The organism is Mycobacterium sp. DL, from assembly GCF_039729195.1.
In the GTDB taxonomy this organism is placed as follows: Bacteria; Actinomycetota; Actinomycetes; order Mycobacteriales; family Mycobacteriaceae; genus Mycobacterium; species Mycobacterium hippocampi_A.
In genome coordinates this window covers 1,426,991-1,480,084 of the sequence record NZ_CP155796.1, presented here as the reverse complement: position 1 = coordinate 1,480,084, position 53,094 = coordinate 1,426,991, and the positions used below count along the sequence as shown (strand labels likewise).

Below are 53,094 nucleotides of genomic sequence, written 5' to 3'. Positions count from 1 at the left end.
ATCGCAGGCGCTGCTAAACCTACGGTCGGCGCGAACATTGCACACGAAATCGCCATCACGCCGAACACTTGCTTACGCACCATCTGCCCCCTCGAATCTGTCCCAACCCCCTAGGGACAGTATCCGAATGAACAGCAGAAGTCGGTCACAAAACGGTCTCGTCGGGTTTGCTCGGCGAGATTTCGATCTTGACCCGCGCAAACCCGGCCGCGCGAGAAGCGGCGGCGGCTACGCGCAGCTCGAGTCGTGGGGTCGCTGAACCGCGAGGACCACCTTCAACGTCTCCTGCGAGATCTTGGCGCCCTCTTTCGGCGACTGCCCGCAGACGACCCAGTCCTCCTGGTTGATCACCGGTTGATCACCCTTCGCGACTGTTCCGATGTTGAGGGCCACCGGTGCGGTGACGTCCGAAACGGTGATGATCGCGTGCTTGAGCACCATCCCGTCGACGTCAGGCATCACCCACGTCATGTCGTCGGATCCGGTGGTGTGGATCTTGCCGTCTCTGGCCGCAACCGCAGGCCCAGCGGCCCCGATGGTTCCGGCGGTCAGAGCGCAGGTGGCCACCACTGCCGCGATGATGCTGTTCTTCATAGTCATTCCTTTGAGGTCAGTGAACCCAAAACCATTGCGGCAGTGTCTGATTCCCTCGTTGGACTCAGCGACGTGCGGCTTGTCGAAAAACGCTCCAGCTTTTGGCTGGTCAGGGGTAACGATAAGGCGCAAATCCGCTCGCCGACGAAATCCCAAGCAGATCAACAGAAACGCCGCAGGAACCTGGCAGCCGGCGCGATTCCGCTGGCCCCCGAGCACCAGCGCCCGGCGCAGTGATCCGAGTCACAGAACTATTGCCATAGCGCACGCTGCGGTAGTTTTGGCGAAGATCTGACGCACGCGAATATTCAGCCGGGGGGCCTTCGTCATGACCACTGCGCTCGACAGATATCGGGAAACATCAGAACGCCGTCGCCGCAGAGCGGAACGAGCAAACATTCGTCTGGATATCCAAGGTTTGCGGGCCGTGGCCATCCTCGCGGTGCTCGCCTACCACCTGTGGGGCGTCCCGCAAGGCGGGTTCGTCGGCATCGACGTCTTCTTCGTCATCTCCGGTTTCCTCGTCACCGACAGCCTGCTGCGCCACACCGAGCAGACCGGTCGTGTGGACTTCCGGGACTTCTACTGGAACCGCGTCCGCCGGATCGTCCCGGCGGCCACCATCGTGCTGATCCTGACCTGGGCCGTCTCGGTGTATGTACTTCCGCCCCCCGGAGCACGTGAGGTCGGCGTCGACGCAGTGTTCGCGTTCTTCTTCATCGCGAACTGGCACTTTGCTGCCGGGGATACGAGTTACCTTACGGCGGCCGAAGCGGTTTCGCCCGTCCAGCACTACTGGGCGCTGGCGGTCGAGGAGCAGTTCTATCTCGTGTGGCCCGCACTGATCTTTGTCGCCACCCTTGTTGCGGTTCGTAAGGCGTGGTCCAGCGGTCGCTGGATGCTGCTGACCGGCGCCGTCATGGGAGTGGTCGTCGGCGCGTCCCTGGGGTGGGCGCTCTACCAGAGCGCGACGTCTCCGTCGTGGGCGTTCTTCAGCACCCTCACCCGGGTGTGGGAGTTGGGCATCGGCGCGATGCTGGCGACCGCGGTAGGCGTGCTCGCCACGATGCCGGACATTCTTCGGCCGGTGTTGTCGTGGGTGGGACTGGGCCTCGTCGGCGCCGGCATGGTCCTCATCGACGGCACCGCGGGCTTCCCGGCGCCGTGGGCGCTGCTGCCGGTGGCCGGTGCGGCGATGGTGATCGCAGCCGGCGTCGGAACCGAACCGAAATTCCAGGTTCTGCTCCGCAACCGCGTCAGCACCTATGTGGGCGACCTGGCGTATTCGCTGTACCTGATGCACTGGCCGGTGATCATCTTCCTCACGGCCTTGATGGCGACCAGCGTGAACTTCTACGTCTGCGTGCTGGCGCTGACCTTCGGGCTGGCGATCGCGTCGTACCACTTCGTCGAGAACCCGCTGCGGTTCGCCAGCCGGGAAGCGATCCGCGACGCCCGACATGCCATGCGCCACGGCCTGTTCGAGACCCAGCGTTCCACCAAGGTCGCGGTGGTGGCGTCGCTGGGGCTGCTGGCGGTCGCGCTGATCAGCTACGCCATGCGGCCCGACGCGTTCGAGCCTCCCGCGCCCGCCGAGGCGGCCGTCGTTCAGGCGCGCTGAAAGCTCAGCGTCTCGCCGCGCACGCCGCCCATCCACAGGTCCTGGCACGCCGCGGCCATCTCGTCGAGGCCGTCGATGATCTCGCCGAACACATTGCCGGGTATCCAGCCCTGGTCGCCGTTGATGAGCAGGTTGTTGCGCCCGTAGAACAGCGCCAGGTCGACGATCCCGCCGGTCGTCCCGGTGCCGGTGGTGTTCTCGTACCCGTACGCCGGGTTGCCCAGGTCGTCGGAGTCGAACGAAAACCAGCACAGGTCACCGGGAATCGGTGTGACCGTGGTGTTCTCCTTGCCCGGGTCGGCGCCCGAGAACGCCGGCAGCAGCGTGTAGATCTCGTTGCGGGCATATTTGCCATGGAACACCTGCGAGGACAACGGCAGCGCATCCCACACCGCCGCACACGTCCGCGGCGCCTGCTCGTCGAGAAGCCGGGCCGTGCACGACACACCCCGCTTGTCCAGCGAGACGGTGATCAGTCTGCTCTGGGTCATGTGAAGTCCTCCTGGGCCACGAGTGTTGGTGTGCGACGGTGCCATTCGGTGGCTTCCTGGTATGCCTGACCGACCCGCAGCACCAGCGCGTCGGCGTGCCGAGGGCCGACGATCTGCAGGCCGACCGGCAGGCCCGCGGCGGTGAACCCGCACGGCACGCTCAGCGCGGGCTGCTGGGTCATGTTGAACGGATAGGTGTAGGGCGTCCAACTCGTCCAGTTCGGCGACGCCGACCCGTCCGGCACGTCCTGGCCCACCGGGAACGCGGGCAGCGGCAGCGTCGGCGTCAGCAGCACGTCGTAGCTCTGATGGAACCGACCCATCAACTGCCCCAACCGCATTCGCACCGCCGTCGCATCGAGGTAGTCCGACGCCGACAGCGTCTCCCCGATCTGCGCGGTGCGCAGCAGTCCGGGATCGGCGCGGCCTGCCAAGCCCGCGAGATCGCCGTAGCCCTCCAGCACCTTGGCCTCCCCCGAGAACCACAGCACATGGAACGCCTCCACCGGGTCGCCGAACTCCGGATCGACCTCCTCGACCACCGCGCCCGCGTCGGCCAGCACCGCCACCGCGGCCCGCACTGCGGCGTCGACCTCCGGGTCGTTGTGGCCGAAGCCGAGGTTCGGTGAGTAGCCGATCCGCAGGCCCGCGACCCCGGCGTCGAGTCCGTCGAGGAACGACCCCGTCGGCGTCGGCAGCGCCGACCAGTCCCGCCCGTCGAACCCGGTGATCACATCCATCAGGGCCGCGGTGTCGCGCACCGTGCGGGTCATCGGACCCGAATGCGCCAGCGTCCCGAACGGACTGGCCGGGTAGTGCGGGATCAGGCCGAACGTCGGCTTCAGCGCGACCGTCCCGGTGAACGCCGCCGGAATGCGCACGGAGCCACCACCGTCGGTGCCCACCGACCACGGCCCCATCCCCAGTCCGACCGCCGCCGCGCTGCCGCCACTGGACCCGCCCGCCGTCACCGCCGGATCCCACGGGTTGCCGGTGGCGCCGAAGCGCAGCGAGTCGGTGACACCCTTCCACGCGTACTCCGGTGACGTCGTCTTGCCGAGGATCACCGCGCCGGTCTCCCGCAACCGCGCCACACACGGCGAGTCCTCGTCCCACGGCCCCGCCGGGTCGATCAGGGCGCTGCCCCGCAGCGTCGGCCACCCCCGCGTCAGGAACACGTCCTTGATCGACGTCGGAACCCCGTCACCCGGTCCGAGCGACTCGCCCGCATGCCACCGCGCCTCCGAGGCTTTGGCCGCAGCGAGCGCACCCTCGGCGTCCACCAACACGAAGGCGTTGACCGCCGGGTTGTGGGCGTCGATCGCGTCCAGCGCGGCGCGGGTCGCCTCGACCGGCGAGATCGTCCGATCCCGGTATCCCGCAACAAGTTCGGTGGCCTCGAACATCACGCGGCCCCGCCCGGGACATAACCCAGTTTCTTGTCGACGACGTTGTGCAGCGGTTCGCCGGCCAGCCAGCGACGGGCGTTGGCGGCGAACTGGGCGGCCAACTCGTCGCGCCAGCCGATCACGTCGGCCGACATGTGCGCGGTGATCGTCGTGTTCGGGGCGTCCCACAGCGGGTGCTCGGCAGGCAGCGGTTCGGTGTCGAACACGTCGAGCGTCGCTCCCCCGATCTGTCCCTGCGTCAACGCCGTCAGCAGTGCCGCCTGGTCGACCATCGGGCCGCGGGCGATGTTGATCAGATGCGCGTCGGGTTTCATCGCGTCCAACACTGCCTGGTCCACCATGCCGCGGGTCGCCGGGGTCAGCGGCGCGGCCAGGACCAGGTGGTCACACCACCCCGCGTGCGCGGCCAACTCGGCGCTGTCCACGATTTCGCCGAAGTCCGGATCGTCGGCGACGGGTCGGCGGCCCGCGCCGCGCACCACCATGCCGGCCGCGCGCAACAGCTTGGCGATCTCACGGCCGATGCCGCCGGTGCCGACCACCAGCGCGGTGGCGCCGGTGATGCTGCGGGTCTCGCGGTGTCGCCACTCGTGGCGGCGCTGCAGGTCGAAGCTGGTGCGGCTGTCCTTGGCGTGGGCCAGCACGGCGCCGAGCACGTACTCGGCCAGCGGCCGGTCGAACACCCCGCGGGCATTGGTCACCACGACGTCGGAGTTGCGCAGGTCGTCGAACAGCAGCGTGTCGACCCCGGCGGCGGTGATGTGAATCCACTCGAGGTCGCCGGCGTCGGACCAGACGTCGCGCACGGCGGTCGAGAAGTAGTCCCAAAGCAGCAGTCCCCGGGCTCCGCGGACCGCGTCGGCGAGCCCGTCGGCGGCACAAAAACGCAGGTCAACATCGATATCGTCGAGCCCGGGTGGCCGGTCGTCGGCTTTGGCGCACAGCACCGCCACCACCGGTCTTGTTCGAGGCACGGGGACGAGGCTAGGAACCTGACCGTCCGATTGTCAACAATCAGACTTGCGGGCGGGTCAGACCGGCCTCACACTGTGCAAATGAACCCCTCGCCGCCCCTGCACCAGGCCGGGATCGGAGTCGTCGTGCCCTATGACTTCGCTCTTGACCGGGAGTTATGGCGATGGCTTCCCGACGACGTCAGCCTGCACTGCACCCGGCTGCCCTACGCCCCGATGGCGGCGACGATGGAGATGGCGATGCACATCTCCGACCCGGAGAGTGCCGCGCGCGCCGTCATGGACGTCTCCGCGGTGTCGCCGCTGGTCACCGCGTATGCGTGCACCTCGGGCAGCTTCGTCGGCGGACCGATGGCCGAGCAGGCGCTGGTGACCGCGATGACGGAGGCCGGCGCCCCCGCGGCGCTGACCACCAGCGGGGCCCTGCTCGCGGCCCTGCGCTACCTGGGGATCAGCCGGATCGCCACCGCCACGCCCTACACCGCGGACCTGACCGTGGGGCTGACCGCCTTCCTCGGCGAGGCCGGGGTCGAGGTCACCGCCGCCACCGGCCTCGGGCTGATCTCCGACATCTGGACGGTGCCCCACGACGTCACCGCCCAACTGGTCCGCGACACCGACAACGACCACGCCCAGGCGGTGTTCATCAGCTGCACGAACATGCCGACCTACGACGTCATCGCCCGTTTGGAAGCCGAACTGCGCAAGCCGGTGCTGACCGCTAACCAGGTCACGATGTGGCTGGCGCTGAACCTGATCGGCCGCAAGGCGGTCGGCCCCGGGCAGCAGTTGATGGAACGCTGACCGTTAGTATTGTTGACAATTCTGCAATTCCGTCATGTCAGTCAAGGAGGACGCATGCCGACAGTGGGCCTGCTCTACCCCGGTCACAGCGCCGAGGACGACTTCCCCGCTCTCGAGACCCGGGTCGGCGGCGCCGTGCGACTGCCGGTGGTGATCACCTCGGTCGGTGAGGACGCCCACCGCGTCGACGCGCTGCTCGACCTCGGTAGCACCACCCGACTCGCCGACGGCGCCGCGGCGCTGGCCGCCGATGAACCCGACGCCGTGATGTGGGCCTGCACCTCGGGCAGCTTCGTGTTCGGACCGCAGGGCGCGGCCGACCAGGTGTCGGCCGTCGCCGCCGCGGCGGGAGTGCCTGCCTCCTCCACGTCGATCGCGTTCGTCGACGCGCTGCGCCACCTCGGCATCGGCAGGGTCGCCGTCGCGGCGTCCTACCCCGACGACGTCGCGCAGCACTTCGTCGCGTTCCTGTCCGCCGGCGGCGTCGACGTGGTGTCGATGGGCAGCCACGGCATCTACACCGCCGCCGAGGTCGGGACGCTGGGTGTGGAGCAGGTGGTCGCGATGGTCACCGCAGCCGATCATCCCGACGCCGACGCGGTGCTGGTCCCCGACACCGCGATGCACACGCTGGCGATCATCGAGCAGCTCGAGGCCGCGGTCGGCAAACCGGTGCTGACCGCCAACCAGGTCACGGTGTGGAAGGGCCTGGAGCTGCTCGGGCCGGTCCCGGAGTTACCCGGGCTCGGCGCGCTGTTCGGAGGCGCCCAGTGACGACGTACATCGGTCCGCTGGCGCAGGAGACGACGCCCAGCATCATCGCCGACAAACTGCGGGCCGCCATCGGCCACGGCGAACTGGAGCCCGGCGCCCAACTGGGCGAGGCCGACCTGGCTCGCCAACTCGGCGTCAGCCGCGGCCCGCTGCGAGAAGGCATGCAGCGCCTCACGCAGGAGGGGCTGCTGGTCGCCATCCGCAACCGCGGCATCTTCGTCACCGACATGACCCCCGACGACGTCCGCGACATGTATCTGGCGCGCGGCGCCATCGAACGCGCCGCCGCCCGCAAGATCCTCGACGGTGACGCCTACGCCAAAGCCGGTGACGCGCTGCTGGCGATCGTCGACCAGATGGGGCGGGCCATCACCTCGGCGGAGGCCAGCGAGCTCGACATCGCCTTCCACGAGCGGCTGGTGGAGCTCTCCGACAGCCCCCGGCTGGCTCGCATGCACCAGACGTTCATCACCGAGACACGGATGTGCATCCACGCTCTCGCCGAGAGCTACGCCAAGTCCGACTACCGCGAAGAAGAGCACCGCATACTCGCGACCGCATTGCGCTCCGGCGATCGCGAGCGCACCGACGAGCTGTTGGTGGCCCACATGGACGACGCGCTGGCCCGGCTGATCCCCTAGCCCCAGCCGCCGCCCATCCTCGCCCTCTTGTCGCCCTCTTGTCGGCCTCTTGTTGCCCTCTCGTCGCCCTCTCGTCGCCCTCTTGTCGCCGAAGCTGCATCCTCCGCGGCGATTCGGACCAAATGTGCGCGCTGGCTACACGTTCGGCGCAACGGAGGGTCGCCTGAGCGCGTTACATGTAACATCGAGGACGTGCCACCCTCCCGAGAACGAGTTCGCCGCCATCGTGAGCGGCTCCGCGAGCAAGGCCTGCGGCCAATCCAAGTGTGGGTGCCCGATGTGACTGCTCCGGAGTTCGTCCGCGAAGCTCATCGTCAATCGGCACTTGTCGCCGCCGATGAGCACGATCTCGAGGACCAGGCATTTGTCGACGCCATCTCCGTCGACTGGGACGAGTCCCCGTAGTCGTGCGGCGAGGTGACATATTCATAGCCGCGGCCCGCGGGGCCTATACCGGGAAGCCCCGCCCGGTAGCGGTCATACAAGACGACCGATTCGACGCCACCGCGTCGGTCACAATCGTGCCGTTTACCACCAGCGATGTTGATGCCCCGTTGCTTCGAATCACTGTGCAGCCGTCTGATGTCACCGGCCTCACTGAGACAAGCCGACTGATGGTGGACAAGGTGACGACAGTGCCCCGATCCAGCCTCACTCAGCAGATCGGCCGCCTCAGCGACCAAGACCTTGTCGGCCTCGACCGCGCGTTGCTGGTGTTCCTCGGGCTTGCCGGTTAGCTGCGCCTCCGTCGTTGCCGCAGTGCGGCCTCGCACCGCCGGATCGTGTACGCACGCGTGTCCAGATGCGTCACCTCGATGAGCAGCCAGCCCTTCTGCTGGAGCAGCTCACGGAAATCGATATCCGCGAGCAGGGCGCGACGATGGGCGGCCCACTCGACCCCGACTTTGGCATCCACCCAACCCAAACCGATGGCCACCCCCCACGGCGTGTCGTCCATGGTGACGAAGTTGTAGGAGTCCTCTTCGACGAAGATGCTGGTGCTCGGGCGCGGCAACCCCCCGTCGATCAACATCAGCCGAAGCCGGGTCTCCTCAGGAGAACGGCTGCCGCCGTCCATCAACCGGATCGCCTCCCACGCCGAACCCATGCCGCGGGCCGACCTGTAGCGGGCCTCCAAGGGAGCAACGTCCGCAGCATAGAGGTCGGTGCACTCGCTGAGTTGATCGAGGAGAACGACCGCCTCGTCGCGTGGCAGCCGTCTGGCCAGATCGAGCGCCGTCCGCGCCGGCGTCGTGCACGGCAACGGACCTGTTTCCACCTCGTCGCTGCCGATACGTTCGTTCCGGACGACAACACCTGGCCGCGCGCGTCGTGGCGGCCCGATGAGCTCGATCGTGGCGTTCGTGTCGATCGAGCCAACGCCGTAAAGCGCGGCGGCAGTTGTGCCGGCGATGACTCCCTTGCGGCCGGTCCACAGCCAGGCGGCCCGAGCTCTGGCGCGAATATCGATGCGGGCGTCCTTGTGTAGGTACACATCCGGATACAGCGCGGTGTAGTTCCAGCGCAGTACGCCGCGAGTCAGTGCGCCCGATGCCAGTGCTTCGCTGCCGATGAAGGGGTCATGCATGTGCGCCATCGTGTTCGGGTTATGAGACGTTCTCCGGCGCTATGGCCCATATCCACACCACGGCTGTGGATCGATGACTATCTGTGGAAAACGCAGCCGTGACGTCGATTTGGCGCGGAGCACGCCGAGGGCAACCCCAGGCCGGGGCGCCTCGATGGTGCTCACACCCAAATCGACAGCAAGGCTGTGAATACCAGGCCAACGGCAGGAATCGGAGCCGTGGAGTCGATTTCGCCCACAGCACGCTGAACTGCAACCCACACCCCCCGCGTTGACACTGCGGTGAGGGTGCAGAAAAGCCCCAAAAGCCCGCCGTGGCTGCAGTCTCAACGGAGGAGGGCGCCGCGGCTGCAGTCTCAACGCAAAGGCCTAGCCCATCTTGATGCCGATGTACTTCGTCTCCAGGAATTCGTCGATGCCGATCGCCCCACCCTCACGTCCCAGACCGGAGGCCTTGACCCCGCCGAACGGGGCCGCCGGATTGGACACCACACCCTGGTTCAGGCCCACCATCCCGGTGTCCAGCGCCTCGGCCACCCGCAGCGAACGGCGCAGATCTTTGGTGAAAACGTAAGCGATCAAACCGAATTCGGTGTCGTTGGCTGCCGCGACCGCCTCGTCCTCGGTCTCGAACGGGGTCAGCGGCGCGACGGGGCCGAAGATCTCCTGCGAGCTCATCGCCGCATCCCGCGGCACACCCGTCAGCACCGTCGGCGGGTAGAAGTATCCCGCTCCCCCGGTTGCCTCGCCACCGGTCAGCACCGTGGCACCACGCTTGACGGCGTCGGCGACCAGCGTCTGGACCTTGCGCAGCGCCGCGTCGTCGATCAGCGGTCCGACGTTGACGCCGGCGTCGGTGCCGCGGCCGACCGTCAGCCCCGCCATCCGCTCGGCCAGTCGGCGGCCGAACTCCTCGATCACCGACGAGTGAACGTAGATCCGGTTGGCGGCGGTGCACGCCTCGCCCATGTTGCGCATCTTGGCGGCGAAGACCCCCTCAACGGCTTCGTCGAGATCGGCGTCGGCGAACACCAGCACCGGGGCGTTGCCGCCGAGTTCCATCGACGTGCGCAGCACCTTCTCAGCGCACTGCTCCAGCAGAATCCGGCCCACCTGCGTGGAACCGGTGAACGACAGCTTGCGCGCCAGACCCGACCGGATCATCGGCTCCAGCACCGCGCCGGCCTCGGTGGTGCTGATGCAGTTGACCGCGCCGGCGGGCAGTCCGGCGTGGGCCAGGATGTCCATCAGCGCCAGTATCGACAGCGGTGTCTGCGGTGCGGGTTTGATGACGCTGGTGCATCCCGCGGCGATAGCCGGACCGAGCTTGCGGGTGCCCATCGCCATCGGGAAGTTCCACGGCGTGATCAGCAGGCACGGCCCCACCGGCTGACGGGCCACCAGGAAGCGTGACCCACCGGCCGGCGCGGTCTGATAACCGCCGTCGATGCGGACCGCCTCGCCGGCGAAGTGCCGGAAGAACTCTGCGGCGTAAGCGATCTCACCGCGGGACTCGGCGAGCGGTTTACCCATCTCCAGCGTCATCAGCAGCGCGAGGTCGTCGACGCGTTCGTGCAGCAACTCGAACGCGCGCATCAGGATGTCGGCGCGCTCCCGCGGCGGCGTCGCGGCGAAGGCCGGTTGGGCGGCCACGGCGGCGTCGAGTGCGGCGCGGCCGTCCTCCGGCGACGCGTCGGCTACCACGCACAGCACGCTGCCGGTCGCGGGGTCGATCACCTCCGATGTGCGCCCGCCGGTGGCATCCACCCACTTACCACCGATGAACAGCTGTTTGTCCACGGCTGCGACCACCCGTGCCTCGTTCACTCCACCACCTCTTCAGTTGCTGCGCCACGTCCGTTAGATTGTTGACAATCTACCCGTCGACAATCTAGGACCTCACCGTGACCGAACTTTCGCCCATGCTCAAGCAAGCTACCGGCGTCCTGGCCGCCCGCGGGGAGGGCGTTCTGCTGTTCGACGAAGCCGACCGCCGCTACCTGGATTTCACCGCCGGCATCGGCGTGACCAGCACCGGGCACTGCCACCCCCGGGTCGTCGAGGCCGCCCAGCGGCAGGTGGGCACGCTGATCCACGCGCAGTACACCACCGTCATGCACCGCCCGATGCTGACACTCGTCGAGCGCCTGGGTGAGGTGCTGCCCGCGGGCCTGGACCGGCTGTTCTTCGCCAACTCCGGCAGCGAGGCCGTCGAGGCCGCGCTGCGACTGAGCCGCCAGGCCACCGGGCGCCCCAACGTCGTCGTCTTCCACGGCGGTTTCCACGGCCGCACCGTCGCGGCGGCCTCGATGACCACCTCCGGCACCAAGTTCCGCTCCGGATTCTCGCCGCTGATGGCCGGCGTCCACATCGCGCCGTTCCCGGACCCCACCCACTACGGCTGGCCCGTCGAGCAGGCCACCGACTTCGCGCTGACCCAGCTGGACTACCTGCTGCAGACGGTCACCTCCCCCGCCGACACCGCCGCGTTCGTCGTCGAACCCGTGCTCGGCGAGGGCGGATACGTGCCCGCCAACGAGCGCTTCCTGGCCGGGCTGCGGCAACGCGCCGACGAACACGGCATCCTGCTGGTCGTCGACGAGGTGCAGACCGGTTTCGGAAGGACCGGAAAGTTCTGGGGGCATGACCATTTCGCCGTCCGGCCGGACATCCTGATCACCGCCAAGGGGCTGGCGTCGGGCTTCCCGCTGTCGGCGATCGCGGCGTCGGAAGAGCTGATGGCCAAGGCATGGCCGGGATCCCAGGGCGGCACCTACGGCGGCAACGCAGTCGCCTGCGCGGCGGCGGTCGCCACCCTCGACGTGATCCGCGACGAAGGCCTGGTCGACAACTCCGCCCAGCGGGGCACCCAACTGCGTCACGGGCTGTCGCTGGTGGCCGACAAGTACGACGAGATCACCGACGTTCGCGGCCTGGGCCTGATGATCGGCAACGAATTCCGCGACGCCGCAGGCAAACCCGATGGCAAGCTGGCCGCCGCCGCCCAGCAGGAAGCCGCCCGGCGCGGACTGCTGCTGCTCACCTGCGGCGCCTGGGGGCAGGTGGTGCGGTTCATCCCCGCGCTGGTCGTCGACGCCGACCAGGTCGACGAGGCGGTCGGGATCTGGGCCGACGCGGTCAGCGCGGTCGTCTCCGGCTGACCATCAGGACCGACTGTCCGCGTACTCCAACTGCCTTGGCGCCTCGGCAGTTCCGGGGATCTCGGTGCCGTTGATCGGGCAGCGGGTGGTCTCCGGAACCCTGCTGAGCGCGATGGCACCGACCGCGACCGCGGCCATCATGTAGAACGCCGGCCACAGGTTGTTGCCGGTCTCGCCGACCAGCCACTCGTTGAGCGCCGGCGCGGTGCCACCGAAGATCGACGTCGACACGTTGTAGGCGATCGCGAAGCCCGCAAAGCGCACCTGCGTCGGGAACATCGCCGGGAACATCGCCGAGATCGTCGCCAGCTGAGGCACATACAGCAGGCCCAGCACGGCGAAGCCGATCAGAGCACCCAACGGGCCGGTCGACATCAGCATGAACATCGGCACCACCGCGATGAACAGGCCGCCCAGCGACACCCACCACAGCGGCTTGCGGCCGACCCGGTCGGACAGATGCCCCGCGAACGGGACGAACACCATCATGGCGAGCATGCCGATGATCGGCACCACCAGCGACATGTCGGTGGACAGCCCGATCGCCTGCTCCAGGTAGGTCGGCATGTAGCTCAGCAGCGTGTAGTTCACGACGTTGAGCGCCACGACCAGGCCGCCCAGCTTCAGGATCGGCGCCCAGTAACGGGTGATCAGATCCTTGAACGCCGCCCCGACGCTCTCTTCTTCCTTGCCCTGGTCCTCCAGTTCCTTGAACACCGGGGTGTCCTCGAGCTTCATCCTCAGGTAGATCCCGATCAGTCCGAGAGGAGCCGCGACCAGGAACGGCACCCGCCAGCCCCAGCTGCTCATCGCATCGTCACCGAGCACCAGCGAGAACCCGAGCATCATCAGCGCGCCCGCGGAAAAGCCTGCCAGCGTGCCGAATTCGAGGAAGCTGCCCAGGAATCCGCGGCGCCGAGGTGGCGCGTACTCGGCCATGAACGTCGCCGCTCCGCCGTACTCACCGCCGGTGGAGAAGCCCTGGATCATTCGCAGCAGAATCATCAGTACGGGCGCCCAGAACCCGATCGCGTCGTAGGTCGGGACCAGGCCGACGCAGAAGGTGGCGCCGGCCATCAGCACGATCGTGATCGCCAGGATCTGCCGGCGCCCGAGTTTGTCACCGAGCGGTCCCCACACGAACCCGCCCAGCGGGCGCACCAGGAAGGACACCGCGAAGGTCATCAGCGCGAACAGCGTGGCTTCGGCCGTGTCGCCCGGGAAGATCGCCGCGGAGATGTAGGTGACGCCGTAGGCGTAGAGGCCGTAGTCGAACCATTCGGTGGCGTTTCCGATGGCCGAGGCCGCGATGGCCTTCTTCAATACGCCAGGTGGCGCGTCGGCAGGCTCAGCGGCGGTGGGTTGTTCGGGATTGCTCAACGGGGAGCTCCTCAGGTCGGGGCCTCTCCGCGAACACCATCGAACGCAAAGCAGACCGTTCGTCGAGATCGGCTGCGTGCTAGCCCCACGTACCCACACCCTCGGAGATGAAACGTGTCCGGCGAAAAAATCTCGGCGGCTTCGGAGGCTCGCGGCAACGACGGTAGGCTTGCCGCGTGCCGCTACCTGCTGATCCCAGCCCCACACTGCAGTCCTACGCCCACCCTGAACGCCTGGTCACCGCCGACTGGCTCTCCGGAAACCTGGGCCGGCCGGGCCTGGCGATCGTCGAATCCGACGAAGACGTGCTGCTCTACGACACCGGCCACATCCCCGGTGCGGTCAAGATCGACTGGCACACCGACCTCAACGACGCCCACGTGCGTGACTACATCACCGGCGAGCAGTTCGCCGACCTGATGAACCGCAAGGGCATCTCGCGCGACGACACCGTCGTCATCTACGGCGACAAGAGCAACTGGTGGGCGGCCTACGCGCTGTGGGTGTTCACGCTGTTCGGCCACCCCGACGTCCGCCTGCTCGACGGTGGCCGCAACCTGTGGATCTCCGACGGCCGCGACACCAACCTCGACGTGCCGTCCAAGCAGACCGAGGGTTATCCCGTCGTGGAGCGCAACGACGCCCCGATCCGGGCATTCAAAGAGGACGTTCTGTCGGTCCTGGGTTCCCAGCCGCTGATCGACGTACGGTCCCCGCAGGAGTACACCGGCGAGCGCACCCACATGCCCGACTACCCCGAAGAGGGCGCGTTGCGCGGCGGCCACATCCCGACCGCCGTGTCGATCCCGTGGGCCAAGGCCGCGCTGGACAACGGCAAGTTCCGCAGCCGCGCCGAACTCGACGACCTCTACGGCTACCTGTCCGCCGACGATGACACCGTCGTCTACTGCCGCATCGGCGAGCGCTCCAGCCACACCTGGTTCGTGCTGACGCATCTGCTCGGGTATCCCAACGTGCGCAACTACGACGGCTCCTGGACCGAATGGGGCAACGCGGTACGGGTGCCGGTCGCCGTCGGGGAAGAGCCGGGTTCGGCTCCGTGACCCTGCCGGCTCCGTTGGCCGAGGTGGTCTCCGACTTCCAGGAGGTCGAAGGCCAGGACAAGCTGGCCATGCTGCTGGAATTCGCCAACGACCTCCCCGATCTGCCCGCCGACCTCGAAGAGGCGGCGATGGAACCCGTGCCCGAATGCCAGTCGCCGCTGTTCCTGCACGTCGACGCCGCGGACCGCTCCCATGTGCGGCTGTTCTTCAGCGCGCCCGCCGAGGCCCCGACCACCCGCGGCTTCGCCTCGATCCTGGCTACCGGCCTCGACGGGCAGTCGGCGGCGGACATCCTCGCGGTCCCCGACGACTTCTACAGCGACCTGGGTCTGGCGGCGCTGATCAGCCCGCTGCGGCTGCGTGGCATGTCAGCGATGCTTTCGCGGATCAAGCGCCGCCTGCAGTAGGGGCGGCTCGGCCGTCGAAAGTCGTTCCTGATCCTGCTTTTTCGACGGGACCGCAGACACGTCGTACGTCGCTTGTTATGGTGCTGGGCAACCAGGTGATCAACAGCATTCTGCCAGCGACTATTCAGGAGACTCCCAGAAATGGCCACGACCACCACCCGCGCGGTGACCAAACTCGGCGGGATCGGTGCGATCGTCGTCGCCGCGTCAGCCGTCTTCATCGGCGTCAGCGCCGGAACCGCCCAAGCCGACGTCACCGAGTTCGGCGCCGACCCCCGGGTGAGCAGTCGCCAGGCTGCGTCGTCGTCACAAGGCGGCGTCCGCCACGACGCGACATGGGGTGAGGTGCGCGGCACCGACATCGGCGACGTGCACGCCCACGGCGAGGTGAAGGAATCGATGAAGGCCGTGCCGACCAGGCCACGCGGCACGCGCGCGCCCGGGTTCAACAGCGGCTGGCACACCGGCATCCGCGGCGGGCTGCGTTAGACCTGGGCCGCTACTGCCAGTGCGGCGACCTTGCGGGAACCGGTAGCTTCAAAGCCATGAGAACGATCCGGCGGGATGTCTGGTGATCCCCAAGCGGATTCGCGATCGTCTCGGTGTGCGCGGACACCAGCAGGTCGAAATCACAGAGCATGACGGACGCATCGAGATCGAACCAGCGCCGACCGAAGTGGAACTGGTTCGCGACGGCTCGGTTCTCGTTGCGGAGCCGGTCCGGGCGCTGCCCCCGTTGACCGATGACATCGTTCGGGAAACCATGGACCGCGTTCGGCGGTGATCGCCCCCGACCGGGACCTGATTACCTCCACATCAACCGTGGCGTCAGAAGCAAAAAGCGCGACAGATTCCACATCCGGTGTCGCGTCGAGTGATTGTCTAACCGGACTGCTGGTAGTTGGTCGTCGCATCGCCGAATTGCCGCTCGAACGGCAATACCTGTTGCGTCGTAACGCTTTCGACACCAGCCAGGAGTTGACGTAGCCGCGGTTCCGCGGCTTGGCCGCCATAGCAGTCCAGCCAGGCCGCAATGGTGGCCACGAGGTCCTCGCCAAGCGGGATGCAGTCCCGCGCGATGACGGTGATCAGAGCATCGATCGCCTCGAAGGTGTCCCCGACACCGATCGCGATGTATATGCGGTCGGCCTCGATCCGGCTCAAAAGCGGGCATGCCGTGGCGGCCAGCGCGAACGCCAAGGCGCCGTCATCGGGCGCCGTTCTCCTGGGTTTGGACACCGTGACCCCATCTGATCAACGAACTCGAACTGAGTTCCAACGGTAGAGCGTGCAGAACGCACTCGCCCGGCATCACGATTCGTTGAACCCGACGACCTGGGAACATCGTCGGCAGGACCGAAGTTGTTGGCCCATTGTTAGTAGCGCGATCACCTTTCGTTCATCGTGACCGTCCGCGACATTCATGCTCAATTCGACGGCCGGCCTGTGGGCTCGCAGCTGAGCCGCAATCCCCGGCGTTTGCCACCTTCACAGCGCAGCGAAGGACCTGCCAAGCCGAAGCGGCGCGCTGTCAGCTACACCCCTCATGCGCTGCAGCGCGCCGCAGTCGGAACTTTCCCGGTCGTCAATCGGCTAAACGCATGCACGCGAGTTAATGCGAAAACTCGACGAACCGCTCATTTCACAACCCGCGAGGAGGCTTCGACACCACGCGCCATTAACTGACGTTCGCACGACGAGAAGTCTTGTCGAGATTGATGACGGTCCGGGTGGCGACGGTGGTGTCGCCCAGGACGGCAGCGATCTGACTATGGACTGTGTCGATCGATTCCGTGAGTTCAGCCAGCGTTGACGGTGAGTGCGCGGTGACTGTGAGATCGATGACCCGGACGCCTCTGTCGATGACGGCTTTACCCTTGGCCGAGTGCGCATCGGGGCACCGTTCGAGAGCGTTGGCCGCGGCGGTGGCCACCTCGCCGAGATCGGCCGTGACTGTCCCGAGGTCATTCGCGACGACGCGCAGTGACTTGACCCTGGCCTTGGGCGAGTGCGCAAACAGCCAACGCAGGGCGGTAATCGTGAGAACTAGGCCCACGCCCGCCACAGCCCACGGCCACCAACCGGTGCCGGAAGCCGTGGAAAGTCCAGGGGCGGAGATCATCTGCGGGGTGCCGGGAATCCAGTTCGTATTCCACACGAAGAGCCCGGCACCCACGGCGATCAAAAGCAGTCCCAGGCCGAGAGCGGCGAACCGGTCGAGGCCTGTCACCGAGCGGGTCATCTACGCGCCTCGTCTGCGGGTGCGAACACGGATTCTGGGCGATGCACTCACGATCGCGGTGGCGTCGCGGACGGCTTCGGTGACCGCACTCTTGATCCGACCGGCGCTATCGCCCGAGGTGGCATGGGCGGTGACGGTGATGCTGTGCAGCGTCGCCTTTGAATTGGCGTCGAGTACACCGGGTACCGTCTCGGCGGCGCTGGATGCCAACCGAGCGAGGTCGGCGGGTCGCATCCAGATGCTGCTGCGCGCGGTGACGGCCACTGCGGTCCGGCGCCGTGGACGCAGCGCCGCGGATACCAACCACGCGCCCAGCAGAATCGAGACGATACCGACGGGATACATCCACCAGGCGAACGTCAATCCGTCAATCCAGCCGACGGCGGTGGTGGTGAACGGGCGTCCGTCGAGCCATCCGGCCGACACAGCGCCGTCCCGAAGCGCAACCACACCGACCCCCAGCATGACGAGAGCGATCAGAGCGCCGGCATAACCGGCGGCCGGGGCGGCGACCGGCGCGACACCCGCCGCGGGCAACGCGGCCTGTCGAGATGCCTGCTCGAGGGGTTGGGTCTGTTCCGGCGCGGCGGTCACAGCACTGTCCTGGAGTGTTCGTCGGCGGCGGCGACCAGGGTTTCGATCGCGACGTCAACGCCGTCGACCTGAAATCCCGAGGAGTCGGTCAGAGCCTGGGAAACATTGCGCTGGACCGCATTTCCAACGTCTGTCAGCGACTGCGGCCAGGTCACCGCGATGGTCAAGTGGGCGCGCACTCGGGTGGCAGAGATATCGACGCGAACGCGCGGCAGTTCGCGACCGGTGAGCTTGTCCAGGCCGGCGGCGTGGCGCTGGACCCCGGGGGTGTCCACGGCGGCCTGCATCGCGATTCGCTGGGCGACCTTGTCGCGTACGGTCAGAGCACCCCGTTCGCCGGGGTCGGAATCGGCGCCGACTGATGCGCCGGCGCGGTCTGGAACGTTATCCACGACCGCGTCCTCGGAGGACCGTCGTGAGATCGAACTCGCCATCACGCTGACCGCCGATCAGAAACCCCGCGGTCCCGAGTATAAGAGCGACCAGAAAGCCGGTGAAGCCGCCAGCTGCGGCCGCCACCCCGAGCAACAGCCCCGCAATCAGTCCCAAGCTGGATGTGGTCATTCGAACCTCCAAATTCGTTCCCTCGCAGTACATCTGCGACGGCGAGTGTCTGTGTCACATGTGTCGGGCGCACCGCCCCGGACATAGGCTCGGTCCGAGAAGCACCCGCAGGTCAAGCTCGGGATGATCCCTCGGTGTCCAGTTCGTATCCGGGTGCTACGACGTCTTCGACGGTGACGTCGACCCTGCCGCCGACCATGGTCGCTACCACGTCCCGGATCTGGGCCGCAGTCTGACGGACCGGGGCACCGAAGTGCAACGTCACGTGCACTTCGGTGACGCCCTCGGACAACCGGACACCCGAGACCCGACGTCCGGGTAGATACGTGCCGACCTCCCCGAACATGCCCGAGTGCAAACCTGCCACCCCCGGCACACTGCCCACTGCCTCTGCGACGATGTCCGCGGGTGTCGCTGTCTGCTGCTTTCCAGGTTGTTCTGCCACTGGTCTGCCTACCTCACTGCACTCGGGCAGGCGCGGGTTGCTCGGAAGTGTCTTCGTCGTCTTCGAGGTGAACGTCGTGAACGGTGACGTTGACTTCGGTGACTTCCAGCCCGGTCATCCGCTCGATGGCGGCAATCACATTACGCCGCAACCCTTCTGCGAGGTCGGTGATGGACACCCCGTAGTCGGCCACGATGTCGAGGTCGACGGCGGTCTGCTTCTCGCCGACCTCCACCGACACACCTTGGGAGTGGTTCACGCTGGCTCCCGGGATGCGTTCGCGCAGCGCTCCGACGACGCGGGACGCGCCACCTCCGAGGCTGTAGACGCCGTGCACCTCCTTCGCCGCGATGCCCGCTATCTTGGACACGACGGTATCGGCGATCGTGGTCTTGCCCTGTGAAGTCAGCAGTGCAGGCTCGCCTCGACCAGTGCCGTCCTTGGCGATTGCGGTGCTGGCAGGTTGAGTGCTGGTCATCGAGGACCATCTCCTTCAAGTCGATTGTGCGTACCCCCGTTAGACGTGTTCGAATGCCCCCATCCGCAGGTCTGAAGCGTGTGATCTGCGTCACATTTTTCGGCGCCGAGTCTGCTGTCCAAGATCGGGCGCGCGATAGGTTGGACGTAGTCATCCGCCATCGCGGTACCGGAGGAGGTCGAATGACCATCGACCGGCAAGCTGCGGACCTTACTGAGGCCGGCGATTGGTACCTCGCCAATTCCGCCACACTGGGCGACCGGACCGCGTTCGAGGTCATCGTGCACCGGCACGGTCCGCTGCTCTTTCGGTACGCCCGCCGGATGCTCGCCAACGACCACGACGTCGCCGATGTGGTTCAAGAGACCTTCGTCTCGGCGTGGCGCCAACTCGGCAGCTTCCGCGGCGGGTCGTCGCTCCAGACCTGGCTGCTGTCAATCTGCTCCCGCAAGATCGTCGACAACTACCGCGTCAAACGCGCACAACCGATCGACGACCTGATTCTGGACACTGTGCCGGCCGCCGGCGTCGGTAGTGATCCTCCGGCTGCCGCTTCGGCAATGGAGTTCTTGGAAGCTCTCGAAATGGCACTCCTGGAACTGCCACCCCGGCAACGTTCCTCGTGGGTCCTACGCGAAATCGAAGAAATGACGTTTGTCCAGATCGGCGAGATCCTCGGTCTCAGCCAGGACGCCGCCCGCGGCCATCACTTCCGCGCGACCCGCACACTCAGGGAAAGGCTGCACAGGTGGAGATGAACGATCCCCGCGACCTTCTGGCCCAAGCAGGGAGCTTCCTGCGGGCCCAACCCGAGCCCGGGTGGGACGCGATCGCCTCCCGGGTGATCGCCGCAGTGCGCGCCACTTCCCGACCCGGAGGGTGGCCGCTGGCCGCTGACGGACCCGACCTACCCGGCCCCGGACATCTGTACGTCAGCGAGAACGTCCTCCGCAGCACCCTGGCGGTAGTCCTGAGGCAGCGGTACCTGTGCGCCCCTACCGCAATCCACTTCGACATCGACGGCGACGCGTTGCGCGCCGTTCACATCGAGGTCACCGGTAGCTATGGCACCGCGCTGCACCGACTGGGTCACCACCTTCGTGCCACGACCGCGGAGACCATCATCGAACTCCTGGGTGACACCGCTGGTGGCCCCATCGACGTCACCATCACCGATGTCGTCACCGGCGACCCACTACACCTCTGACCCACTGCACCCCAGGGGTTTTGCGCGGAACACCTGCACGTCAGAAGCGGCAGGTAGCGACCTGGATCCCACATCTCAATTCTTACGAAAACGGGACCGTCGAGGCCGACTACTTGATCTTGGTGTGGCCGGGGTGCGACCATGCTGCATGGCTGGCTCTCAAGAGACCAAAGGCAGCGAAGCCACTGCTATCGAACACGTACTGGGGCGGCTTCGCACGAGTTATCCCATGCTTTCGCCGGATTTGGTGAACGAAGCTGTGCGTGAAGCATATTCACGTTTTGACGGTCGCCCGGTGCGCGACTTCGTCCCTTTCTTCGTCGAGCGCGGCGCCCGTCGCCGGCTCGCCGACTTGACGCTGAGCGGAAGGGAAGTTGCCCCCGTGACGCCGGACGTCGACAGCACAGTGCGTCAACCCTGACTCGCGCGCGGTCACCACTGGCGGCACACACTCATAGACGCGAGAGCTGGTTTCGCCCGCGCATCTTGGCCTCGTAGAGCGCCTTGTCTGCCCGAACGACGCTCTCCAACAACGTTTCTTCATGCCCTACCGTGGTGTATCCGATCGAACAGGTTTGTGACGATGGCATGCCACATCTAATCCGATTGAGAACGATTTCGGCTTGACCGAGTGTGGTGTCGGGCAGGGCGACGAGGAACTCCTCACCCCCCCACCGACCGAAAACATCGCCGCGCCGTAGCGAGGCCCCTGCGGCGGTCGCGAAGTCTCGTAGCAGCGTATCGCCGGCGGTGTGGCCCTTCCTGTCGTTGTACGCCTTGAAGTTGTCGAGATCGATGACGGCGACCGTCACGGAAACGCCGCGGTTACGCGTTTCGGCAACCAACGATTCGACCCGCGCGTCCCAGGCGCGTCGGTTGAGAAGACCCGTCAACGCATCGGTAGATGCGGACTGTTTCAGCGCGGCTTCCGTCGCGGCGACCGCGGACACATCGTGCATTTCGATCTGGACGCTCTGCATACCCGAGTGGTGGGCGACCGTCGCGCTGAACTCGACGATGATCTCGGTGTCGTCGAGTCGTCGGAGCACGCCTCGACGCGCTCTGAGGGGCGGACCTCCGGCGAGGATCTCGTCGAGCATCGCCTGAGCGGTGGTCCTCAAGCTCCCGGTTACCAGCTCCAGCGCCGGGAGCGAGTCGAGCTGATCGGCGGTGCGCGCCCCGCACAAGGTGATGGCTTCCGGATTTGCGTAGCTGACCGCACCCTTCACGTCGACAACGATCACTGCCACCGGTGATTGCTCGACGAGCGCACGCCACCGAGCCTCGGCTCGAGCGTGCGCTGTCCGCGCCCGGGCGAGTTCGGTGACGTCGGTGGAAACTCCGCCGATTCCGAAGACTGCTCCGCCGTCGTCGATCAGCGGGAATTTGGTCGACCGGAACGTGTGCACCGATCCGTCGGCATGGTCGAGGTATTCGCTGAACACCTGCGACTGCCGGGTCGCCATGATCTGTCGGTCGTTTCGCCGGTAGTCGTCCGCGAGCGCTGCGTCGAAGAAGTCGTGATCGGTGAGACCGATCAATCCGCCTTCGATTCGCGTCGCCCGCTCGACTGCGGGATTGGCCGTCACGTAATGTCCGTCAACATCTTTGGCGTAGATGAGGACATCGGTGTGCCGCAGCACGCCATCGAGCATCCGCTGTTGGCGGCGATACGCGGAATCGGCGTCCAGTCGGGCCCTGACCTCGGCCGCGAACAGTCGCGCCTGGCGGCGCAGTTCCAAGTTGCTCATCACCTGGTCGGCCAGAATCTGCAGATGCTGCCGCTGCAGTGTGGTCAGCGCCCCGGGCTTGACGTCGAGGACACACAGCGCTCCGAGTGCATGACCGTCCGCGGTGATCAACGGTGCTCCGGCGTAGAACCGCAGTAGCGGGTCGCCGATCACCATCGGGTGATCCGCGAAGCGCGAATCCTGCGTCGTATCCGGGATTTCGAGTAGTTCCGGGCTCTGTAGCGCATGTGCGCAGAAAGACAGTTCCCGAGACGTCTCGGTGGCGTCGACACCGTGTCGCGCCTTGAACCACTGCCGCTCGGCATCGACCAAACTGACCGCCGACATCGGCACCCCGCACACGTGCGCCGCGAGCGACGTCAGGTCGTCGAATGCCTTCTCCGGCGGCGTGTCGAGGATGCCGAACGAATCCAGAGCGGCCAGGCGTTCACTCTCGCTGTCCGACGCCCTGATCAACTGGTCGTCACGAGTCTCCGGCGGGCCTTTCGACGGCAACATGGCGCCTCCGTTCTGGGTCGCTCGACCGAAGGCTTTCACCCCTCAACTTCTGGTAGCCCAGTTTATGGCGATCTCAGCCGTGAGGGAGGTCAGTTCGCGTATGCGCTGTGAGCAGCAAGTGATCAACCTTTGCTCTTGCACTGTCCCCGGGGGGCGCAGCTTTGATGTCGTCGAGGAATTGCCTGGCCAGTTCGCGCAGCTTCGTGTTGGTGTCCTTCGAACGCCATGCGAGAACATCGAACGCCCGCTCCGCCGACACCCCGTATGTCCACATGATGACGCCGATCGCTTGATTGATCACCGCCCGATGCACCTCAATGGTGGCCACCACCTCGTTGACCGTCTGCTGCAGGTCGGATTCGAGCACCTCGCTGATGTCGATGTAGAAGCCGGTCGTCCCGATCACCTGGCCGTCGTCATCGTGGACATGCTCGCCGACGACTACCACGTGATGGGTGTGACCGGCAGTGTCGACGATCCGATGTCGACTACTGAACGGAGCGGCGCCGCGTCGCACCCGCTCGACGATCTCGGCGACGGCAAGGCGGTCCTCATCATGTTTGTGCGTCAGGATCAATTCGGTCGTCGGGGTGACGGCCCCAGGCTCGTATCCATGCATGCGGGCTACCGCATCCGACCATTCCCACTGGTCAGAATCGGTGCGATAGGAAAATCCGCCGACCCGTTCCAACGGCGTCGGGAAATCTGTCGGCGGACGGGCTCGCGCAGTCATTGCGAGAAGTGTCACACGCACCCGCAAACGACGTGCCTGTATGGCCCACTGGCCGGTCGACAGGTTGCACTGCAAGCTAGTTCGGCACATCGCGTCCGTAGAGCCTGCGGGTGAGCCAAACTTGTCTGATGCCTGCGCCGGTACCGTCTCAAGGGCTGCGTGAACGCAAGAAAGCGCGCACCCGGCTGGCGATCCGTCAGGAAGCGTTCCGCTTGTTCGACGAGCTGGGTTACTGCAACACCACCATCGAGCAGATCGCAAAAGCGGCCGACGTGTCGCCTCGCACCTTCTACCGCTACTTCAGCGTCAAAGAGGCGGTACTGCTGTCCGACGACCTGACAGCGCCGATCGTCGACGCCTTCATCCGGGCCCCCGCTGAGATGGCGCCGGTCGCCGCGTATCGATACGCCGTAGCTGAGGTGGCCGCCGCACTGACACCGGAAGCACGGGAAGACGCGATCCGAGGTCAGCTACTGCTGTACACCATCCCGGAGGCGCGCGGACTCCTCTACACCGAGTACGTCAGGCTGATCCATCTCGTCACCAAAGCACTTGTCTCGCGGCCCGGCGCACCCGCCGATGAGCCTGAACGCCGCGTGATCGCAGGGGCGATCGTCGGAGTGCTCATCGCCAGTTCCGACAACACCCCCCTGCCCGAGGTCGAGACCCTGAGCGCACTGAAAGTCCTCGAGACCAAACTGCGATTCCGCTGACCAGCGCAGCCAGGTCGCGAACAATCGACCCCATGGGCGGGGACGAACCGCGTAGTCGACGGGAACGGAACAAGGCCAGGACACGATCGGCCGTACGGCACACGGCGCTGAGGCTGTTCACCGAGAGGGGTTACGCCGAGACCACGGTCCAGCAGATCGCCGATGCCGCCGGGGTGTCCGCGCAGACCTTCTTCCACTACTTCGCCTGCAAGCGACACGTACTCCCCGATGAGGACATGACCGACAGGATCATCGAGGGCTTCGTCGGCGCGCCTGCGAGCCTGTCACCAGTAGCCGCATACCGACACGGCCTCAAGACGGCGTATCGCTCGCTGACCGACAGCCAGCGCGATGCCGGGATGCAGACGCGCAGCGTCATCGCCACCACCCCGGACGCTCGCGCCGTGCTGTACAACTCGTACGCCCGGCTGATCGATTCGATCGCCGACGCCCTCCTGACGCGCCGCGACGCGCCGACCGACGGAGCCGAACGTCGGGTCCTGGCGGGCGCCATCGTCGGCGTCATCATCGCCTGTTCGGAGACCAGCCCCCAGCCCGACCGGGAAATCCTGCGCGGGCTGACCATCCTCGATGAAAACCTCCGCCGAGATCACCATCGGACGGCAACCGGAGTTACCGACGGGTAAGGGACCGGCTCGCCGGGGAGTCAGGTAGGACGCTTAAACTTCCCGGGATACATTCTTAAAAACGTTCTTAGAGAAACATGCCATCAGGAGGCGCAGTGGCCAGTCACGCCAGCTCAAAGATCTCCAAGGTGCTCGTTGCCAATCGCGGGGAGATCGCGGTCCGGGTGATTCGAGCAGCCAAGGATGCCGGCCTCACGAGCGTGGCGGTGTACGCCGAACCCGACGCCGACGCCCCCCACGTGCGGCTCGCCGACGAGGCGTTCGCCCTCGGCGGCCAGACCTCGGCGGAGTCCTATCTGGTGTTCGACAAGCTGCTCGACGCCGCCGCGAAGTCCGGCGCCAACGCGATCCACCCCGGCTACGGCTTCCTCAGCGAGAACGCCGAGTTCGCCCAGGCCGTCATCGACGCCGGGCTGATCTGGATCGGCCCCAGCCCGCAGTCCATTCGCGACCTCGGCGACAAGGTCACCGCCCGCCACATCGCCGCCCGCGCGGAGGCCCCGCTGGTGCCCGGCACCGCCGAACCGGTCAAGGACGCCGATGAGATCGTCGCGTTCGCCCAGGAGCACGGCGTCCCGATCGCCATCAAGGCCGCCTTCGGTGGCGGTGGCCGCGGCATGAAGGTCGCCCGCACCATCGAGGAGATCCCCGAACTGTTCGACTCGGCCACCCGCGAAGCCGTCGCCGCCTTCGGCCGCGGCGAGTGCTTCGTCGAGCGCTACCTCGACAAGCCGCGCCACGTCGAAGCCCAGGTCATCGCCGACCAGCACGGCAACGTCATCGTCGCAGGCACCCGGGACTGCTCGCTGCAGCGCCGCTTCCAGAAGCTCGTCGAGGAAGCGCCCGCGCCGTTCCTCACCGACGCGCAGCGCAAGGAGATCCACGAGTCCGCCAAGCGCATCTGCAAGGAGGCCGGCTACTACGGCGCAGGCACCGTCGAGTACCTGGTCGGCCAGGACGGCCTGATCAGCTTCCTCGAGGTCAACACCCGCCTGCAGGTCGAGCACCCGGTCACCGAGGAGACCTCCGGTATCGACCTCGTGCTGCAGCAGTTCAAGATCGCCAACGGCGAAGCACTCGACATCGCCGAGGATCCGACGCCGCGTGGGCACTCGTTCGAGTTCCGGATCAACGGCGAGGACGCCGGCCGCGGCTTCCTGCCCGCCCCCGGCCCGGTGAGCAAGTTCGAGCCGCCGACCGGCCCCGGGGTCCGCATGGACTCGGGCGTCGAGAGCGGTTCGGTGATCGGCGGGCAGTTCGACTCGATGCTGGCCAAGCTGATCGTCACCGGCGCCACCCGCGACGAGGCCTTGGCCCGCTCGCGCCGTGCACTCGCCGAATTCAACGTCGAGGGCCTCGCCACCGTCATCCCGTTCCACCGCGCCGTCACCGCCGACCCCGCCTTCATCGGCGACGGCACCAAGTTCGACGTGCACACCCGCTGGATCGAGACCGAGTGGGACAACACCGTCGAGCCGTTCACCGGCGGTGACCCGATCGAGGAAGAGGACACCATCCCCCGGCAGACCGTCGTGGTCGAGGTCGGCGGGCGTCGCCTCGAGGTGTCGCTGCCCGGCGACCTGGCCCTCGGTGGCGGCGGTGCACCGTCGCACGGTGCGATCCGCAAGAAGCCCAAGCCGCGCAAGCGTGGTGGCGGTGGCGCGTCGGCCGCATCCGGCGACTCGGTGACCGCCCCGATGCAGGGCACCGTCGTCAAGGTGGCCGTCGAAGAGGGTCAGACCGTGGCCGCGGGCGACCTGGTCGTGGTGCTCGAGGCCATGAAGATGGAGAACCCCGTCACCGCCCACAAGGACGGCGTGATCACGGGCTTGGCCGTCGAGCCCGGCGCGGCGACCACCCAGGGCACGGTGCTCTGCGAGATCAAGAGCAGCGAGTAGGTCAGATCCGGCCGACCCGCCGCAACCCGTCAACGGTGTCGGCGATGGTTTCGGCCGGGTCGCGCTGCGTGACGCCCAGGTCATGCACGCTGGGAGTGTCGTCGGACTCCGGCATCTGCGTGTAGTACTGCATCGCCGCGGAGTTGATCGGCGTCTCGAACGGCAGGTATGAGCCGATCGTGTCGAACAGTGCGCCGACGCCGCGCAGGGCGGTGTCGGGCACCGGGATGACCGCGAGCGACCGGTCGGCGGCGGTGCCGATCAGCGACGCCAGTTCGTCGACGGGGATCCGGCGGCCACCGGCCATGTAGCGGCGCGGCCCCTTGCCCGGTTCCAGCAGCGCGACGTGCAGATCGGCGAGGTCACGGACGTCGACGACGATCCAGGCGGCGCTGCGCCCCGGCACGCTGTGCATCTTGTAGGCCGCCTCGACGCCCTCGGCCGCCTCGCCGAACTGTTCACCCGCCGGCGGTCCGAGCACCATCCCGGGATAGGTGATGTCGACGGGCGCTCCGCCGTCCTGCAGGCCGCGGGCGTAGGCCTCGACGACGGCCTTGGACCTGCCGTAGCCGTCGTTGCCGCCCACCACCGGCAGATCGGCGTGCAGCACGTCGAGGTCGGGACGGAACAGCGCGGTGAAGCTCGACACGTGGACGATCGGGTCCAGCCCCTTGGCGGCCGCTCCCCCGAGTACGTAGCGAGCACCCTCGAGATTGGTGTGCAGCATCTCGTCGGCACGGCTGGGGTCGGTGGAAACCATTGCCGCGCAATGGATCACCGCGTCGCAACCCTCCAGGGCCCTGTCGACGGAGTCGGCGTCGGCGATGTCGCCGAGCACGTGGTCGCCGACGTCGACGCCGATGCTGCCTGCGCTGGCGATCAATCGCTCGGCGCTGCGCACCAGGAACCTCACATCACGCCCGCTGTCCTGCACGGCCTTGGCCGTCCACGCGCCCACGAACCCGGTGCCGCCTGTGATCAGTACCTTCATCTGTCCTCCGGTGCGTCGTGGCCTCGCGCGCTACCGTACCGACGACATCAGTACTCGACGCGGAAGCCGCCGATCAACCGGATCAGGTTGCCGTCGGGATCGGTCACCGTCGACAACCGCACACCCTTGTTCGCCTCGACGGCCGCCTCGGGGTTCATCCCCCGCTGCTGCAGGTCGGCGATGTGGGCGTCGAGGTCGTCGACGGCCACGTTGAGCAGGCTCGACCCGGCCCGATCCGGGTCGCAGAACACCTGCACCCAGCCCCCGGGCACCACCTGCCATTCGGCGAGCGTCGGCATGGGTTCGTTGTCGGGGTGCCGGCCGAACAGTGAGCTGTACCAGTCACGACTGGTCGTCAGATCGGATACGGCCACCACGGCCAGTAGATGCTCGATTGCCACTGCTGTCCCTTTCGTCCCCAGCTACGACCTGCCCGGACTCGACAACTCATCGCGAGCACACTGCTGGTACCCCAAAACCCCTGTCACGCCACCCCGTCGTGTTATACGTTTGCCCTACACGGGCACTCCGATTGCTGAGGGGTGGAGGCGGTCCCGCTCGAGGCGAAAGCCACGGGCGGGACCGATCCCTTTCCATGAGAAGCTGACGGGGTGGAGCCCGTCGAGATCAATGCCGGCGCCTGGTACCTGCGCGCCCTGCGTGCCGATCACCGCGTCGACGACCGCCCCGCACTCGCCGACCTCGGCGAGCACCGCCCCGAATACGTGCAACAGCTTGCCGCACACTGGGATTCGGAGACGTTGTACTCGTGGGCGGTATGCGAGCCGACGACCGGCGAGTTGCTTGCCGAGGTGACGCTCGATCCGTCGACCCGGGTGATCAACACACGCACCCGTCCGGGCCACGAGCAGGCCGCTCGTACCGGGACGGACGCGGTGCAGCGGTTCGCCGAGGCGATGCTCGGCGGGTAGCTCAGCGCTCGTCGACGTCGAGACCCGAACCCAGATCCGCACAGTCCACCGCGATGACGTCGTCGCGGCTGCGCAGAAACGGACCGGCCCCGTCGTCACCGGTGAGCGCGTCGAGCAGCTGCGGCCAGTGCCTGCGGGCAATCACCACCGGGTGACCTGGGCGTTCGCCGTACCGGGCGCGGGCCAACCCGGACTCCGACGCAGCGGCCGCGGCCAGCACCCGGCGCACCGAGGCGGCGCCGACGTCGGGGGTGTCGACGGTGGTCAGCACCACGAACTCGATCGATTCAGCCAGCGCGAGCAGCCCCGCCCGCACCGACGCACTCATACCGTCGGCCCAGTTCACGGCGACGACAGAGCGCGCCGGCGGTGGCACGTCAACCACAGCAGCCCCGAGAACCACAACGACGTCCCCACAGCCACCGTCGGCCAGCGCCGACACGCCGAGCCGCAGCCACCCGCCATCCTCAGCGAGCACCTTGGGGAGGCCGTACCGGGTGCCCGCGCCCGCGGCCAGCAACACTCCCGCCACTGAACTAGCCTGCATCACAGTGTTTTTCACCAATCGTCCGCCGTCCGAGGCGCCTGCTTCACCGGTGCATGGAAGCTGAGAGTTGCGTGTGCAAGCCCGTGCCGCCATTGTCCAAGATCAACTTAGGGGCGTAGGGTTCACAGCAGGTTGAATTCACAGCCTTTTGGAAACGTCATCGTCACGCGGACCGAGTCCGTGCAGGCTTTGAAACCAAGGGCCCACCTTGACGTGAACCCAGGTCCGAATCACGCATTCCGACTATTGGAGTCACTATGTCCAGTACACAAACCGCTTCGCCCGACCAGATCGACGCCCGCACCGCGCGCTTCGAAACCACGCGGCCAGAGGCCTCCACGGCGGTCGTCGTCGCCCACGGCGAACTCGACGCCGCCAACGTCGACGAATTCATCGACTACGCGCTGCGTCGTCGCGCCGACACCGACCGCCTGATCATCGATCTCTCCGGCCTGGCCTTCTTCGCCACCGCCGGCTTCACCGCCCTGCACACGCTCAATGTGCAGTGTGTCAGCGCCCAGATCCGATGGGCACTGGTGCCCAGCCCCGCGGTGCACCGGTTGCTGCGCATCTGCGACCCGGATGCTGTCCTGCCGACTTGCGCCGACGTCGACGAGGCGCTGGCCGCAGTGCAGACCGATCAGCCGCGGCTACTGCAGCTGGTCCCTGAGCCTAGCTAGCGACTTCGCCAGCAGTCGGGACACGTGCATCTGAGAGATGCCGACCCGCTCGGCGATCTGCGTCTGCGTCATCGATTCGAAGAACCGCAGCACCAGCACCGTGCGCTCGCGCTCCGGCAACGCGTCGAGCAGGGGCCGCAGCGACTCCCGGTTCTCGATCTGATCGAGGCTCATGTCGACGTCGCCGAGCGTGTCGGCGAGTGCAGGCGCTTCTTCACTGCCACTGCCGCCGCTGTCGATGGACAGCGTGTTGTAGGAACTGCCTGCGACCAGACCCTCGATCACCTCGTCGCGGTCCATCTCCAACTCGGCGGCCAATTCGCTGGCCGTCGGCGCACGACCCAGCCGCTGCGACAGTTCCGCGGTCGCCGCACCCAGGCGCAGATGGAGTTCTTTGAGACGACGCGGGACCTTCACCGACCAGCTGTTGTCGCGGAAGTGCCTGCGGACCTCACCCATGATGGTCGGCACGGCAAACGAGACGAAGTCCGACCCGGCGGTGACGTCGAAGCGGATGACCGCGTTCACCAGACCGACCCGGGCGACCTGGACCAAGTCATCGCGTGGTTCACCGCGCCCGTCGAATCGCCGGGCGATGTGGTCGGCCAGCGGCAGACACCGGTTGACGATCTTGTCGCGCTGCCGCTGAAACTGCGCCGAACCTTCCTCGAGGTCGGCCAACTCGCGGAACATGTCGGCCACGTCCGAATATTCAGAGCTCGAACGTTTCGACGAGCCCTGCGAAGCGGGTCTCGTCACCTCAGCGAGCTCGCTCGCCTCGTTGTCATGGTGATGCCGAACGTCTGCCCGTCACCGGCGGACTGGCCGTTGTTGAACGTGGTGACCTCGTCGGTGAGCGACGTCAGCACGTGCCAGCTGAAGCTTCCGGGGGCGAGAATGTCGGAGGTGTCGCATGCGGTCGACGCGTGCACAACCAGGGCCTCGGGCTGCGGATCGACCACCAGGAGCAGGGTCGCCTCGGGCACCGCCGACCTGATCAGGCGGGTACACGCCTCATCGACCGCAAGGCGCAGATCTGCGACGGCGTCGAAGTCCAGATCCTCGAAGGTGCCGATGGCGGCCACCAACGTGCGCAGCACAGCGAGATTCTCCAGCGTGGCGGCCACTCGGAGCTCGACCGACTGAGCACTGTGGCCCAGCCCATTGTTGTGGCTCACGACGTCGGCCATCTGCCCTCCTGGAAACTTGCAAGCGAGACTACCCCAGGCATATCCCCAGCTATCCACGGGCGTTGGGGGCAGTAGTGGACAAGATTTGGTATGTCGTCATGGTCGTGGAGCAATACCCCCTTGACACGTCAGCCAAAACAATGCCGCATCTCAATTCAATTACCTTGCGACTGAAAGAGGTTCGTGAGACACAGGTCACCCGTTTAGCTCCATGGCGTGCCGGGAAGCCTCCGTGCGGGCCCAAAAATTGGGCAGTGAACGTGTTCCACAACCGGAAGGCACACCATGGCTGACGAAAACAGCGGACCCGCAGAGGGCATCAAGGGCGTCGTCGAAGACGTGAAGGGCAAGGCCAAGGAAACGGTCGGCACCGTCACCGGACGCGATGACATGGTCCGTGAGGGCAAGGCCCAGCAGGACAAGGCGGAAGCCCAGCGCGACGTCGCGAAGAAGGAAGCGGAAGCCGAATCGGCCCGCGCCGGCGCCAAGGCAGCCGAGAAGCGCCAAGAGGCGAATCAGTAGGACGTTCCACCAGATGAAGCCCGACCGGTCGATCCGGTCGGGCTTCATTCTTTTCAGCCCATCGGCTGCCCCGCCATCCCGATGACGGTTCGCAACGAAGACCTTCTATGACGTCGACCACCCGAATACCTGCGGCGCGCGCTGCACTCGCCGGCGTCGTTGCCGTGATCGCGGCCCTGGGTGCCGGGCATCTCGTCTCCGGACTTGTCCTCGCCCCTGCCGCGTCGCCCTTCCTCGCAGTCGGCAACGCCACCATCGACCGGACGCCCGCGCCGGTCAAAGACTTCGCGATCACCTACTTCGGCACCAACGACAAGCCCGCCCTGCTCGTGGGCATGGCGGTCATTCTCGTCGCGTTCGGACTGCTCGTCGGACTGATCTCGCGCCGCAGCGTGGTGCCGGGCCTGGCCGCGATCTGCGTCCTCGGCGTTGTGGGTGCGCTGGCCGTGTGGGAACAGTCTGCTGACCCGGTTGGGCTGCTGGCGCCGTTGGCCTCGCTGGTCGCCGGCGTCGGCGTGTTCTGGTGGCTGCACCGGCAAGCCCAGCCGCGACCAAGGGACCGCGAGGCCACGGACGACGCATCCACGGCCGGACTCGGTCGGCGTCGATTCGTCCTGAACTCGCTGGTCGCGGCAGTCGGCGCGCTGATTGCCGGCGCGGGCGGGTTCGCGTTGACCAGCCGGGTCGACGTCGCCGCGTCGCGGCGCGCCGTCGGCGAGCTGATCCCCGATGTGCCTGCACCGCCGATTCCCGCGGGCGCGGCGTTCCCCGAACTGGGCACGCCGACGTTCCTCACCCCGAGTCCGGACTTCTATCGCATCGACATCAACCTCGCTGTGCCGCAACTGCGGGCCGAGGACGCCGTACTACGCATCACCGGCATGGTGGACCAGCCGATGGAATTCACGTTCGATGACATCAGGTCAATGCCGTTGACAGAGCAGACGATCACCATGACCTGCGTGTCGAACGAGGTTGGCGGACCCTATGTTTCGACGTCGAACTTCATCGGCGTACCCCTGCTGGACCTGCTGGAGCGGGCCGGGATCCAGCAGGGCGCCGAACAGGTGGTGGGCCATTCGGCCGACGGGTTCACCCTCGGCACCCCGCTGGACATGCTGCGTGCTGCCGGCAGGCAGGCGATGGTGGCGATCGGGATGAACCGTGAGGCGCTGCTACCTGAGCACGGATTCCCCTTGCGCACAGTCGTTCCCGGTCTCTACGGCTACGTCTCGGCGACCAAGTGGCTGACCGAGCTGGAGTTGGCCACCTACGACGTCAAGCCCTATTGGGTGGAGCGAGGTTGGGACGGTCAGCCGCCGGGCGTGGTGCCGATCAAGATCTCCTCCCGCATCGACGCGCCGACATCGTTTCAGCGGCTGCCCGCGGGTGACGTCACCGTCGCCGGTACCGCGTGGGCTCAGGGACGCGGCATCAGCAAGGTCGAAGTGCGTTTCGACGAGGGGCCCTGGCAACCGGCCGAACTGGCCACCGAGGTCAATCGGAACACCTGGCGGATGTTCCGAATCACCGGACCGCTGTCACCCGGCCAGCACAGAGTCACGTGCCGCGCATTCGACGGAGACGGCGTCATGCAGCAGGAAGACAGGCTGCGTCTGATCAACCCCGGCCCGGTCCCCGACGGATCGACGGGCTGGCATTCGATGATCTTCACTGTCGAGTAGAGCAACCTGGGCGTCGGGCTACAGCAGGCGTCGGGCTAGAGCAACGGCGCGCTAACGACGGCACTGAACACCATCAGCGCGAGCAGCAGCCAACCCGTCCCCAGCCACGCCCACCACGCGGGCTGATCGCGCCGCACCCGGACACCGCGCGCCAACGACCAAGCCGCACCGGCGAGCAGAATCGCCGGTGCCCCCAGCGCCAGTCCCGCGCGCTGCGGCGCCCCGCACGCAACCGCGTCGACCGTCGAACCGGTGCAGGTACTGACCCAGACCATCGCGGTGAGCAGAAAGACCAGACCTGCCGCGGCGAACCCGGCGCCGGTGCGCAACGCCACCCCTACGTGGCTGTAGTCGACGTCCCGGTTGCGGGATAGATCGGTCATGGTCGGCTGCATTCCCACCGGTCAACTGCGATAAACACGATGTGTCGCAGGCCGCGCCTACGATGCGTGCGTGACGAGGCTGCGGTGGAAGCTCTACGTGGTGCTGGGGGCCTCTGTCGGCATCACCGCCTACCTGATCGGCGCCGGCGTGACGGCGAGTGTGCTGCTCGGACTGCTGGCGCCGGTCCTCGCGGCCGCCGCGCCCCGCTTCTTCGTGGCCACCGTCGTCGGCGCCGCGACCCCGGGCAGCGGTGAGCGCAGCGCCGCAGACCGCATGTCGGGCACCGAGTTCGAGGACTACGTCGCCCGCATCGCCCGATCATGCGGCGTGCCGGTGATCATGACGTCGATCACCGGCGACTGGGGAGTCGACCTGATCGTCGGCCGCCGGCCCGATCGGCTGGCGGTCCAGTGCAAGCGGCTGTCGCGTCCGGTGGGCGCCAGTGCTGTTCAGGAAGTGGTCGCAGGCGCGCCCATGCAGGACTGCACCAGGACGATGGTGGTCACCAACAACGAGTTCACGCCCGCTGCAAGGAAACTCGCCGAGCTGCACGGGTGTGAGCTGGTGACGGGTGCGGATCTGCCGCGGCTGCGCTCGACGATCCGGCGGCTCACTGCGCCTGCTGAGCCCACATCGTCCTGAGCGTGGCGTGCACGGCGTCGACGGCGGCGTCGATCTCGTCGCGCGACACCGTCAGCGCCGGCCGGAAACGCACGCTGTCGGGTCCGCAGCCCAGCATGATCACTCCGCTGTCCCACAGTCGGGCGACCAGGGCGTCGCGCTGCTCGGCAGTCGGCATGCTGAACGCACACATCAGGCCGCGGCCACGCACGTCGCGCACCAGGTCGGGGAACTCGACGGTCAACTCGTCGAGGCGGTCGAGCAGATAGCGTCCGCTCGCCGCCGCCCGGGTGAACAGTCCGTCGGCCTCGATGACCTCCAGGATCCGTCGGGACCGGACCATGTCGACGAGGTTTCCACCCCATGTCGAGTTGATCCTCGAGCTGACGGTGAACACGTTGTCTTGCACCTCGTCGACCCGCCGGCCCGCCATCACACCGCACACCTGGGTCTTCTTGCCGAAGGCCACGACGTCCGGCATCACGCCCAATTGCTGGTAAGCCCAAGCAGTTCCGGTGATGCCGCAGCCGGTCTGGACCTCGTCGAAGATCAGCAGCGCGTCGTACTCGTCGCACAGATCGCGCATGGCGACGAAGAACTGCGGCCGGAAGTGCCGGTCGCCACCCTCCCCCTGGATCGGTTCGGCGATGAAGCACGCGATGTCGTGCGGGGCGGCTTCGAACGCTGAGCGGGCCTGGCTGAGCGCTTCGGCTTCCAGCGCATCCATGTCCGCCCCGGGGCGGATGAACGGCGCGTCGATGCGCGGCCAGTCGAACTTCGGGAAGCGCGCCACCTTGTTGGGATCGGTGTTGGTCAGCGACATCGTGTAGCCGCTGCGGCCGTGGAACGCCCCACGCAGGTGCAGCACCCTGGTGCCCAGCGCCGGGTCCAGACCGCGCGCCTCGTTGAGCCGACTCTTCCAGTCGAACGCGACCTTCAAGGCGTTCTCGACAGCGAGTGCGCCACCGTCGACGAAGAACAGGTGCGGCAGGGCCGGGTCACCGAGCACCCGGGCGAAGGTGTCGACAAAACGGGCCATCGGGACGCTGTACACATCGGAGTTGCTCGGCTTGTTCAACGCGGCCGCGGCCAACTCGGCGCGGAAGACGTCGTCGTCGGCCAGGCTCGGGTGGTTCATGCCCAGCGCCGACGACGCGAAGAACGTGAACATGTCGAGAAAGCCGCGGCCGGTACGGGCATCAACCAGGTAGGACCCCTGCGACCGGTTGATGTCGAGGACAAGATCAAGACCGTCGGCCAGGATGCTGCGGGCCAGCACCTCCCGCACGTCCGACGGGGAAACCTCAGGCGATCGGGTGCGGTTGGAGACCGGAAGAAGGTCAGTCATCCCGCCATCGTAGAGGATATTTTCCGGTTTGCATCAATCTGAACGGTCTTTAATCCGGTATGAAGCGTCTTTCGCCGTAGAACTTCTGTAGGATGACCGTGCTGCGTGTCTTCACGTCGGCGGCGGTACGGATCCGTTGAAGCAGACCTTCCAGTGCCCGCGCCGACTCGACGTGCACCAGCAGGACATAACTCTCCTCCCCGGCCACCGAATAGCACGCCTCGATTTCAGGGATGTGCTCCAGCCGGGCGGGTGCATCATCGGGTTGCGACGGATCGAGAGGGGTGATGGCGACGAACGCCGAGAGCATGCTGCCGACGGCCTCCGGGTTGATCCGCGCCGTGTATCCCGCCACCACACCGCGCGACTCGAGCCGCCGCACCCGGGACTGCACCGCCGACACCGACAGTCCCGCCGCAGTCGCGAGGTGCGCCAGCGTCGCACGACCGTCGGCCACCAGTTCACGGGCCAGGATGCGGTCGATCTCGTCGAGATGCAGCACTTCGTCGGGGCCCGTCATGGCCGCACCCTATCGGAATCTCCACCCCTACAAGCGCGATGAGGACTGCTCATGACCACCACTGTGATGTCCGCCCTCCCCACCTCCGACGCGCTGCGCTCCCGCGCACGCGACGCCCTCGACGCCGTCGGGTCGACCGCTCGGCTGGGCTCCCCCGGCTCGGGCGGGCTGGCCGCGAGCACGCCGATCACCGGCGACGTGCTGTTCACCGTGGCCGAGTCGTCAGTCGAACAAGCCGACGCCGCCATCGCCGAAGCAGCGCAGGCCTTTACGACGTGGCGCGTGACCCCTGCGCCGGTGCGCGGCGCGCTGGTGGCCCGCCTCGGCGAGCTGCTGGTCGAGCACAAGGCCTCACTGGCCGAGCTGGTCACCATCGAAGCCGGCAAGATCACCTCCGAGGCGCTCGGTGAAGTGCAGGAGATGATCGACATCTGCGAGTTCGCCGTCGGGCTGTCACGGCAGCTGTACGGCAAGACGATCGCCTCCGAGCGGCCCGGCCACCGGTTGATGGAGACCTGGCATCCGCTCGGTGTCGTCGGCGTCATCACCGCGTTCAACTTCCCGGTGGCGGTGTGGGCGTGGAACACCGCCGTCGCGCTGGTGTGCGGCGACACCGTGGTGTGGAAGCCCTCGGAGCTGACCCCGCTGACCGCCCTGGGCTGCCAGGCGCTGATCGAGCGGGCGTGCTCTGATGTCGGCGCGCCGGTCGAGGTGAGCAGGCTGCTGCTCGGGAGTCGCGAGGTCGGTGTGCGGCTCGTGGACGATCCACGCGTCGCGCTGCTCAGCGCCACCGGGTCGGTGCGGATGGGCCGCGAGGTGGGGCCGCGGGTCGCACAGCGATTCGGGCGTGTGCTGCTGGAACTCGGCGGCAACAACGCCGCGATCGTCACCCCGGCAGCAGATCTGGATCTGGCGGTGCGGGGCATCGTGTTCTCGGCGGCCGGGACCGCCGGTCAGCGCTGTACCACGCTGCGGCGGTTGATCGTTCACTCCTCGGTGGCCGACGAGCTGGTGTCCAGGATCGTCGCGGCGTATGGGCAGCTGGCGGTGGGCGACCCGTTCGCCGACGGTACGCTGGTCGGCCCGTTGATCCACTCGGCGTCCTACCGCGACATGGTCGGCGCGCTGCAGCAGGCGGTCGCCGAAGGGGGTGAGGTGATCGGCGGTGAGCGCGTCGAGGTCGGCGAATCGGACGCGTTCTACGTCAGGCCCGCGGTGGTGCGGATGCCCGCCCAGACCGCCGTGGTGCACGCCGAGACGTTCGCGCCGATCCTCTATGTGCTGACCTACGAGACGTTGGATGAGGCGATCGCGTTGAACAATGCGGTGCCTCAGGGTCTTTCGTCGTCGATCTTCACCCTGGACATGCGCGAGGCGGAGCGCTTCATGGCCGCGGACGGGTCGGACTGCGGGATCGCCAACGTCAACATCGGCACCTCGGGTGCGGAGATCGGCGGGGCGTTCGGCGGCGAGAAGGAGACCGGCGGTGGCCGCGAGTCGGGCTCGGACTCGTGGCAGGCGTACATGCGGCGGGCGACGAACACCGTCAACTACTCTGCGGAGCTGCCGCTGGCCCAGGGCGTCACGTTCGGCTGAGTGGCGGGGCACTCGGGTGGACACCACCTTCCGCATCGCTCGAGTCGAGATCGACGCCATGGCTGTCGAACAGACAAATGCACGCCTGATCACCGCCGAGACGTCGATCTCGGTCCGAGGGTCCGGCGAGGGTAGAACCACGCGAAGCGGCGGGCGCAGCACCCGCCGGGCCATCCCACCACTCGCCCGCGCACAATCGAGGCATGGAACTGGACGGCAAGGTCGCCATCGTCACCGGCGGCGGGTCGGGAATCGGGCAGGCGCTGGCATCTGAACTCGCGACGCAGGGGGTGCGCGTTGTCGTCGGCGACCTCGACGAGGCGGGCGCGCAAGCGACGGCCGCAGCCATCAGTGAGGCCGGTGGCGCCGCGGTGGCACTGCGCGCCAACGCAGCCGACGAATCCGACATCGAAGCGCTGATCGCGTTGGCCGGCCGCGAGTTCGCCGCCGTCGACCTCTACGTCGCCAACGCCGGCATCACCGGCGTCGCAGGCATCGGCACTGAATCAGACTGGGACCGGATTCTGGCCGTCAATCTGCGGGCCCATGTGCGGGCGGCCGAACTGCTTGTGCCGCAGTGGAAAGCACGTGGCTACGGTTACTTCGTGTCGATCGCATCAGCAGCCGGGTTACTGTCACAGATCGGCGCCGCCGGTTACGCGGTCACCAAACACGCTGCCGTGGGCTTCGCGGAATGGCTGGCGATCACTTACGGCGACGACGGCATCGGCGTCAGCTGCGTGTGCCCGCTGGGCGTGGACACCCCACTGCTCGACGGAATCCGCGCGGACACCGACCCCGACGGCCGCGCCGGCGCGCAGTCGATCCTGCAGTCCGGTGAGGTGCTCGCACCGTCGGACGTTGCGTCGCTGACCGTCGACGCGATCACGGACGACCGGTTCCTGGTGCTCCCGCACCCACAGGTGCTGGAGATGTACCGGCAGAAGGGCTCTGACTACGACCGCTGGATCGCCGGGATGCGTCGGTATCAACGCACACTACGGGAGCATCATGGCGCGGATGTCGGGCCGGCGAACTCCTGATACGCCGCGAAAGCGCGTGCGCCGTATATCGTCGCCGGGCCACCGTGCATCATGATGCTCACGCCGATCGCTTCGGCGGCTTCGTCCTCGCTGGCTCCGGCCCGGGCTGCACCCCTGGCGTGCGACGCGATGCAGCCATCGCAGCCCTGGACGATGCCGATCACCATCGCCATCAGCTCCTTGACTTTCGGGCTGAGTGCACCGTCTGCCAGCGCGGCCCCGCTGATGGCGTTGAACCCGTCATAGACCTCGGGGATCATCCGCCGCAGCGCTTGATGCTGGGGGCGTAGCTCGGACAGGACGTCGTGGTAGTGCAGATCGCCGCTCATCGTGTGAGTCTGACTGTGCGTCCCGTGCTGAGAAAAGAGTCCAAAGTAACCGCTGCGTGCACTGCGCGCTCCGCGGATTTCGACGAGCGCGCGCTGCGGTACACCCAACGCGGCGTGTCGGCGTGCAGACCCGCGCGCTCGCGGGACGAGGGGTTCCGGGGCGACGGAGGCTAGCGGCGGCGCAGGGACAGGTGGAAGTCCTTGGGCATCAGCGTGAGTCGCTCGGAGACCTGCAGTTCATAGGTGGGGTCGGCGATCAGGTCGTAACGACGCAGCAGCACCGCAAGCAACAGCACGGCTTCGTGCAGCGCGAACTGGCGCCCGATGCACGATCGGGGCCCGGTGCCGAACGGCTTGTACAGGCCTGCGGGACGCGCCCTGACCTTCTCGGGCGCAAACCGGTCGGGATCGAAGGCGTCCGGGTCGGCCCCCCACTGCGGATCCCGGTGCAGCGTCCCGGTCAGCGCAAGCACCCAGTCGCCCTTGCGCATCGGGTGCACACCGGCGAGCACCGTGTCCGACCGGGCGGCCCGGTAGTAGCCGGGGACCGTCGGCTGCAGCCGCAATGCCTCGTCGAAAACCCTGCGGACGTAACGCAGCTTGGCGATCTGCTCGAAGCCCGGCCGGTCCTCGTCGCCCCACACCTCGGCGACCTCCGCCCGGGCCTTCTGCACCGCTTCCGGATGCCGCGACAGGTAGTACAACGCGAAAGACAAGGCACCCGAGGTGGTTTCATGGCCGGCGACCAGGAAATTGATCAGCTGGTAGCGGATGTTGGCCCGATCCAGATCGGAGACCAGCATCAGCTCCAGCAGGTCGTCATGCTGCCCCAGCCCGCCGCGCAGACGTTCGGCGATGATCTCGTCGGCGATCGCGTGCAGTCGGGCGGCATGGTCGCGCACCGGACGCTCCGCCCGCCGCGCGAAGAACTTCGGTAGGAACGTCTGCCTCAGCACGCCGACGCGGTCGGACCCCTTGAGCCCGGCCACCATGTGTTCGACGAACGGGTGCACCGCCTCGGATGCGAAGCAGCCGAACGGATGCCCCGCCGCGCAGCGTCCGATGGTCTCCAGGGTCACCCGGGTCGCGTCGGCCGACACCTCGACCGTCTCCCCTCGTTCGGCCCGGCCGTCCCAACGGGCAGTCAACTCGTCGGCGACGTCGAACATGATCGAGTGGTAACGCCGCATCGCCTGCTGGCTGAACGCGGGCATCAACACATCGTGAGCCTTCTGCCAGTTCGGCTCGTCGTTGTAGGCGGTGAACAGGCCGTCGCCGCCCAGGATGCGCAGCGCCTCGATGTCGGGGCCGACGTGCTTGCAGAAGCGGGTCTCGTCGCTGAGTTCGGCCACTGCTTCCGGCCCTGCGGCCACGACGTACCGCGCGCCCAGGAACCGGAACTCGAAGACCGGTCCGAGCTCGGCCAGCGCCATCGTCGACTGCGACGGAGTGTCCGCGCTGAAAGCCAGCACATCGCCCAACACCGGTACCCGTCGGCCCGGGTGTGGCAACGGCGGATAGGACCTGCGGTCGTCCACAGTGGTCATGTAGCCAGCCTCCGCCGCTGTTGTACATGTGTCAAGTAGTATGGGGTCCATGCCCAACTCCCGGCGCCGACTCTCACCCGACGATCGCCGCAACGAACTGCTCGCGCTCGGAGCGGAGGTGTTCGGCCAGCGGCCCTACGACGAGGTGCGCATCGACGAGATCGCCGAGCGTGCCGGTGTCTCCAGAGCGTTGATGTACCACTACTTCCCCGACAAGCGGGCGTTCTTCGCCGCCGTCGTGCACGCCGAAGGTGAGCGACTGTTCCAAGCCACCAACGCCCCGCCCGAACCCGGGCTCACACTGTTCGGGCAGGTCCGCGCCGGCGTCCTCGCCTACCTGCAGTACGACGAACAGCACCCCCACGGCGCCTGGGCCGCCTACATGGGGATGGGCCGGTCCGACCCGGTGCTGCGCGGCATCGAGGACATCGACAACGACCGGCAGGCCAACCGCATCATCGACCGCGTGAACGCCGCCGCCGGCGGCGAAATCGATTCGAAGGTCGAGAGGGATCTGCGCGCCACCATCTACGGCTGGCTGGCGTTCACGTTCGAGATGTGCCGTCAGCGGCTGATCGATTCGTCGCTGGACGCAGACCTGATCGCCGATCTCTGCGCCCACGGACTGCTCGACGCAGTCGCACGCGTGCCGGGAATCCCGCCGGTGCTCGCCGAGGCGGTGTCCACCGAGCAGCGTTGATCAGCCGCAGCGGGCGCGAAAGTCCTTCGCGGGCTGACGGATGCCCTGAATCTCGGCCCTCACCTGCGGGTTGGCATCCATGTAGGCCTGCAGCGCCTCGCGCTTCCCCTCGGGGGGAACATCTTTGAGCGAGGTGAAGAAGTCGTTGACCGGCGGGTGGGTGAACAGATAGACCGACGTCGCGGCGGTGACGCCCGACAGAACGCCCGCCAGATCTGCCGCCGTGCAGTTCGGTGGCGGTGGCTGAGCGGACACCGGTGCGCTGGTGCCGAGCAATACCGCGCCGGCGGCAACACCGGCCAGAAGCACCCGCTGCGCAAACGCTTTGTGCGACACCATCAATTGCTCCTCTGTCCGCCTGTTTGACTCATCGTCGGCCACCGCCTGGTCGACCCCCGCCGCCGCCAGGTCGATTCCCGGGCCGACCTGGTGCACCGATCCCCGGTCCGGGATCCCAATCTGCATTCAGATCGACATCCCAGTCCCAGCCGTACGCGTCGTTGCAGTACCAGTCATAGTCGCACGGATAAGGCACCGTGGGACCGGATCCGGTGGGACCGGATCCGCCCCCGCCGCTCACCGTCCCTTGCGCGCAGATGGTCGTTCCGCCGGAGCTGGTGCAGTCGGCTGCGGCAGTCGGCGCAACAGACAGCCCGGCGATCACCATGCCGGGTAGGGCAAGTAGGGAAAGTATCCGCAGCACAGCACTCCTGCTTTCATTCTGGGCCGAAAAGGGTTTTCTGGAACACGCCGTCATCGCCTGCCGCCCCCACCCGGACGATCACCGGGTCGGCCGGGAAGCCCGATGCCGGCTCCCGGATCGGCGTCGAGATCGAACTCCCAGCCGTAGGTGTCATCGCAGTAGTAGTCGTACTGACACGGATAAGGAACGGACGGACCGGAGTTGCCGCCGCTTCCGAAGGAGCAGATGGTGGTGTTCCCCTCGGTCACACAATCAGCCACGGCAGTAGGGGCGACGAGCAGTCCGGTGACCACCACAGCGGATGCGGCGAGAGCATAGATCGAGCGCATGGCGACACTCCTACTGCTGTGGTTCGCAATTCAAGCGTCTGCGAACCGACCGTGGGTCCACGGCGTACTGCTAGAAGCGTAGGAACCGGGTGCCGAGACCACATCCCCCACAACGGGTGAACGGCCCGAGGGGTGAGGACTCAGCCTTCGCCGTCAGCCGCCAGGGGTCCGGGGCCGGCGCCACAGCGGGCCCGGAAATCGACGGCCGGCTGGCGGATGCCGCTCAGATCGGCCTTCACCCGCGGATTGGCGTCCAGGAAGGTGCTCAGCGCTTCTCGCTTCTGGTCGCTGGGGACCTTGCCGAGGTTGGTGAAGAAGTCGTTGACCGGCGGATTCGTGAACAGATAGGCCGACGTGGCTGCCGTGACGCCGGACATGATGCCGGCCAGATCTGCAGCGGTGCAGTTCGGCGGCGCCGGTTGCGCCTGCGCGGGCACCGTGGCACCGAGCATCACTGCGCCGGATCCAACGGCCGCCAGCAGGATGCGTCGCGCGAAAGTCCTGTGAGACACCATTACTTGCTCCTCTGTCTGCATTGTTGAATCAGGCCGGGTCGGTCGGAGATCAGAACAGATCCCTGAATTGGTAGTAGTCGTTGCAGTAGTAGTCGTACGTCTGGGCGCACTCGTAGGGCAGCACAGGGCCGGTGTCACCTTGCTCTCCGAAGGAACAGAAAGTCTGGTTTCCCGTGGTGGTGCAGTCGGCTGCAGCCGTGGGTGCCCCAAAAACGAGACCGGCGAACGCCAGAAAAGGAACGGCAAGAACGTACGGCAACCGCATATCGACCTCCTACGTCGTCCCCCTCGCGAACGTGGTCGTTGCGAGAACTCACCGGCGAGCCGCGGCTAGCTGAAAAGAGCCTATGAAGCGGGACGCTACGCACACATCCCCCACAACGGGTGAAATTGACGAAGCCGCCAGGAAATGCCTTCACCTAGGGCCTTCACTGTCGGTACTCTGCGAGTTGCCTGGGGCAACCGCCCGGTCCGGCTTCCCTTAGAGTCGGGCCGGCGTGGTCGCCCCAGGCGTCACGTCACGTCACCGCTTTCCCACGCGGGCACGCGCGCGGCGTAGAGGCGACATCACACTGCGAAACGCAAACATCGCTGCGACAACCATCGCCAGCACCAGCACCACAAACAACGGCAGCCACACATTCCGGGCGTGGTCGACGTTCCACCAGACGATGGTGAACAAGACCGTGTTCAGGAACATCACGATGTCGCGCCAGCCGGTGGCGTGGGTGTACACCGCAGCGCGCAGTTGCCTTCGCTTGGCGCTGGCCTCGATGAGATCGTCGATCCGATCCATGATGCTCTGACGCAGCGCAGCCTTTCGCGCCTCCTCCTCGTCGGGAAGCAACTCGAGGAGCTCGAAATCTTCTCTGATGCCACTGCGAAAACCCAAACCACCCATTGCTTCTCCTCCCAACAGAGCCAGCAGCGAGCCACCGAGTACCGGTAAGGCACCCAGTGCCAATGTGCCCATTCCCGACATGCCGCTGTCACCTTCCCGCGAGCCACGAGTGCCAGCACGCTACTCGCAAGTCCGCGGCCGAACATCCTCATTCCCCCGTTCTGGGGGTCGACTGCGACCACTTCGCGGCCGTAGCGTGCCATCACACCGACTTTGGGGAGCGCCATGGCAGGCAACGATTCGTGGAAGACACCAGCGGCACTGGCGATCCCGCCGGAGGGCTATTTCGAACTCGAGAGGGGACGCTACGGTCCCACCTACCCGCGGACACCGGCCTGTTACGGCTTCTCCATCATCGCCAAGGTGAAGGACGGCTGCGAAGAGGCCGTGCGCGCCTACGGCAAACAGATCGAGGAAACGATCGCAGCGAGTCCCGAGGCTTTAGCGCCGCTCAAGTTGCACTACTTGCGGTGGAATCTCTTCGACATCGGTTCTGGTCTGCACTTCCAGTACATGGGCATCTTCGACACCGATTTCGACAAGTACACCGAGGACGCCATCAGGCTCTTCAGCGCCACCGGGATCACCACCGTCTTCACGAATCTGGAGGGCTTTCCCGAGGATTGGAAGACGAACCCGGAGGCGTTCATCGAGTTCGTCCGCGCCCACCAGTGTCCGAGCTTCCTCGAGTACGGCGAGTATCCCTACGTCACAGCGGATGAGATCAAGAAGGCCCTTCGCTTGAAGGCGGCGTTCTCGGACATGCTCGACCAGATGCAGTGACGCTCGAACTCGACGACATCCAGCACATCCTGCTGACCAGGACGCCCGCGATGACGGGGCGCTACGAGTTCCTGACCTTCGACACTGCCGACGGCGGGCGCGCCTGGCTCACCGGGCTGCTCGACACCGTGCAGTCCGCGGCTGAGGCGACAGAGACCATGGACGACTCCCGGCGTTGGATCACGCTGGCGTTCACCTGGACTGGACTGCGTGCGCTGGGTGTTCCCGAAGATTCGCTGGCGACGTTTCCCGACGAGTTCCGGGAGGGAATGGCCGCGCGCGCCGACATTCTCGGTGACACCGGCACCAGCGCACCACAACACTGGGTGGGCGGACTGGCCGGTGACGACGTGCACGCCATCGCCATCCTGTTCGCCCGGGATGACGACGAACATCAACGCTGTATAGGCGAACACGACAAACTGGTCGCTCGCTGCGATGGCGTCCGCAGCCTGTCCCATCTCGACCTGAACGCCAACCCACCGTTCAACTACGCCCACGACCACTTCGGTTTCCGCGACCGGCTGTCCCAGCCCGTGATGAAGGGTTCAGGTGAGGAGCCGACGCCCGGGTCGGGTCCTGCGCTGGAGCCGGGCGAGTTCATCCTCGGCTACCCCGACGAGGACGGGCCCGTGCAGAACCTTCCCGAGCCACAGGCACTTTCGCGCAATGGCAGCTACATGGCCTATCGCCGGCTGCAGGAGCACGTGGGACTGTTCCGCGAATATCTGTCCGAGAACGCGGACACTCCCGAGGAGCAGGAACTGCTGGCCGCCAAGTTCATGGGCCGCTGGCGCAGCGGCGCTCCCCTGGTGCTCGCCCCCGACGCCGACGACCCCGAACTCGGCGCCGATCCCATGCGCAACAACGACTTCACCTACAAGGACATGGACCCCCACGGCTACGCCTGCCCGCTCGGTTCCCATGCCCGTCGCCTCAACCCTCGCGACACCGCCCACAACATGAACAGGCGGCGGATGATCCGCCGTGGCGCCACCTACGGCCCCGCGCTGCCCGACGGGGCACCCGAGGACGGGGTGGACCGCGGCATCGCCGCTTTCATCATCTGCGCCAGCCTGGTGCGCCAGTTCGAGTTCGCGCAGAACGTCTGGATCAACGACAAGTCCTTTCACGAACTCGGCAATGAACACGACCCGATCTGCGGGGCTCAGGACGGCACCCTCGATTTCACCGTGCCCAAACGGCCGATCCGGAAGGTGCACAAAGGGATTCCCGCATTCACCACGCTCAGCGGCGGCGCGTACTTCTTCCTGCCGGGCGTCAACGGCCTGCGCTACCTCGCGACACTCGGCAGTTAGGGGACGACCATGACGCGCCCACCACGTACCTACAACCAGGATCACGTCGCCCGGCCCGACAACGGCCGACGCCGGATCAGCATCTACTGGACCTGGAGTTATCCCTGGGAGGCTCAGCGGGATCCCGCGGCAATGGCGAATCGCTTCTCCACCATGACCGAGGTCCGCAATGTCGTCTACCCCGCCTACGAGAAGCCCGAGTTCGAAGCGGACAGATTTCTGCAGGGCATCGCCGGGACGCTGGAACTCTTCCACCGATCGACGTTGTCGTTCCAGGACGTCGCCGGGGAAGTCACCGGGCATTCCGTCGCGGTGTTCCAACGCGTCGATCAGGCCGGCTACCCGCAACCGATCGACGAACGCATCCTGGCTGACACCGACACCCTGATGGTGTTCGGGCTCGACCATCTGACGTCGGGGTTGGAGGTGACCGATGACGAGATCGGCGCCCTCCGCCAATGGTTGCGCCGCGACGGCACCTGCCTGCTGCTGGCACCGCACCACGATGTGGGCTTCACCGACGACCTCGCCCAACGGCAGATGGAGTACGAACATCACGGCGACCGCCTGGTGCCGCGGCAGCAGCGGTTCAGTCAGTACACCCGCTCACTCATGCGCGCCCTGGACGTTCCGGTGCACAACACCTGGGGTCTTCGCCCGGCAGTCGTCGACGGCACCACAGCCATTGCGCCGCTGACCACCTTCCGCGATCTCGACGACCTCAGGCTGCTCGATGGTGTGCCGACACTCAGTTTCCACCAACACCTTCCGCACTACGCGCTCACCGCTCCCGAGAGCGACGCTCTTCGGGTTCTGGCCCGGCAACGAGTCGACCCCCACCGCCCACACCCTTTCACCGCCGAAGGAAACAGCGAGTTCAACGCGCTGATCTGGATGCCTCCCCAGGACGATCGCGCCGGTGACATCCTGCTCATCGACTCCACGCATTTCACCACGCTGTTCGGCGGCACCGAGAGCCTGCGCAATCTGTGGCGGAATCTGGCGAGAATGACCGGGCACTGAATCCGGTCAATCTGCCAGCAGGCCAACCCTTCTCGCCTCGGACACAGCTTCCGCACGGGACTTCACCCCGAGCTTTCGGTAGATCGAGGTCGCCTGACTCTTGGTGGTCTCCCGGCCCACCACCAGTTCGTCGGCGATCCGCTGCAGCGAGAAGTGGGTCGCCAAGTACGGCAGCAACCTCAGCTCAGCGGCGGTCAACGGGCGGGCTCCGCCTGCGGCCATGGCCCGGACCCGGTCCACGCGCTGCAACAGCGCCACCGCATCGGGTTCACGTCGGCGCGCCCGTTCTGCGGCATCGAGGTGCGTGCTCAGCAGCTCGGGGTCCTGGATCACCGCGGCCGTCCACGCCAGCAAGCCGTGACCCATGAGAGCGGTGCGCCCTGCCAGATGTCCCAGTCGGCCCAGCAGTTTCTCGGTGATGCTCACCGACTCCCGCGCACCGGCGCTGTCCCCGACGCGGGCACTCATGACCGCACTGACGGCGTACACCACCACCATGGGGACGACGTCACACAGATCGTATTTGTCAGCGATCGTCCGAGCGGCGTCGCTGGTCGCGACGGCGCCCTCGTCATCGCCGCTACCGAGATCCATCAGGGCCAAGTGCGCCAACGCGGCAGCCTGGAAACCGGGGATGTCGTCGGTGACCGGCAGGGCGGACTCGAGCAGGGTGCGCGCGCGAGAGACGTTGCCCAGCATGGACTCGGCCGCTCCCTTCATCACCGTCGCCGCACCCCACCACGGATTGACCAGGTGGTCCCCGGCGGCCAGCACCACATCGGCGTGGCGGATCACGTCATTGACCCCATTCACCCCGATCAGTGAACTGATCAGCGCGGCAGCAACTTTCACCGACGGGGTGCCGTCTGCCAGCGGCTGTCCGGTATCGGCGCGGTGGGCGAGCATCAGCGACCGCTGAATCAGCTCCGCGTCGCCGGTGGTGACACCGAGCCAGGCGCGGGCCACCGCCGCGTCGGGGTGCTCGGCGAAGGTTCGTGCGTCCAGCAGCGCCAACCGCCGGGCGAGGACGCCCGCGCGACCGTCGAAACCCAACCGGACAGCCTCTCGGTTCACCAACGCCGCCGCGCGGGCCCGGTCGTCGGCGTCGAGCGCCTTGAGCAGAGCACTTTCGATATCGCCGGAGCGCTCCAGCAGTTCAGCCGCCCGAGATGCCACGTGCCGGAACCGCCGACGCGCCGTCACCCGAAATCGGCTGCGGAGCACATCTCCGAACAGACGGTGGTAGCGAAACCAAACCCGTTGCTGATCAAGGGGTATCAGGAACATGTTCCCGGAACTCCACAGCGACTCCAGCATCTGACCGGAGTCGTCACGCTCGAGCACCGCATCGAGTTGCTCGGCGCAGAACCGGTCCAGCACCGACGACTCGAGCAGGAAAGTGACGGTGTCGGGGTCGAGTCGTTTCAGCACCTCCTCGACCAGGTAGTCGACGACCACACTTGTTCTCCCGGTGATGGATTCGACCGGAACACCATCCCGCAGCGCCATGGCGACCAGGACCAACCCTGCAGCCCAGCCCTCGCACAGGTCGACGACGGCAGTGGCGGTGGCCTGGTCGAGCGGTGTGCCCACCGAGGCGAGCACAGCCGCGGCTTCGTCGCTGGAGAAACGCAGTCCGTCGACACCGATCTGGATGACACGCTGCTGCAGTCGGCGTCTCGCCAGATCCAGCGGCAGTTGGAACCGCCCGAGAAGGGCCACCGTCGTGGACAACGGAACCGCGTCGATCAACACCTGCAGCGCGCCCACCGCGTCGGGAGCGTTCACTTCGTGGGTCTCGTCGAGCACCAGAACCAGCGGCCCGCTCGTCGCGAGGAGTTGGACCACGGCGGGCACCAGGTGTGTGAGCGGGCAACGGCCGGGACCGCGCAGATAGCGCAGCACGCCGTCGTCGCCCCCGCGCAGCTCGACGACGGCGGTGGCGATGTGCAGCAGGAGGTGGACGGGGTCCTCGTCGAGGTAATCGAGCCGCACCCAGGCGAACGGGCGCTCGTCCGCGTCGTCCCACAGTGCTGCCGCGGCGGTCTTCCCGTAGCCGGCGGGCGCGGTCATCACCACCAGGTCGCCGCCGGCGGCCTTCTGCAGCCGATCCAGCACCGCGGGTCGGGCGGTGACAGCGCCGCCGATCCGCGGTCGACCGATTGTGACCGCCGGAATGTCCGGCTGCCAGTCCCCCGCCACCACAGCTGAATCTTAAGCCCTGACCTGCACAAAGGTGCCAGTTCGAGCAGCGGCGGGCGCCCCGCAAACTCCGGTGCTCCCGACCGCGTGTCGGTGGGTGGGGGCACCATGGACACGTGCCCGCTTCCGTCGACCCGTTGTCACGCTTCAGCCCGCTGACGCGTGAGTGGTTCTCGGGCACGTTCGTCGAGCCCACCGCGGCGCAGGCGCAGGCCTGGAATGCGATCGCCGACGGCGACAACACGCTGGTCATCGCCCCGACGGGGTCCGGGAAGACGCTGGCGGCGTTCCTGTGGGCGATCGACCGCCTGGCGCAGACACAGGACGACACGAAGAGCACCCGGGTGCTCTATGTCTCGCCACTCAAGGCGTTGGCCGTCGACGTGGAGCGCAACCTGCGCACCCCGCTGACCGGAATCTCCCGCATCGCCGAACGCACCGGGCAACCTCCGCCGAGCATCAGCGTCGGCGTGCGCTCCGGGGACACCACGCCCAAAATGCGCCGCGAACTGATCACCAGACCGCCCGACATCCTGATCACCACCCCCGAGTCGCTGTTCCTGATGCTGACCTCCGCGGCCCGGGAGACGCTGGCCAACGTGCAAACGGTCATCGTCGACGAGGTGCACGCCGTCGCGGCCACCAAGCGTGGCGCACACCTCGCACTGTCGCTGGAGCGTCTCGACGCGCTGCTGGACCGGCCCGCCCAGCGGATCGGTCTGTCGGCGACGGTCCGCCCACCCGAAGAGGTGGCCAGATTCCTGTCCGGCGCCGCGCCCACCACTGTCGTCGCGCCGCCGGCGGCGAAGACCTTCGACCTGACCGTGCAGGTTCCGGTTCCCGACATGGCCAATCTGGAGAACAACTCCATCTGGCCCGACGTCGAGGAACGCATCGTCGACCTGATCGAGGCCCACAACAGCTCGATCGTGTTCACCAACTCGCGACGGCTGGCCGAGCGACTGACCGCGCGGCTCAACGAGATCCACGCCGAACGCACCGGCACCGAACTCGGCGGGCCCAACCCCGGGGTGGCCGGCGGCGCGCCCGCCCACGTGATGGGAAGCGGGCAGACGTTCGGCGCCGAGCCGATCCTGGCGCGGGCCCACCACGGCTCGGTCAGCAAGGAATCCCGCGCCGAGGTCGAGGACGCGCTGAAGACCGGGCGTCTCAAAGCAGTGGTCGCGACGTCCAGCCTTGAGCTCGGAATCGACATGGGCTCAGTCGATCTGGTGATCCAGGTGGAAACACCGCCCTCGGTCGCCAGCGGACTTCAGCGGGTCGGCCGGGCAGGGCACCAGGTCGGCGAGATCAGCCAGGGTGTGCTGCTGCCCAAGCACCGCACCGATCTGATCGGCTGCGCCGTCAGCGTGCAGCGGATGCTGGCCGGCCAGATCGAGACCATGCGGGTACCGGCGAATCCTCTCGACGTGCTCGCGCAGCACACCGTCGCGGCGTGCGCGCTGGAACCGATCAACGCCGACCAGTGGTTCGACACAGTGCGACGCAGCGCGCCGTTCGCGACCCTGCCGCGCAGTGCGTACGAGGCGACACTGGATCTGCTGTCGGGCAAGTACCCGTCGACGGAGTTCGCCGAGTTGCGCCCCCGCATCGTCTACGATCGCGACTCCGGCACCCTGACCGCGCGTCCCGGTGCGCAACGGCTGGCGGTCACCTCCGGCGGCGCGATTCCCGACCGCGGACTGTTCACCGTCTACCTCGCGTCCAGCGCCGACTCCGAAAAGCCCTCGCGGGTCGGTGAACTCGACGAGGAGATGGTCTACGAATCCCGCCCGGGTGACGTCATCTCGCTGGGTGCGACGAGCTGGCGGATCACCGAGATCACCCACGACCGGGTGCTGGTCATCCCCGCGCCCGGCGAACCGGCACGGCTGCCGTTCTGGCGCGGCGACGGGGTCGGCCGACCCGCCGAACTGGGGGCGGCGATCGGCGCGTTCACCGGGGAGCTGGCCCGGCTCGATCGCGGCGCGTTCGAGACTCGTTGCCAGCAGGTCGGTTTCGACGCTTTTGCCATCGACAACCTGTGGCAGCTGATCGACGAGCAGCGGACCGCGACCTCGGCCGTACCGTCGGACACGACCCTGGTGGTGGAACGTTTCCGCGACGAGCTCGGCGACTGGCGGGTGATCCTGCACTCCCCCTACGGGTTACGTGTACACGGTCCGCTGGCGCTCGCGGTCGGCAAGCGACTCTACGAGCGGTACGGCATCGACGAGAAGCCCACAGCCTCCGATGACGGCATCATCGTCCGATTGCCCGACACCGACGACACCGCCCCCGGCGCCGACATCTTCGTGTTCGACCCCGACGAGATCGAACCGCTGGTCACCACCGAGGTGAGCGGGTCGGCGCTGTTCGCCTCCCGATTCCGGGAGTGTGCCGCCAGGGCGCTGCTGCTGCCGCGCCGCCACCCCGGCAAGCGCTCACCGCTGTGGCATCAGCGCCAGCGTGCGGCGCAACTGCTCGACGTCGCCCGCGGATACCCCGACTTCCCGATCGTGCTCGAGGCGGTGCGCGAATGCCTGCAGGACGTCTACGACGTGCCGACGCTGATCGCGCTGATGGGGCGCGTCGCTCAGCGGCGGGTGCGACTGCTCGAGGTCGAGACGCAGACACCGTCGCCTTTCGCCGCATCGCTGCTGTTCGGCTACGTCGGGGCATTCATGTACGAGGGCGACAGCCCCCTTGCCGAACGCCGCGCCGCCGCCCTGGCGTTGGACCCCACGCTGCTGGCCGAACTGCTGGGCCGGGTGGAACTGCGCGAACTCCTCGACGCCGATGTCGTCACCTCGACCCACCGGCAGTTGCAACACCTGACCGAGGAACGCTTCGCCCGTGACGCCGAGGGCGTGGCGGACCTGTTGCGGATGCTGGGGCCGTTGACCAGCGACGAGATCGCGCAGCGATGCACGCAGACCGACGTCGGCGGCTGGCTGGAGGGCCTGCTGACGGCCAAGCGGGCAGTCACCGTGTCCTACGCCGGCAAGAGTTGGTGGGCGGCGGTCGAGGACATCGGACGGCTGCGCGACGGCGTGGGCGTCGCGGTCCCGGTGGGCGTGCCGATGGCGTTCCTCGAGCCGATCGTCGACCCGCTGGGTGAGCTGCTGTCACGCTATGCCCGCACCCGCGGGCCGTTCACCACGGTCGAGGCGGCCACCCGGTTCGGCCTGGGACTGCGGGTGGCCGGTGATGTCCTCGGACGACTGGCGGCCGACGGCAAACTGATGCGCGGCGAGTTCATCGATGCGCCCACTGATTCCGGCAGCGTGGACCAGTGGTGTGACTCCGAGGTGCTGCGGATTCTGCGTCGCCGCTCGCTGGCTGCGTTGCGTGCACAGATCGAGCCGGTGAGCACCGCTGCGCTGGGCCGCTTCCTGCCCGCGTGGCAGCAACTCGGTGGTGACGCGGTGTCGGGGGTCGACGGGCTGGCCGCCGTGATCGACCAGCTCGCCGGGGTGCCGATGCCCGCCTCGGCGGTGGAGCCACTGATCTTCGGCCAGCGGGTGCGCGACTATCAGCCGGGCATGCTCGACGAACTGCTCGCCTCCGGTGACGTGGTGTGGTCCGGCGTCGGCGCGCTGTCGTCGGCCGACGGCTGGGTCGCGTTCCACCCCGCCGACACCGCGGCGCTGTCGTTGGCGCCGCCCGCCGACATCGAGCTCACCGACGTCCACGGGGGTGTGCTGGCCGCCCTCGGCAGCGGCGGCGCGTACTTCTTCCGGCAGCTCTCGGTCGACGGCGCCAGCACCGAATCGCTGAAAGAAGCTCTGTGGCAGCTGATCTGGTCAGGTCATGTCGGCGGCGACACGTTCGCCCCGGTGCGCGCCCTGCTGTCCGGAACCAGGGGCTCGGGTGCGCGGCGGCCGGCCACACCGTCGCACCGGCATCGTCGGGCGCCGCGGCTGAGTCGATACAGCATCAGCTCCGGCGCCCATCGCGATTCCGACCCCACGGTGGCGGGGAGGTGGTCGGCGCTTCCCGTCGC

General features: G+C 67.0%; 64 protein-coding genes (2 of these 64 only partly in view). 30 read left to right on the top strand and 34 right to left on the bottom strand.

The window, feature by feature from the left end:
- Both ABDC78_RS07255 and ABDC78_RS07250 read right to left on the bottom strand, forming a co-directional pair.
- Positions 1-80 carry the 5' portion of a hypothetical protein gene (locus tag ABDC78_RS07255; protein ID WP_178360998.1) on the bottom strand. Its footprint begins 283 nt before the window's first position, so only the first 80 of its 363 coding nucleotides appear in the window; the start codon lies at positions 78-80; its stop codon lies off the left edge, out of view.
- 148 nt (positions 81-228) lie between these two features.
- Complete coding sequence (locus tag ABDC78_RS07250) at positions 229-594, bottom strand: hypothetical protein (protein WP_178360999.1); 366 nt, start codon at positions 592-594, stop codon at positions 229-231.
- Positions 595-636: 42 nt separating this feature from the next.
- Between ABDC78_RS07250 and ABDC78_RS07245 the strand changes: the two genes are divergently transcribed.
- Both ABDC78_RS07245 and ABDC78_RS07240 read left to right on the top strand, forming a co-directional pair.
- Complete coding sequence (locus ABDC78_RS07245; protein ID WP_178361000.1) at positions 637-831, top strand: hypothetical protein; 195 nt, start codon at positions 637-639, stop codon at positions 829-831.
- Positions 832-1,021: 190 nt separating this feature from the next.
- The gene (locus ABDC78_RS07240; RefSeq protein ID WP_347133353.1) at positions 1,022-2,215 is read left to right on the top strand and encodes an acyltransferase; all 1,194 of its coding nucleotides are present in this window, start codon (positions 1,022-1,024) and stop codon (positions 2,213-2,215) included.
- On the opposite strand, the gene ABDC78_RS07235 is transcribed toward ABDC78_RS07240, so the two are convergent.
- Genes ABDC78_RS07235 through ABDC78_RS07225 form a run of 3 tightly spaced genes read right to left on the bottom strand, consistent with a single transcriptional unit; the run spans position 2,203 to position 5,089 of the window.
- Positions 2,203-2,706, bottom strand: coding sequence for a DUF3830 family protein (locus ABDC78_RS07235; RefSeq protein WP_178361002.1), 504 nt, complete (start codon positions 2,704-2,706; stop codon positions 2,203-2,205). The two genes, ABDC78_RS07240 and ABDC78_RS07235, sit on opposite strands and share 13 nt — an antisense overlap.
- Complete coding sequence (locus tag ABDC78_RS07230) at positions 2,703-4,112, bottom strand: amidase (protein WP_178361003.1); 1,410 nt, start codon at positions 4,110-4,112, stop codon at positions 2,703-2,705. The genes ABDC78_RS07235 and ABDC78_RS07230 overlap by 4 nt, the downstream gene beginning before the upstream one ends.
- Positions 4,112-5,089 (bottom strand): D-2-hydroxyacid dehydrogenase, encoded by a 978-nt coding sequence (locus ABDC78_RS07225; protein ID WP_347133351.1) that lies wholly within the window; start codon positions 5,087-5,089, stop codon positions 4,112-4,114. Before ABDC78_RS07225 ends, ABDC78_RS07230 begins: the two co-directional genes overlap by 1 nt.
- 81 nt (positions 5,090-5,170) lie before the next feature.
- Between ABDC78_RS07225 and ABDC78_RS07220 the strand changes: the two genes are divergently transcribed.
- The 5 genes from ABDC78_RS07220 to ABDC78_RS07200 all read left to right on the top strand — a co-directional run bounded on the left by ABDC78_RS07220 (position 5,171) and on the right by ABDC78_RS07200 (position 8,045).
- Positions 5,171-5,893 carry an Asp/Glu racemase gene (locus ABDC78_RS07220; RefSeq protein WP_256736310.1) on the top strand — a complete coding sequence of 241 codons (723 nt, stop codon included), beginning with the start codon at positions 5,171-5,173 and terminating at the stop codon, positions 5,891-5,893.
- A 54-nt stretch (positions 5,894-5,947) separates the two neighbouring features.
- Entirely contained in the window at positions 5,948-6,667 is a 720-nt protein-coding gene (locus ABDC78_RS07215) for a maleate cis-trans isomerase (RefSeq protein ID WP_178361004.1), read from the top strand.
- Positions 6,664-7,308, top strand: coding sequence for a GntR family transcriptional regulator (locus tag ABDC78_RS07210; RefSeq protein ID WP_178361005.1), 645 nt, complete (start codon positions 6,664-6,666; stop codon positions 7,306-7,308). The genes ABDC78_RS07215 and ABDC78_RS07210 overlap by 4 nt, the downstream gene beginning before the upstream one ends.
- A gap of 192 nt (positions 7,309-7,500) precedes the next feature.
- The gene (locus tag ABDC78_RS07205; protein ID WP_178361006.1) at positions 7,501-7,713 is read left to right on the top strand and encodes an antitoxin MazE family protein; all 213 of its coding nucleotides are present in this window, start codon (positions 7,501-7,503) and stop codon (positions 7,711-7,713) included.
- Positions 7,714-7,715: 2 nt separating this feature from the next.
- On the top strand, positions 7,716-8,045 hold the full coding sequence (locus ABDC78_RS07200; RefSeq protein WP_178361007.1) for a type II toxin-antitoxin system PemK/MazF family toxin: 330 nt from the start codon (positions 7,716-7,718) through the stop codon (positions 8,043-8,045).
- Here the strand turns inward: ABDC78_RS07200 and ABDC78_RS07195 are convergent.
- On the bottom strand, positions 8,042-8,896 hold the full coding sequence (locus ABDC78_RS07195; protein ID WP_178361008.1) for a hypothetical protein: 855 nt from the start codon (positions 8,894-8,896) through the stop codon (positions 8,042-8,044). The genes ABDC78_RS07200 and ABDC78_RS07195 overlap by 4 nt on opposite strands.
- Before the next feature lie 369 nt (positions 8,897-9,265).
- Entirely contained in the window at positions 9,266-10,723 is a 1,458-nt protein-coding gene (locus tag ABDC78_RS07190; RefSeq protein ID WP_178361009.1) for an NAD-dependent succinate-semialdehyde dehydrogenase, read from the bottom strand.
- Positions 10,724-10,818: 95 nt separating this feature from the next.
- Here ABDC78_RS07190 and ABDC78_RS07185 point away from each other — a divergent pair, with 95 nt between their 5' ends.
- Positions 10,819-12,057, top strand: coding sequence for an aminotransferase class III-fold pyridoxal phosphate-dependent enzyme (locus tag ABDC78_RS07185; protein WP_218621265.1), 1,239 nt, complete (start codon positions 10,819-10,821; stop codon positions 12,055-12,057).
- A 3-nt stretch (positions 12,058-12,060) separates the two neighbouring features.
- Here the strand turns inward: ABDC78_RS07185 and ABDC78_RS07180 are convergent, their stop codons facing one another.
- On the bottom strand, positions 12,061-13,437 hold the full coding sequence (locus ABDC78_RS07180; RefSeq protein ID WP_178361011.1) for an MFS transporter: 1,377 nt from the start codon (positions 13,435-13,437) through the stop codon (positions 12,061-12,063).
- A gap of 176 nt (positions 13,438-13,613) precedes the next feature.
- Between ABDC78_RS07180 and ABDC78_RS07175 the strand changes: the two genes are divergently transcribed.
- From ABDC78_RS07175 to ABDC78_RS07160, 4 genes are all read left to right on the top strand, one after another.
- Positions 13,614-14,501, top strand: coding sequence for a sulfurtransferase (locus tag ABDC78_RS07175; RefSeq protein WP_178361012.1), 888 nt, complete (start codon positions 13,614-13,616; stop codon positions 14,499-14,501).
- Positions 14,441-14,908, top strand: coding sequence for a SufE family protein (locus ABDC78_RS07170; RefSeq protein ID WP_218621190.1), 468 nt, complete (start codon positions 14,441-14,443; stop codon positions 14,906-14,908). The genes ABDC78_RS07175 and ABDC78_RS07170 overlap by 61 nt, the downstream gene beginning before the upstream one ends.
- 141 nt (positions 14,909-15,049) lie before the next feature.
- A complete protein-coding gene (locus ABDC78_RS07165; protein ID WP_178361014.1) occupies positions 15,050-15,397 on the top strand; it encodes a hypothetical protein in 348 nt (115 codons plus the stop codon).
- Positions 15,398-15,476: 79 nt separating this feature from the next.
- Positions 15,477-15,692: an AbrB/MazE/SpoVT family DNA-binding domain-containing protein gene (locus tag ABDC78_RS07160; protein ID WP_178361099.1), complete on the top strand. Its 216-nt coding sequence runs from the start codon at positions 15,477-15,479 to the stop codon at positions 15,690-15,692.
- A gap of 98 nt (positions 15,693-15,790) precedes the next feature.
- Here ABDC78_RS07160 and ABDC78_RS07155 read toward each other — a convergent pair whose 3' ends face one another.
- The 7 genes from ABDC78_RS07155 to ABDC78_RS07125 all read right to left on the bottom strand — a co-directional run bounded on the left by ABDC78_RS07155 (position 15,791) and on the right by ABDC78_RS07125 (position 19,231).
- On the bottom strand, positions 15,791-16,108 hold the full coding sequence (locus tag ABDC78_RS07155) for a hypothetical protein (protein WP_178361015.1): 318 nt from the start codon (positions 16,106-16,108) through the stop codon (positions 15,791-15,793).
- 478 nt (positions 16,109-16,586) lie between these two features.
- Complete coding sequence (locus ABDC78_RS07150) at positions 16,587-17,150, bottom strand: alkaline shock response membrane anchor protein AmaP (RefSeq protein WP_178361016.1); 564 nt, start codon at positions 17,148-17,150, stop codon at positions 16,587-16,589.
- Positions 17,151-17,744: a DUF6286 domain-containing protein gene (locus ABDC78_RS07145; protein WP_178361017.1), complete on the bottom strand. Its 594-nt coding sequence runs from the start codon at positions 17,742-17,744 to the stop codon at positions 17,151-17,153.
- Positions 17,741-18,136 (bottom strand): Asp23/Gls24 family envelope stress response protein, encoded by a 396-nt coding sequence (locus ABDC78_RS07140; RefSeq protein ID WP_347133350.1) that lies wholly within the window; start codon positions 18,134-18,136, stop codon positions 17,741-17,743. The genes ABDC78_RS07145 and ABDC78_RS07140 overlap by 4 nt, the downstream gene beginning before the upstream one ends.
- Entirely contained in the window at positions 18,129-18,308 is a 180-nt protein-coding gene (locus tag ABDC78_RS07135; RefSeq protein WP_178361019.1) for a hypothetical protein, read from the bottom strand. The genes ABDC78_RS07140 and ABDC78_RS07135 overlap by 8 nt, the downstream gene beginning before the upstream one ends.
- Before the next feature lie 112 nt (positions 18,309-18,420).
- Positions 18,421-18,753, bottom strand: a complete 333-nt coding sequence (locus ABDC78_RS07130) for an Asp23/Gls24 family envelope stress response protein (protein ID WP_178361020.1) — start codon at positions 18,751-18,753, stop codon at positions 18,421-18,423.
- 13 nt (positions 18,754-18,766) lie between these two features.
- Entirely contained in the window at positions 18,767-19,231 is a 465-nt protein-coding gene (locus ABDC78_RS07125) for an Asp23/Gls24 family envelope stress response protein (RefSeq protein WP_178361021.1), read from the bottom strand.
- 182 nt (positions 19,232-19,413) lie between these two features.
- Here ABDC78_RS07125 and ABDC78_RS07120 point away from each other — a divergent pair, with 182 nt between their 5' ends.
- From ABDC78_RS07120 to ABDC78_RS07110, 3 genes are all read left to right on the top strand, one after another.
- Complete coding sequence (locus ABDC78_RS07120) at positions 19,414-19,989, top strand: RNA polymerase sigma factor (protein WP_178361022.1); 576 nt, start codon at positions 19,414-19,416, stop codon at positions 19,987-19,989.
- Positions 19,980-20,438: a hypothetical protein gene (locus tag ABDC78_RS07115; RefSeq protein ID WP_218621191.1), complete on the top strand. Its 459-nt coding sequence runs from the start codon at positions 19,980-19,982 to the stop codon at positions 20,436-20,438. Before ABDC78_RS07120 ends, ABDC78_RS07115 begins: the two co-directional genes overlap by 10 nt.
- Before the next feature lie 148 nt (positions 20,439-20,586).
- A complete protein-coding gene (locus ABDC78_RS07110) occupies positions 20,587-20,859 on the top strand; it encodes a hypothetical protein (RefSeq protein WP_218621192.1) in 273 nt (90 codons plus the stop codon).
- A gap of 31 nt (positions 20,860-20,890) precedes the next feature.
- On the opposite strand, the gene ABDC78_RS07105 is transcribed toward ABDC78_RS07110, so the two are convergent.
- Together ABDC78_RS07105 and ABDC78_RS07100 are read right to left on the bottom strand one after the other, a co-directional pair.
- On the bottom strand, positions 20,891-22,687 hold the full coding sequence (locus ABDC78_RS07105) for a diguanylate cyclase (RefSeq protein WP_178361024.1): 1,797 nt from the start codon (positions 22,685-22,687) through the stop codon (positions 20,891-20,893).
- 73 nt (positions 22,688-22,760) lie between these two features.
- Positions 22,761-23,420, bottom strand: a complete 660-nt coding sequence (locus ABDC78_RS07100) for a PAS and ANTAR domain-containing protein (protein WP_178361025.1) — start codon at positions 23,418-23,420, stop codon at positions 22,761-22,763.
- Between the two features lie 128 nt (positions 23,421-23,548).
- Between ABDC78_RS07100 and ABDC78_RS07095 the strand changes: the two genes are divergently transcribed.
- The 3 genes from ABDC78_RS07095 to ABDC78_RS07085 all read left to right on the top strand — a co-directional run bounded on the left by ABDC78_RS07095 (position 23,549) and on the right by ABDC78_RS07085 (position 26,678).
- Positions 23,549-24,133 carry a TetR family transcriptional regulator gene (locus ABDC78_RS07095; protein WP_178361026.1) on the top strand — a complete coding sequence of 195 codons (585 nt, stop codon included), beginning with the start codon at positions 23,549-23,551 and terminating at the stop codon, positions 24,131-24,133.
- Between the two features lie 32 nt (positions 24,134-24,165).
- Positions 24,166-24,780 carry a TetR/AcrR family transcriptional regulator gene (locus ABDC78_RS07090; RefSeq protein WP_178361027.1) on the top strand — a complete coding sequence of 205 codons (615 nt, stop codon included), beginning with the start codon at positions 24,166-24,168 and terminating at the stop codon, positions 24,778-24,780.
- 95 nt (positions 24,781-24,875) lie between these two features.
- Positions 24,876-26,678, top strand: a complete 1,803-nt coding sequence (locus tag ABDC78_RS07085) for an acetyl/propionyl/methylcrotonyl-CoA carboxylase subunit alpha (RefSeq protein ID WP_178361028.1) — start codon at positions 24,876-24,878, stop codon at positions 26,676-26,678.
- Position 26,679: 1 nt separating this feature from the next.
- On the opposite strand, the gene ABDC78_RS07080 is transcribed toward ABDC78_RS07085, so the two are convergent.
- Together ABDC78_RS07080 and ABDC78_RS07075 are read right to left on the bottom strand one after the other, a co-directional pair.
- Positions 26,680-27,669 carry an NAD-dependent epimerase/dehydratase family protein gene (locus tag ABDC78_RS07080; RefSeq protein WP_178361029.1) on the bottom strand — a complete coding sequence of 330 codons (990 nt, stop codon included), beginning with the start codon at positions 27,667-27,669 and terminating at the stop codon, positions 26,680-26,682.
- A 47-nt stretch (positions 27,670-27,716) separates the two neighbouring features.
- On the bottom strand, positions 27,717-28,070 hold the full coding sequence (locus ABDC78_RS07075) for a VOC family protein (protein WP_178361030.1): 354 nt from the start codon (positions 28,068-28,070) through the stop codon (positions 27,717-27,719).
- A 210-nt stretch (positions 28,071-28,280) separates the two neighbouring features.
- On the opposite strand from ABDC78_RS07075, the gene ABDC78_RS07070 reads away from it, so the two are divergent.
- Positions 28,281-28,601 carry a hypothetical protein gene (locus ABDC78_RS07070; RefSeq protein WP_178361031.1) on the top strand — a complete coding sequence of 107 codons (321 nt, stop codon included), beginning with the start codon at positions 28,281-28,283 and terminating at the stop codon, positions 28,599-28,601.
- Position 28,602: 1 nt separating this feature from the next.
- Here the strand turns inward: ABDC78_RS07070 and ABDC78_RS07065 are convergent, their stop codons facing one another.
- Complete coding sequence (locus ABDC78_RS07065) at positions 28,603-29,148, bottom strand: NTP transferase domain-containing protein (RefSeq protein WP_178361032.1); 546 nt, start codon at positions 29,146-29,148, stop codon at positions 28,603-28,605.
- A gap of 257 nt (positions 29,149-29,405) precedes the next feature.
- On the opposite strand from ABDC78_RS07065, the gene ABDC78_RS07060 reads away from it, so the two are divergent.
- The gene (locus ABDC78_RS07060; protein WP_178361033.1) at positions 29,406-29,828 is read left to right on the top strand and encodes an STAS domain-containing protein; all 423 of its coding nucleotides are present in this window, start codon (positions 29,406-29,408) and stop codon (positions 29,826-29,828) included.
- Here the strand turns inward: ABDC78_RS07060 and ABDC78_RS07055 are convergent.
- Complete coding sequence (locus tag ABDC78_RS07055; protein WP_178361034.1) at positions 29,799-30,587, bottom strand: RNA polymerase sigma factor SigF; 789 nt, start codon at positions 30,585-30,587, stop codon at positions 29,799-29,801. The genes ABDC78_RS07060 and ABDC78_RS07055 overlap by 30 nt on opposite strands.
- On the bottom strand, positions 30,584-31,018 hold the full coding sequence (locus tag ABDC78_RS07050) for an ATP-binding protein (protein WP_178361035.1): 435 nt from the start codon (positions 31,016-31,018) through the stop codon (positions 30,584-30,586). Before ABDC78_RS07050 ends, ABDC78_RS07055 begins: the two co-directional genes overlap by 4 nt.
- 285 nt (positions 31,019-31,303) lie before the next feature.
- On the opposite strand from ABDC78_RS07050, the gene ABDC78_RS07045 reads away from it, so the two are divergent.
- The gene (locus ABDC78_RS07045) at positions 31,304-31,540 is read left to right on the top strand and encodes a CsbD family protein (RefSeq protein WP_178361036.1); all 237 of its coding nucleotides are present in this window, start codon (positions 31,304-31,306) and stop codon (positions 31,538-31,540) included.
- Between the two features lie 107 nt (positions 31,541-31,647).
- Positions 31,648-33,225: a molybdopterin-dependent oxidoreductase gene (locus ABDC78_RS07040; RefSeq protein ID WP_178361037.1), complete on the top strand. Its 1,578-nt coding sequence runs from the start codon at positions 31,648-31,650 to the stop codon at positions 33,223-33,225.
- Between the two features lie 35 nt (positions 33,226-33,260).
- Here the strand turns inward: ABDC78_RS07040 and ABDC78_RS07035 are convergent, their stop codons facing one another.
- A complete protein-coding gene (locus ABDC78_RS07035; RefSeq protein WP_178361038.1) occupies positions 33,261-33,608 on the bottom strand; it encodes a hypothetical protein in 348 nt (115 codons plus the stop codon).
- A gap of 70 nt (positions 33,609-33,678) precedes the next feature.
- Here ABDC78_RS07035 and ABDC78_RS07030 point away from each other — a divergent pair, with 70 nt between their 5' ends.
- On the top strand, positions 33,679-34,251 hold the full coding sequence (locus ABDC78_RS07030) for a restriction endonuclease (protein WP_178361039.1): 573 nt from the start codon (positions 33,679-33,681) through the stop codon (positions 34,249-34,251).
- Here the strand turns inward: ABDC78_RS07030 and lat are convergent.
- Together lat and ABDC78_RS07020 are read right to left on the bottom strand one after the other, a co-directional pair.
- Positions 34,220-35,578, bottom strand: coding sequence for an L-lysine 6-transaminase (gene lat / locus ABDC78_RS07025; RefSeq protein ID WP_178361040.1), 1,359 nt, complete (start codon positions 35,576-35,578; stop codon positions 34,220-34,222). The two genes, ABDC78_RS07030 and lat, sit on opposite strands and share 32 nt — an antisense overlap.
- Before the next feature lie 49 nt (positions 35,579-35,627).
- A complete protein-coding gene (locus tag ABDC78_RS07020) occupies positions 35,628-36,098 on the bottom strand; it encodes an Lrp/AsnC family transcriptional regulator (RefSeq protein ID WP_178361041.1) in 471 nt (156 codons plus the stop codon).
- A 51-nt stretch (positions 36,099-36,149) separates the two neighbouring features.
- Between ABDC78_RS07020 and ABDC78_RS07015 the strand changes: the two genes are divergently transcribed.
- Positions 36,150-37,694: an aldehyde dehydrogenase family protein gene (locus ABDC78_RS07015; RefSeq protein ID WP_178361042.1), complete on the top strand. Its 1,545-nt coding sequence runs from the start codon at positions 36,150-36,152 to the stop codon at positions 37,692-37,694.
- A gap of 203 nt (positions 37,695-37,897) precedes the next feature.
- On the top strand, positions 37,898-38,737 hold the full coding sequence (locus ABDC78_RS07010) for an SDR family NAD(P)-dependent oxidoreductase (protein WP_178361043.1): 840 nt from the start codon (positions 37,898-37,900) through the stop codon (positions 38,735-38,737).
- Here ABDC78_RS07010 and ABDC78_RS07005 read toward each other — a convergent pair.
- Together ABDC78_RS07005 and ABDC78_RS07000 are read right to left on the bottom strand one after the other, a co-directional pair.
- On the bottom strand, positions 38,704-39,066 hold the full coding sequence (locus ABDC78_RS07005) for a carboxymuconolactone decarboxylase family protein (protein ID WP_178361044.1): 363 nt from the start codon (positions 39,064-39,066) through the stop codon (positions 38,704-38,706). The two genes, ABDC78_RS07010 and ABDC78_RS07005, sit on opposite strands and share 34 nt — an antisense overlap.
- Positions 39,067-39,236: 170 nt before the next feature.
- A complete protein-coding gene (locus ABDC78_RS07000; RefSeq protein ID WP_178361045.1) occupies positions 39,237-40,613 on the bottom strand; it encodes a cytochrome P450 in 1,377 nt (458 codons plus the stop codon).
- 49 nt (positions 40,614-40,662) lie between these two features.
- Here ABDC78_RS07000 and ABDC78_RS06995 point away from each other — a divergent pair, with 49 nt between their 5' ends.
- The gene (locus tag ABDC78_RS06995; protein WP_178361046.1) at positions 40,663-41,313 is read left to right on the top strand and encodes a TetR/AcrR family transcriptional regulator; all 651 of its coding nucleotides are present in this window, start codon (positions 40,663-40,665) and stop codon (positions 41,311-41,313) included.
- Here the strand turns inward: ABDC78_RS06995 and ABDC78_RS06990 are convergent, their stop codons facing one another.
- From ABDC78_RS06990 to ABDC78_RS06965, 6 genes are all read right to left on the bottom strand, one after another.
- Positions 41,314-41,652 carry a heme-binding protein gene (locus ABDC78_RS06990; RefSeq protein WP_178361100.1) on the bottom strand — a complete coding sequence of 113 codons (339 nt, stop codon included), beginning with the start codon at positions 41,650-41,652 and terminating at the stop codon, positions 41,314-41,316.
- Positions 41,653-41,680: 28 nt separating this feature from the next.
- Complete coding sequence (locus ABDC78_RS06985; RefSeq protein ID WP_256736352.1) at positions 41,681-41,980, bottom strand: hypothetical protein; 300 nt, start codon at positions 41,978-41,980, stop codon at positions 41,681-41,683.
- A gap of 86 nt (positions 41,981-42,066) precedes the next feature.
- The gene (locus ABDC78_RS06980) at positions 42,067-42,345 is read right to left on the bottom strand and encodes a hypothetical protein (protein ID WP_178361047.1); all 279 of its coding nucleotides are present in this window, start codon (positions 42,343-42,345) and stop codon (positions 42,067-42,069) included.
- A 140-nt stretch (positions 42,346-42,485) separates the two neighbouring features.
- Positions 42,486-42,860 (bottom strand): heme-binding protein, encoded by a 375-nt coding sequence (locus ABDC78_RS06975; protein WP_178361048.1) that lies wholly within the window; start codon positions 42,858-42,860, stop codon positions 42,486-42,488.
- A 49-nt stretch (positions 42,861-42,909) separates the two neighbouring features.
- A complete protein-coding gene (locus ABDC78_RS06970; RefSeq protein ID WP_178361049.1) occupies positions 42,910-43,125 on the bottom strand; it encodes a hypothetical protein in 216 nt (71 codons plus the stop codon).
- A 258-nt stretch (positions 43,126-43,383) separates the two neighbouring features.
- A complete protein-coding gene (locus tag ABDC78_RS06965; protein ID WP_178361050.1) occupies positions 43,384-43,842 on the bottom strand; it encodes a hypothetical protein in 459 nt (152 codons plus the stop codon).
- 144 nt (positions 43,843-43,986) lie between these two features.
- Between ABDC78_RS06965 and ABDC78_RS06960 the strand changes: the two genes are divergently transcribed.
- The 3 genes from ABDC78_RS06960 to ABDC78_RS06950 are packed head-to-tail and all read left to right on the top strand — an operon-like array spanning position 43,987 to position 46,886.
- Entirely contained in the window at positions 43,987-44,544 is a 558-nt protein-coding gene (locus ABDC78_RS06960) for a hypothetical protein (RefSeq protein ID WP_178361051.1), read from the top strand.
- Positions 44,541-45,863 carry a peroxidase gene (locus ABDC78_RS06955; RefSeq protein WP_178361052.1) on the top strand — a complete coding sequence of 441 codons (1,323 nt, stop codon included), beginning with the start codon at positions 44,541-44,543 and terminating at the stop codon, positions 45,861-45,863. Before ABDC78_RS06960 ends, ABDC78_RS06955 begins: the two co-directional genes overlap by 4 nt.
- Positions 45,864-45,872: 9 nt before the next feature.
- A complete protein-coding gene (locus tag ABDC78_RS06950; protein ID WP_178361053.1) occupies positions 45,873-46,886 on the top strand; it encodes a hypothetical protein in 1,014 nt (337 codons plus the stop codon).
- A gap of 6 nt (positions 46,887-46,892) precedes the next feature.
- Here ABDC78_RS06950 and ABDC78_RS06945 read toward each other — a convergent pair whose 3' ends face one another.
- A complete protein-coding gene (locus tag ABDC78_RS06945) occupies positions 46,893-49,091 on the bottom strand; it encodes a LuxR C-terminal-related transcriptional regulator (protein WP_178361054.1) in 2,199 nt (732 codons plus the stop codon).
- Positions 49,092-49,204: 113 nt separating this feature from the next.
- Here ABDC78_RS06945 and ABDC78_RS06940 point away from each other — a divergent pair, with 113 nt between their 5' ends.
- Positions 49,205-53,094, top strand: partial view of an ATP-dependent helicase gene (locus ABDC78_RS06940; protein WP_178361055.1) — the 5' portion only. 646 nt of this gene lie beyond the right edge of the window; 3,890 of the gene's 4,536 nt are visible here — the first part of the coding sequence; it begins with the start codon at positions 49,205-49,207; its stop codon lies beyond the right edge, outside the window.

Bases quoted from the DNA above. Each gene is read 5' to 3' on its own strand.
- ABDC78_RS07185 (WP_218621265.1), top strand. From the start codon at position 10,819: ATGCTCAAGCAAGCTACCGGCGTCCTGGCCGCCCGCGGGGAGGGCGTT.
- ABDC78_RS07170 (WP_218621190.1), top strand. From the start codon at position 14,441: ATGGGGCAACGCGGTACGGGTGCCGGTCGCCGTCGGGGAAGAGCCGGG.
- ABDC78_RS06950 (WP_178361053.1), top strand. From the start codon at position 45,873: ATGACGCGCCCACCACGTACCTACAACCAGGATCACGTCGCCCGGCCC.
- ABDC78_RS07250 (WP_178360999.1), bottom strand. From the start codon at position 594: ATGAAGAACAGCATCATCGCGGCAGTGGTGGCCACCTGCGCTCTGACC.
- ABDC78_RS07060 (WP_178361033.1), top strand. From the start codon at position 29,406: ATGTCCAGTACACAAACCGCTTCGCCCGACCAGATCGACGCCCGCACC.
- ABDC78_RS07050 (WP_178361035.1), bottom strand. From the start codon at position 31,018: ATGGCCGACGTCGTGAGCCACAACAATGGGCTGGGCCACAGTGCTCAG.
- ABDC78_RS07235 (WP_178361002.1), bottom strand. From the start codon at position 2,706: ATGACCCAGAGCAGACTGATCACCGTCTCGCTGGACAAGCGGGGTGTG.
- ABDC78_RS07195 (WP_178361008.1), bottom strand. From the start codon at position 8,896: ATGCATGACCCCTTCATCGGCAGCGAAGCACTGGCATCGGGCGCACTG.
- ABDC78_RS07100 (WP_178361025.1), bottom strand. From the start codon at position 23,420: ATGACTGCGCGAGCCCGTCCGCCGACAGATTTCCCGACGCCGTTGGAA.
- ABDC78_RS07015 (WP_178361042.1), top strand. From the start codon at position 36,150: ATGACCACCACTGTGATGTCCGCCCTCCCCACCTCCGACGCGCTGCGC.
- ABDC78_RS06985 (WP_256736352.1), bottom strand. From the start codon at position 41,980: ATGGTGATCGCCGGGCTGTCTGTTGCGCCGACTGCCGCAGCCGACTGC.
- ABDC78_RS07040 (WP_178361037.1), top strand. From the start codon at position 31,648: ATGACGTCGACCACCCGAATACCTGCGGCGCGCGCTGCACTCGCCGGC.
- ABDC78_RS06990 (WP_178361100.1), bottom strand. From the start codon at position 41,652: ATGGTGTCGCACAAAGCGTTTGCGCAGCGGGTGCTTCTGGCCGGTGTT.
- ABDC78_RS07135 (WP_178361019.1), bottom strand. From the start codon at position 18,308: ATGACCACATCCAGCTTGGGACTGATTGCGGGGCTGTTGCTCGGGGTG.
- ABDC78_RS07110 (WP_218621192.1), top strand. From the start codon at position 20,587: ATGGCTGGCTCTCAAGAGACCAAAGGCAGCGAAGCCACTGCTATCGAA.
- ABDC78_RS06995 (WP_178361046.1), top strand. From the start codon at position 40,663: ATGCCCAACTCCCGGCGCCGACTCTCACCCGACGATCGCCGCAACGAA.
- ABDC78_RS07105 (WP_178361024.1), bottom strand. From the start codon at position 22,687: ATGTTGCCGTCGAAAGGCCCGCCGGAGACTCGTGACGACCAGTTGATC.
- ABDC78_RS06975 (WP_178361048.1), bottom strand. From the start codon at position 42,860: ATGGTGTCTCACAGGACTTTCGCGCGACGCATCCTGCTGGCGGCCGTT.
- ABDC78_RS07125 (WP_178361021.1), bottom strand. From the start codon at position 19,231: ATGACCAGCACTCAACCTGCCAGCACCGCAATCGCCAAGGACGGCACT.
- ABDC78_RS07095 (WP_178361026.1), top strand. From the start codon at position 23,549: ATGCCTGCGCCGGTACCGTCTCAAGGGCTGCGTGAACGCAAGAAAGCG.
- ABDC78_RS06980 (WP_178361047.1), bottom strand. From the start codon at position 42,345: ATGCGCTCGATCTATGCTCTCGCCGCATCCGCTGTGGTGGTCACCGGA.
- ABDC78_RS07045 (WP_178361036.1), top strand. From the start codon at position 31,304: ATGGCTGACGAAAACAGCGGACCCGCAGAGGGCATCAAGGGCGTCGTC.
- ABDC78_RS07165 (WP_178361014.1), top strand. From the start codon at position 15,050: ATGGCCACGACCACCACCCGCGCGGTGACCAAACTCGGCGGGATCGGT.
- ABDC78_RS06965 (WP_178361050.1), bottom strand. From the start codon at position 43,842: ATGTCGGGAATGGGCACATTGGCACTGGGTGCCTTACCGGTACTCGGT.
- ABDC78_RS07080 (WP_178361029.1), bottom strand. From the start codon at position 27,669: ATGAAGGTACTGATCACAGGCGGCACCGGGTTCGTGGGCGCGTGGACG.
- ABDC78_RS07120 (WP_178361022.1), top strand. From the start codon at position 19,414: ATGACCATCGACCGGCAAGCTGCGGACCTTACTGAGGCCGGCGATTGG.
- ABDC78_RS07010 (WP_178361043.1), top strand. From the start codon at position 37,898: ATGGAACTGGACGGCAAGGTCGCCATCGTCACCGGCGGCGGGTCGGGA.
- ABDC78_RS07215 (WP_178361004.1), top strand. From the start codon at position 5,948: ATGCCGACAGTGGGCCTGCTCTACCCCGGTCACAGCGCCGAGGACGAC.
- ABDC78_RS07000 (WP_178361045.1), bottom strand. From the start codon at position 40,613: ATGACCACTGTGGACGACCGCAGGTCCTATCCGCCGTTGCCACACCCG.
- ABDC78_RS06960 (WP_178361051.1), top strand. From the start codon at position 43,987: ATGGCAGGCAACGATTCGTGGAAGACACCAGCGGCACTGGCGATCCCG.
- ABDC78_RS07020 (WP_178361041.1), bottom strand. From the start codon at position 36,098: ATGACGGGCCCCGACGAAGTGCTGCATCTCGACGAGATCGACCGCATC.
- ABDC78_RS07035 (WP_178361038.1), bottom strand. From the start codon at position 33,608: ATGACCGATCTATCCCGCAACCGGGACGTCGACTACAGCCACGTAGGG.
- ABDC78_RS07230 (WP_178361003.1), bottom strand. From the start codon at position 4,112: ATGTTCGAGGCCACCGAACTTGTTGCGGGATACCGGGATCGGACGATC.
- ABDC78_RS07150 (WP_178361016.1), bottom strand. From the start codon at position 17,150: ATGACCCGCTCGGTGACAGGCCTCGACCGGTTCGCCGCTCTCGGCCTG.
- ABDC78_RS07220 (WP_256736310.1), top strand. From the start codon at position 5,171: ATGAACCCCTCGCCGCCCCTGCACCAGGCCGGGATCGGAGTCGTCGTG.
- ABDC78_RS07090 (WP_178361027.1), top strand. From the start codon at position 24,166: ATGGGCGGGGACGAACCGCGTAGTCGACGGGAACGGAACAAGGCCAGG.
- ABDC78_RS07005 (WP_178361044.1), bottom strand. From the start codon at position 39,066: ATGAGCGGCGATCTGCACTACCACGACGTCCTGTCCGAGCTACGCCCC.
- ABDC78_RS07065 (WP_178361032.1), bottom strand. From the start codon at position 29,148: ATGCAGGCTAGTTCAGTGGCGGGAGTGTTGCTGGCCGCGGGCGCGGGC.
- lat (WP_178361040.1), bottom strand. From the start codon at position 35,578: ATGACTGACCTTCTTCCGGTCTCCAACCGCACCCGATCGCCTGAGGTT.
- ABDC78_RS06970 (WP_178361049.1), bottom strand. From the start codon at position 43,125: ATGCGGTTGCCGTACGTTCTTGCCGTTCCTTTTCTGGCGTTCGCCGGT.